44 protein-coding genes are annotated in these 54126 nt (G+C 52.4%); 19 read left to right on the forward strand and 25 right to left on the reverse strand.

What is annotated here, in order from left to right; all coding sequences use genetic code 11:
• Positions 1-218 precede the first annotated feature (218 nt).
• The gene (locus tag ACFSW8_RS10610; RefSeq protein WP_377087739.1) at positions 219-2471 is read right to left on the reverse strand and encodes a family 20 glycosylhydrolase; all 2253 of its coding nucleotides are present in this window, start codon (positions 2469-2471) and stop codon (positions 219-221) included.
• A gap of 175 nt (positions 2472-2646) precedes the next feature.
• Between ACFSW8_RS10610 and ACFSW8_RS10615 the strand changes: the two genes are divergently transcribed.
• The 4 genes from ACFSW8_RS10615 (at position 2647) to ACFSW8_RS10630 (ending at position 8395) form a co-directional block, all read left to right on the forward strand.
• Positions 2647-3207: a sigma-70 family RNA polymerase sigma factor gene (locus ACFSW8_RS10615; RefSeq protein WP_377087736.1), complete on the forward strand. Its 561-nt coding sequence runs from the start codon at positions 2647-2649 to the stop codon at positions 3205-3207.
• On the forward strand, positions 3204-4766 hold the full coding sequence (locus tag ACFSW8_RS10620; RefSeq protein WP_377087735.1) for a LamG-like jellyroll fold domain-containing protein: 1563 nt from the start codon (positions 3204-3206) through the stop codon (positions 4764-4766). Before ACFSW8_RS10615 ends, ACFSW8_RS10620 begins: the two co-directional genes overlap by 4 nt.
• A 372-nt stretch (positions 4767-5138) precedes the next feature.
• Positions 5139-6611 (forward strand): sulfatase family protein, encoded by a 1473-nt coding sequence (locus tag ACFSW8_RS10625; RefSeq protein WP_377091405.1) that lies wholly within the window; start codon positions 5139-5141, stop codon positions 6609-6611.
• 14 nt (positions 6612-6625) lie between these two features.
• Positions 6626-8395 (forward strand): arylsulfatase, encoded by a 1770-nt coding sequence (locus ACFSW8_RS10630; protein WP_377091404.1) that lies wholly within the window; start codon positions 6626-6628, stop codon positions 8393-8395.
• Positions 8396-8454: 59 nt separating this feature from the next.
• Here ACFSW8_RS10630 and ACFSW8_RS10635 read toward each other — a convergent pair whose 3' ends face one another.
• The 7 genes from ACFSW8_RS10635 to ACFSW8_RS10665 all read right to left on the reverse strand — a co-directional run bounded on the left by ACFSW8_RS10635 (position 8455) and on the right by ACFSW8_RS10665 (position 15428).
• On the reverse strand, positions 8455-9234 hold the full coding sequence (locus ACFSW8_RS10635; protein ID WP_377087732.1) for an SDR family oxidoreductase: 780 nt from the start codon (positions 9232-9234) through the stop codon (positions 8455-8457).
• Between the two features lie 8 nt (positions 9235-9242).
• Positions 9243-10634 (reverse strand): alkaline phosphatase D family protein, encoded by a 1392-nt coding sequence (locus ACFSW8_RS10640; protein ID WP_377087730.1) that lies wholly within the window; start codon positions 10632-10634, stop codon positions 9243-9245.
• 5 nt (positions 10635-10639) lie between these two features.
• On the reverse strand, positions 10640-12043 hold the full coding sequence (gene uxaC / locus ACFSW8_RS10645; protein ID WP_377091403.1) for a glucuronate isomerase: 1404 nt from the start codon (positions 12041-12043) through the stop codon (positions 10640-10642).
• Between the two features lie 4 nt (positions 12044-12047).
• Positions 12048-13133: an Ldh family oxidoreductase gene (locus ACFSW8_RS10650; RefSeq protein ID WP_377178198.1), complete on the reverse strand. Its 1086-nt coding sequence runs from the start codon at positions 13131-13133 to the stop codon at positions 12048-12050.
• Positions 13126-13629, reverse strand: a complete 504-nt coding sequence (locus ACFSW8_RS10655) for a gluconokinase (RefSeq protein WP_377178200.1) — start codon at positions 13627-13629, stop codon at positions 13126-13128. Before ACFSW8_RS10655 ends, ACFSW8_RS10650 begins: the two co-directional genes overlap by 8 nt.
• 4 nt (positions 13630-13633) lie before the next feature.
• Entirely contained in the window at positions 13634-14614 is a 981-nt protein-coding gene (locus tag ACFSW8_RS10660; protein WP_377178202.1) for an NAD(P)-dependent oxidoreductase, read from the reverse strand.
• Positions 14615-14729: 115 nt separating this feature from the next.
• Positions 14730-15428 (reverse strand): hypothetical protein, encoded by a 699-nt coding sequence (locus tag ACFSW8_RS10665; RefSeq protein WP_377087725.1) that lies wholly within the window; start codon positions 15426-15428, stop codon positions 14730-14732.
• Positions 15429-15534: 106 nt separating this feature from the next.
• On the opposite strand from ACFSW8_RS10665, the gene ACFSW8_RS10670 reads away from it, so the two are divergent.
• A complete protein-coding gene (locus tag ACFSW8_RS10670) occupies positions 15535-16971 on the forward strand; it encodes a sulfatase-like hydrolase/transferase (RefSeq protein WP_377087724.1) in 1437 nt (478 codons plus the stop codon).
• Positions 16972-16977: 6 nt separating this feature from the next.
• Here ACFSW8_RS10670 and ACFSW8_RS10675 read toward each other — a convergent pair whose 3' ends face one another.
• Both ACFSW8_RS10675 and ACFSW8_RS10680 read right to left on the reverse strand, forming a co-directional pair.
• Entirely contained in the window at positions 16978-17841 is an 864-nt protein-coding gene (locus ACFSW8_RS10675; RefSeq protein WP_377087722.1) for a GH25 family lysozyme, read from the reverse strand.
• Between the two features lie 41 nt (positions 17842-17882).
• Positions 17883-18965 (reverse strand): metal-dependent hydrolase, encoded by a 1083-nt coding sequence (locus tag ACFSW8_RS10680; RefSeq protein WP_377087719.1) that lies wholly within the window; start codon positions 18963-18965, stop codon positions 17883-17885.
• Between the two features lie 88 nt (positions 18966-19053).
• Here ACFSW8_RS10680 and ACFSW8_RS10685 point away from each other — a divergent pair, with 88 nt between their 5' ends.
• Entirely contained in the window at positions 19054-19299 is a 246-nt protein-coding gene (locus ACFSW8_RS10685; protein ID WP_377087717.1) for a VF530 family protein, read from the forward strand.
• Here the strand turns inward: ACFSW8_RS10685 and ACFSW8_RS10690 are convergent.
• Genes ACFSW8_RS10690 through ACFSW8_RS10700 form a run of 3 tightly spaced genes read right to left on the reverse strand, consistent with a single transcriptional unit; the run spans position 19296 to position 21428 of the window.
• Positions 19296-19787, reverse strand: a complete 492-nt coding sequence (locus tag ACFSW8_RS10690; protein ID WP_377087715.1) for an RNA methyltransferase — start codon at positions 19785-19787, stop codon at positions 19296-19298. The two genes, ACFSW8_RS10685 and ACFSW8_RS10690, sit on opposite strands and share 4 nt — an antisense overlap.
• 48 nt (positions 19788-19835) lie before the next feature.
• Positions 19836-20189, reverse strand: coding sequence for a zinc ribbon domain-containing protein YjdM (locus tag ACFSW8_RS10695; protein WP_377087713.1), 354 nt, complete (start codon positions 20187-20189; stop codon positions 19836-19838).
• Between the two features lie 48 nt (positions 20190-20237).
• A complete protein-coding gene (locus tag ACFSW8_RS10700) occupies positions 20238-21428 on the reverse strand; it encodes a hypothetical protein (RefSeq protein WP_377087711.1) in 1191 nt (396 codons plus the stop codon).
• A 108-nt stretch (positions 21429-21536) separates the two neighbouring features.
• Between ACFSW8_RS10700 and ACFSW8_RS10705 the strand changes: the two genes are divergently transcribed.
• From ACFSW8_RS10705 to ACFSW8_RS10725, 5 genes are all read left to right on the forward strand, one after another.
• On the forward strand, positions 21537-22091 hold the full coding sequence (locus ACFSW8_RS10705; RefSeq protein ID WP_377178204.1) for an RNA polymerase sigma factor: 555 nt from the start codon (positions 21537-21539) through the stop codon (positions 22089-22091).
• An 18-nt stretch (positions 22092-22109) separates the two neighbouring features.
• Entirely contained in the window at positions 22110-24851 is a 2742-nt protein-coding gene (locus ACFSW8_RS10710) for a YfbK domain-containing protein (RefSeq protein WP_377087708.1), read from the forward strand.
• A 62-nt stretch (positions 24852-24913) separates the two neighbouring features.
• Positions 24914-31813, forward strand: coding sequence for a hypothetical protein (locus ACFSW8_RS10715; protein WP_377087706.1), 6900 nt, complete (start codon positions 24914-24916; stop codon positions 31811-31813).
• Between the two features lie 128 nt (positions 31814-31941).
• Positions 31942-32700 (forward strand): hypothetical protein, encoded by a 759-nt coding sequence (locus tag ACFSW8_RS10720; RefSeq protein WP_377087705.1) that lies wholly within the window; start codon positions 31942-31944, stop codon positions 32698-32700.
• Positions 32701-32877: 177 nt separating this feature from the next.
• Complete coding sequence (locus ACFSW8_RS10725; protein ID WP_377087703.1) at positions 32878-33186, forward strand: DUF6916 family protein; 309 nt, start codon at positions 32878-32880, stop codon at positions 33184-33186.
• 210 nt (positions 33187-33396) lie between these two features.
• On the opposite strand, the gene ACFSW8_RS10730 is transcribed toward ACFSW8_RS10725, so the two are convergent.
• The 3 genes from ACFSW8_RS10730 to ACFSW8_RS10740 all read right to left on the reverse strand — a co-directional run bounded on the left by ACFSW8_RS10730 (position 33397) and on the right by ACFSW8_RS10740 (position 36271).
• Positions 33397-34593, reverse strand: coding sequence for a glycosyltransferase family protein (locus ACFSW8_RS10730; RefSeq protein ID WP_377087699.1), 1197 nt, complete (start codon positions 34591-34593; stop codon positions 33397-33399).
• A 144-nt stretch (positions 34594-34737) separates the two neighbouring features.
• Positions 34738-35358 (reverse strand): hypothetical protein, encoded by a 621-nt coding sequence (locus ACFSW8_RS10735; RefSeq protein ID WP_377087696.1) that lies wholly within the window; start codon positions 35356-35358, stop codon positions 34738-34740.
• A 460-nt stretch (positions 35359-35818) separates the two neighbouring features.
• The gene (locus tag ACFSW8_RS10740; RefSeq protein ID WP_377087695.1) at positions 35819-36271 is read right to left on the reverse strand and encodes an outer membrane lipoprotein; all 453 of its coding nucleotides are present in this window, start codon (positions 36269-36271) and stop codon (positions 35819-35821) included.
• 199 nt (positions 36272-36470) lie between these two features.
• Here ACFSW8_RS10740 and ACFSW8_RS10745 point away from each other — a divergent pair, with 199 nt between their 5' ends.
• Positions 36471-37661: a gluzincin family metallopeptidase gene (locus ACFSW8_RS10745; protein WP_377178206.1), complete on the forward strand. Its 1191-nt coding sequence runs from the start codon at positions 36471-36473 to the stop codon at positions 37659-37661.
• A 332-nt stretch (positions 37662-37993) separates the two neighbouring features.
• Here ACFSW8_RS10745 and dapF read toward each other — a convergent pair whose 3' ends face one another.
• Both dapF and trpA read right to left on the reverse strand, forming a co-directional pair.
• Entirely contained in the window at positions 37994-38803 is an 810-nt protein-coding gene (gene dapF, locus ACFSW8_RS10750) for a diaminopimelate epimerase (RefSeq protein ID WP_377087689.1), read from the reverse strand.
• A 69-nt stretch (positions 38804-38872) separates the two neighbouring features.
• A complete protein-coding gene (gene trpA / locus ACFSW8_RS10755) occupies positions 38873-39676 on the reverse strand; it encodes a tryptophan synthase subunit alpha (RefSeq protein ID WP_377178208.1) in 804 nt (267 codons plus the stop codon).
• 192 nt (positions 39677-39868) lie between these two features.
• On the opposite strand from trpA, the gene ACFSW8_RS10760 reads away from it, so the two are divergent.
• From ACFSW8_RS10760 to ACFSW8_RS10770, 3 genes are all read left to right on the forward strand, one after another.
• Positions 39869-41857 carry an FG-GAP repeat domain-containing protein gene (locus ACFSW8_RS10760; RefSeq protein WP_377087685.1) on the forward strand — a complete coding sequence of 663 codons (1989 nt, stop codon included), beginning with the start codon at positions 39869-39871 and terminating at the stop codon, positions 41855-41857.
• Positions 41858-41919: 62 nt separating this feature from the next.
• Positions 41920-42915, forward strand: a complete 996-nt coding sequence (locus ACFSW8_RS10765) for a DUF7133 domain-containing protein (RefSeq protein ID WP_377178210.1) — start codon at positions 41920-41922, stop codon at positions 42913-42915.
• Positions 42912-43862, forward strand: coding sequence for a c-type cytochrome (locus tag ACFSW8_RS10770; RefSeq protein WP_377178212.1), 951 nt, complete (start codon positions 42912-42914; stop codon positions 43860-43862). Before ACFSW8_RS10765 ends, ACFSW8_RS10770 begins: the two co-directional genes overlap by 4 nt.
• A gap of 52 nt (positions 43863-43914) precedes the next feature.
• Here ACFSW8_RS10770 and ACFSW8_RS10775 read toward each other — a convergent pair whose 3' ends face one another.
• The 4 genes from ACFSW8_RS10775 to ACFSW8_RS10790 all read right to left on the reverse strand — a co-directional run bounded on the left by ACFSW8_RS10775 (position 43915) and on the right by ACFSW8_RS10790 (position 47609).
• Positions 43915-44439, reverse strand: a complete 525-nt coding sequence (locus tag ACFSW8_RS10775) for a hypothetical protein (protein WP_377178214.1) — start codon at positions 44437-44439, stop codon at positions 43915-43917.
• A gap of 223 nt (positions 44440-44662) precedes the next feature.
• Positions 44663-45820 (reverse strand): alpha-hydroxy acid oxidase, encoded by a 1158-nt coding sequence (locus ACFSW8_RS10780; protein ID WP_377087680.1) that lies wholly within the window; start codon positions 45818-45820, stop codon positions 44663-44665.
• A 114-nt stretch (positions 45821-45934) separates the two neighbouring features.
• Positions 45935-46717 (reverse strand): L-fucose dehydrogenase, encoded by a 783-nt coding sequence (locus tag ACFSW8_RS10785; protein WP_377091402.1) that lies wholly within the window; start codon positions 46715-46717, stop codon positions 45935-45937.
• Positions 46718-46859: 142 nt separating this feature from the next.
• A complete protein-coding gene (locus tag ACFSW8_RS10790; protein ID WP_377087678.1) occupies positions 46860-47609 on the reverse strand; it encodes a hypothetical protein in 750 nt (249 codons plus the stop codon).
• A 63-nt stretch (positions 47610-47672) separates the two neighbouring features.
• On the opposite strand from ACFSW8_RS10790, the gene ACFSW8_RS10795 reads away from it, so the two are divergent.
• Positions 47673-48302, forward strand: coding sequence for a DUF1287 domain-containing protein (locus tag ACFSW8_RS10795; RefSeq protein WP_377087676.1), 630 nt, complete (start codon positions 47673-47675; stop codon positions 48300-48302).
• Positions 48303-48479: 177 nt separating this feature from the next.
• A complete protein-coding gene (locus ACFSW8_RS10800) occupies positions 48480-49652 on the forward strand; it encodes a phospholipase D-like domain-containing protein (RefSeq protein WP_377178216.1) in 1173 nt (390 codons plus the stop codon).
• Positions 49653-49734: 82 nt separating this feature from the next.
• Here the strand turns inward: ACFSW8_RS10800 and ACFSW8_RS10805 are convergent, their stop codons facing one another.
• Both ACFSW8_RS10805 and ACFSW8_RS10810 read right to left on the reverse strand, forming a co-directional pair.
• Entirely contained in the window at positions 49735-51723 is a 1989-nt protein-coding gene (locus ACFSW8_RS10805; RefSeq protein WP_377087673.1) for a glycoside hydrolase family 20 protein, read from the reverse strand.
• A gap of 40 nt (positions 51724-51763) precedes the next feature.
• Positions 51764-52135, reverse strand: a complete 372-nt coding sequence (locus ACFSW8_RS10810) for a Dabb family protein (RefSeq protein ID WP_377087671.1) — start codon at positions 52133-52135, stop codon at positions 51764-51766.
• A 147-nt stretch (positions 52136-52282) separates the two neighbouring features.
• On the opposite strand from ACFSW8_RS10810, the gene rpmI reads away from it, so the two are divergent.
• Both rpmI and rplT read left to right on the forward strand, forming a co-directional pair.
• On the forward strand, positions 52283-52492 hold the full coding sequence (rpmI, locus tag ACFSW8_RS10815) for a 50S ribosomal protein L35 (protein ID WP_377087670.1): 210 nt from the start codon (positions 52283-52285) through the stop codon (positions 52490-52492).
• A gap of 154 nt (positions 52493-52646) precedes the next feature.
• Positions 52647-53015 (forward strand): 50S ribosomal protein L20, encoded by a 369-nt coding sequence (rplT, locus tag ACFSW8_RS10820; RefSeq protein WP_377087668.1) that lies wholly within the window; start codon positions 52647-52649, stop codon positions 53013-53015.
• Between the two features lie 84 nt (positions 53016-53099).
• On the opposite strand, the gene ACFSW8_RS10825 is transcribed toward rplT, so the two are convergent.
• A partial coding sequence (locus tag ACFSW8_RS10825) for a transposase (RefSeq protein ID WP_377178218.1) occupies positions 53100-54126 on the reverse strand: 1027 nt, incomplete at its 5' end.

Here is a 54126-nt window from a genome sequence, read left to right on the forward strand (position 1 = left end):
GATGGATCGAAGAAGTCGTAAGTCGCTGATGGATAAACTACAGCTCCTTAAGTGAACGCGCATGGGGCGTTAGGGACCCAAGGTTTTCGCCTCCGGCTCGACCTTGGGCTAGGGGAGGAATCCCGTTGGGATTATGTGAAGTGAGGAGTGTTGAGTGTGGGAGTGTGGGAGATTTGGGGTTTTTTTGAGGGGGGGCGCGTAGAGGGTGTGTGGTGGTATTACTTTGCGCGTTGGAAGTGTGGGGCTGTTAGCTTTTGTTCCTTTTGGTTAGGGGCGGTGATGAAGGCGTCTAGGACTTCGGCGCCACCAGCCTCGAGGTAGCCGAGTTCGATTGGGTAGGTACCAGGCTTGAGGTGGATGGTGCCGGATTTTGGTGAGTAGCCGTGTTTACCATCGTGGTCGACGACTTTGGCGCCGGCGACTTTGAGGTAGGAGCCGTCATCTGAGGCGAGGGTGAAGGTATGGATTCCTTCGTTCTCGATGGTGAGGAAGCCCTCGAAGAGGATCGAGAAGTTGTCATTGCGTTTCCGGATGCCGAGGCTGAGGTCGCTGACTTTATGTTTTGTGGTGTTGGTAAGTTTTGAGAAGTCTGGGACTTTATTCCATTTGCCTTCGGCGTAGGTGGCGGTGAGGCCGGGTTCGAGGGCGGTGGTGTTAGGTTGTTGGTATTTGACGCAATCGATGGTGGCAATGGCTTCGCTGGAGCGGGCACCATTGAAGTACTTAGCTTTGACGGTGAGAGTTTCATCGACGGTGAAGGGCTCGGAGTAGAGTGGGCTTTGGGCGTTGACTGGTGAGCCATCGGTGGTGAAGCGGATCTCGAAGCCAGCAGGAGCGGGGTGGAAGGCGGCTTGGGCGGAGGATTCGAAGATCATAGCGGACTGGATGGGGCGTGGTGAGGGGATGCGGTAGTTGTAGCCCATGGCATCGAGGCGTGGGTAGTAGGCATCGAGTCTGGTGAGGAAGTTGGCGAGGTCTTTTTTCTCACGCTTGGTCCAGAGGTTTTCTGAGAGGGCGAGCATGCGTGGGAGGGTCATGAATTCGACACGAGCGTAGTCTTCCATCCATTCGGTCCAGATATTGCCTTGTGAGCCGAGGAATTGTTTTTCGCGCGGGGTGCCAATCCATTGTTCCGGCACGAGTTCCCATTGGTAGACTTTTTCGGTGGAGTTATTTTTGTAGGCGAAGTCGAAGTAGCATGGGCCCATGGGGGTCATGATGATATCGTGGCCGAGTTCTGCCGTTTTGTTCACGGCGCCCATACCGATCCAGAACATGACGGTGGCATTGGGGGTGAGGCCGCCGTGGGTGATTTCGTCCCAGCCGATGAGTTTTTTACCATTGGCATTGAGGAATTTTTCCATGCGTTGGACGAGGTAGGACTGGAGTTCGTTTTCATTTTTGAGTCCTTCGGCTTTTTTCTTAGCTTGGCAGTGTGGGCATTGGGCCCAGAATTCTTTGATGACTTCATCGCCACCGATGTGGACGTATTCGTCAGGGAAGAGGGTGAAGACTTCCTTGAGGACATTTTCGAGGAAGGTGTAGGTGGATTCTTTTCCAGCGCAGTAGGAGTTTTGGGTTGAGGGGGTCCAGCCTTGGCTATCGGAGACGAGGTCCCCTCCGCATTTGAGCTCTGGGTAGTTGCTGATGGCGGGGAGGGAATGGCCGGGCATTTCAATTTCAGGAATGACGCGGACGTGGCGAGCTGCGGCGTAGGCGACAATTTCTTTGATATCTTCTTGGGTGTGGTAGCCACCGTACCAATCACCGGATTGGAAGTCTTCTGGGGAGGTCGCGACTTCGAGTTGGTTGACTTTCCAGCCTTTGGAGGTGCCTTTTCGGTAGCCACCGAGTTGGGTGAGTTTGGGGTATTGTTTGATTTCGAGGCGCCAGCCACCGTCGTCGATGAGGTGCCAGTGGAAGACGTTCATTTTATGGGCTGCGAGGGTATCGATATAGCGTTTGACCCAGGTTTTTCCGAAGAAGTGGCGGGATTCGTCGAGGTGCATACCGCGCCATGGGAATGCGGGTTTATCGGTGATGGAGCAATCTTTGAAGGCATAGTTGCTGCGTTTGATATCGGAGCCGGCGGTTTCCGCGGGGAGGAGTTGTAGGAGGGTTTGGGTACCGTAGAAGACGCCTGCGGGGTCACCACCTTTGATGGTGATTTGTGAGCCTGAGGAATTGAGGGTATAGGAGGAGGCTTCGGCGTCATGGAGGTCGAGGATGATGGCGGCGGCTGGGGTGTCCTTAGATTCGGGGACGAGGGGGAGGAGGCAGCCGGTGGTGGTGCGGAGCTTTTCAGCGAGGAGTTTGGCTTCCGAAGCGAGTTTGGCATCGTGGACGATGACAGTGGCTGGGGTGATTTGTGTGGTTCCGGCGCCTTCGGTGTAGGACTGAGGGGCAGGGATGAGAGTGGGCTGCGCAAAGGCGACGCCGGCGGTCAGTGTGGTAGCAATGATGGATTTCATGTGGTGATAAATCTGCTCAATAACTTCCGCAGGGGGGAAATCTTACAGGATTTTTGAGAGGAAGCTGGCAGGATACGTCTGGGCATGGGTGTGGGACTGAGGGGTTGCAAGGTGTAAAAAAGCGGGCAAAGTGGGTAAGGTTTTTGAGCCGATGGGCTTATATCAGTGACGGAAGATGAAGTTATTTTCACCCAAGCCTGCGAGTGCGCAGGAAATGCAGGAGTTCGTGAGTTTACTCACCGAGCACCAGGACACTATTCGTTTGTACATTCGTTCCTTGGTGCCGAGTCATGTGGATCCGCGCGACATATTGCAGGAGGTGAACATCATGTTGTGGCAGAAGATGCATGATTTTAAATTGGGGACGAACTTTGGGGCGTGGGCCTGTACGGTGGCGTACTATGCGGTATTGAACCACCGCAAGAAGATGAAGCGGGAAGGGTTTATGATTTTTAATGATGAGTTGAGCAGCGTCTTGCTCAATCAGATGAGCGAGCAGGAGGTGGAATCTCCACGCGAGCAGATGCAGGCGCTGACGCGTTGCTTGCAGGAGGTGAGCCCGGACAATCTGAAATTACTGCAGGCGCGTTATGACAAGAATGGGCCGAGTGTGGAGGATCTATCCAAGGAGACTGGGAGGAGCCTCAATACGCTTTATGTGGGGTTGTCACGGTTGCGTGTGTCGCTGAAGAATTGCATTCAAGGGCGCTTGGCTGAGGAAGGAGGGCAGGCGTGAAGAAAGCGGAGTTTGAGAGTTTACTGAGCAAGTTAGTTGATGAGCGTCTCAGTGCGGAAGAGTTTGGACGGTTGGAGCAATGCTTGTTGCGTTCTAAGAAAGCGCGGGAGCAATATTTTCAATTTATTGCGACTCACGATGCTTTAGATAGCGAGTTGCAGAGCATTGTGCCGGGGAGTGTGGGGGCGGCGCCGATTGTGCCGATCGATGAGATTGTAAGGCGTCAGCACCGGAGGAATTTGAATGTGGCATTGGGGGTGGCTGCGGCGGTGGTTTTGGTAAGTATTTTTACGATGCGCGCGTGGTTGTTAGACGAGAGTGTGGAGCCAGCATTGACGTACCGGGTGGCGCCGAGTTCGAGCTATACGGTGGCGGACAGGAAGCAGGGTGACCAGGTCTACCAGCTAGAGAAGGGAGCTCGCGTGAGCATTGAGCAGGGGAGCATGGAGTTATCTTTTAGGAATGGTGTGCGCTCGGTGGTGAATGGGCCTGCGCAGTTCACCTTAGTTGAGGAAGACAAGTTAGAGTTAAGTGAGGGAGTGGCGTGGTTTCAAGTACCGGCGCAAGCGGTGGGTTTCACGGTGCGCACGGAATCTATGGAGGTGGTGGATTTGGGGACGGAGTTTGGGGTGATTGCGGGTGAGGGGGTACTTGACGAGGTGCATGTGTTGAAAGGCTCGGTGACGGGGAGAGCGATTGGCAGTGGGGAGGTCGCGAGCACCTTGTATGCTGGGCAGGCACGGATGGTGAATCGGGCGGGAAGATTGGAAGAGATAGACCTACAGCCGAATGCGTTTTTGGACCAGTTGCCAGATACTTTACCGTATTTGCATTGGTCGTTTGACAAGAAGATGGGCGATCCGTTCATGGCGATGGGCAATGATCCGATCAGCAATGATTTGGCGCATGGGGTGTATCCCTCGAGCAATGGTGAGGGTGTGGTGAGCGTGACGGGTTACTTTGGTGATGCGATTAGTCCGATCAAGGAAGCGGGTTTGGCGACAGACTGGTATGGTATTTCTGGGAATGCGCCGCGGAGTGCTTCGTTCTGGATGAAGATGCCATCCCAGTACCCAGGATTATTGACCTTATTTGGTTGGGGTGCGCAGAAAAATGGCAGCGATCCGACATGTCGGGCATTTTATACCTTCAGTAACTTTGGGTATTTTGGGCTTTCATTAGGTGGGTATTGGGTGAAATCACAGACACGGATTGACGACTCTGAGTGGCATCATGTGGTGATTGTTTACACTGGGAAGTCATTGAGTAATGGGGATCCGGAGGTGCGTTTTTATCTGGATGGAAAAGCGGAGGACTTTGAAGTCATGAAGCGCAGGAATGTGCAGCGGCGTCCAGATGGCACTGTGATTGTGGATACAGCAGGAAAGCACAACGGTGGGGCACCCTTCTCTATTTTCCGTCACAACTATAATGCTTGGCCGAATGCAGACCAGACTGGGTTAAGCATTGATGAGCTCTTTATTTTCAAGGGGGCGCTGAGTGCTCAAGAGGTGGATAGCCTGTACCATTATAATACGAATTTGCTGCAGGCGTATTAGGCATAAGGAGCTAGATTATTTTCAAGCCTGAAGTCTTTCAGACTTCTAGACGGTTTTTGCAAGTCCCCAGAGTTGGCTTTGCCACTCTGGGCTTGGTGCCGAAACCTCGATGAGGTTTTTCAACAGTCTGATGCGATCTCTCGACACGAAGTAGACGAATGGAGGGTGGTTAGGTCTTGTGATGTTCTCGCTTTGATTTTCGTGGGGGTACGTTCGTTGTCACAAAATATTTCTGCCGAATTTATTCAAAAATTAAAGGTGTGTGTACAAGACCATTGGTGGGTAGATAGGTTTTGCTAGTATACGAAAAATTAATTGATGATGAATAGATTAGAAGACATGAAGAAATATGCGTTAGGGGTATTAGCGGGGATGTTAGGTGTGGTGGGGATGGAGGCGAAGCCGATGAATGTGTTGGTATTGTATGCAGATGATTTGGGTTATGGTGATTTAGGTTGTTATGACCATGCGAGCAAGATTCCGACGCCGCACTTGGATAAGTTAGCTGGTGAGGGGATGCGTTTTACGGATGGGCATTCATCGTCGGGGATCTGCACGCCATCGAGGTATGCCTTATTGACTGGGCGTCACCACTGGAGGGATTTTCATGGGATTGTGAATGCGATGGGCAGGTCGGTATTTAAGCCTGAGCGATTGACCTTACCTGAGATGTTGCAGGAGAAGGGGTATACGACTGGGGCGATTGGGAAGTGGCATTTGGGTTGGGACTGGAATGCGATTCGCAAGGAGGGGGCTGCTAAGGGGCACCATTTCAGCGCATATGATTGGACGCAGTCGATTCCCGATGGGCCGCTTGCGCATGGCTTTGATTATTATTTCGGCGACACGGTGATTAACTTTCCGCCCTACACGTGGATTGAGAATGACAAGGTGGTGAAAGCTCCGGACACAATGTTAGATACGAAGTCCTTCAAGAAGATTAAGGAGGGGGGATGGGAGATGCGTAAGGGGCCGATGGTGAAGGGATGGGATCCTTATGAGAACATTCCAGTTACGACTGCGAAGGGGGTGGAGTGGATCAAGAAGCAGGCGGCAAGTGAGAAGCCATTCTTTTTGTATTTTGCCTATCCATCACCTCATGCGCCGATCATCCCGAATGACGCATTTGATGGGAGCTCGAAAGCGGGGCCTTATGGTGATTTTGTGGTAGAGACTGATGCATCGGTTGGGGAGTTACTCAAGGCGGTAAAGGACTCTGGACAGGAAGAGAATACGATAGTGATTTTTTCTGCGGACAATGGCCCTGAGAAGTACGCTTACAAGAGGGATGAGAAGTTTCAGCATTGGTCTGCGGCGCCGCTACGTGGTTTGAAGCGTGACATTTATGAGGGTGGGCACAGGGTGCCATTTCTGATTAAGTACCCAGGGGTGACCAAGCCGGGTTCTGTCAGTGATAGTTTGGTTTCTCAGATCGACATCATGGCAACCTTGGCAAGGGTGGTGGATTACCGTTTGCCCGATGAGGGAGCTGCTGAAGATTCGTATGATCTGACACCTATTTTAAAGGACGCTAAGGTGTCGGTGCGAGACGAGCATGTGCACAATACTTTTGCGAAAGCGTATGCGATGCGTCAGGGGGACTGGGTGCTGGTGACAGCAAAGAGTGGGTACCATTCAGGGCGCAATGCGGGCTGGGAGAAGAAGCGAGGTTATGCCCCCGACGACAAGGGAGAAGTGGAGCTTTATAACCTGAGAGAAGACTTAGGGCAGAAGGTGAATTTGGCGGCAAAGCATCCGGAGAAGGTGAAGGTCATGTTAGATAGATTGAAGGAGATTCAAGACCAAGGCTATAGTGCGCCACGATTGGGGGGAGCAAAAAACTAGGAAGGTATTGAGTGATGCGGGTATTAGTTTGCTGGATGTTAGGTTTAGTTGGCTGGGTGTGTGCACAGCCGAATGTGGTCTTCGTGATTACGGATGATCAGGGTTATGGGGACATCGCCTGTCACGGGCATCCGTATGTGAAGACGCCGCATCTAGACAAGCTAGTGAGTGAGTCTGTGAATTTGGATGACTACCATGTATTTCCGACGTGTTCACCGAGTAGGGCATCGATATTGACGGGGCATTGGGCGAATCGGACGGGGGTATGGCACACGATCAATGGGCGGTCTTTACTGAGGGAGGGTGAGGTGACGGTGGCTGAGATGTTTAAGGAAGCGGGGTATGCGACGGGGATATTTGGGAAGTGGCATTTAGGTGATGCGTATCCCTTTCGTCCTCAGGACAGGGGTTTTAGCGAAGTGTATGTGCATGGAGCTGGGGGGGTAGGGCAGACGCCAGATGTGTGGGACAATGCGTATTTTGGTGGTGGGTATTACCACAATGGGAAGAAGGTGCGAGCGGAGGGGTTTTGTACGGATGTGTTTTTTGCAGAGGGCAGGCGGTTTATTCGGGAGTGTGTGAAGGAGGAGCGGCCCTTTTTTGCGTACATCAGCACGAATGCACCTCACGGTCCGTTGCATTGTCCTGAAAAGTATCTCGATCTTTATCAGGGGAAGCCGGCGAGGCAGGCGGCTTTCTATGGGATGATTAGTAACATTGATGAGAATGTTGGGAGTTTGCGGGCTGAGTTGAAGAGCTTGGCGGTGGAGAGGGATACGATTTTTATTTTCACGACTGACAATGGTACTGCGACGGGTGAGTCGGTATTTAATGCGGGGATGCGTGGTAAGAAGAATAGTGAGTATGACGGTGGCCACAGGGTGCCCTTTATCATCCACTGGCCAGGTGGGGAGATGCAGAGTCGGCGTCATGTGAGGACGTTGACGCATGCAGTTGATGTCACGCCTACATTGCTAGACCTCTGTGGTGTGAGGGGGAGTGAAGGGGTGAAGTTTGATGGGGTATCGGTCAAAGACTTGATGTTAGGCAAGGATGAGGGATGGCCTGAGAGGTATTTGATCACGGACTCGCAGAGGGTAGTGGATCCAGTGAAGTGGAGGAAGTCAGCGGTGATGACTCAGGGGTGGAGGTTAGTGAATGGAAAGGAATTATATGCGATAGAGGAGGACCCTGGTCAGAGGAATGATGTGGCTGGGCAGCATCCAGAGCGGGTTGCGGCGATGCGGGAGGCGTATGAGTCGTGGTGGGCGGAGCTAGAGCCGAGTTACAAGAACAGCGCAGCTTTTGTGTTAGGTGATGCGAAAGCGAGTGAAGTGTTATTGACTGCACACGATTGGATCAGTGAGAGAATGCCGCCGTGGAATCAGGCGGGGGTGCGAGGCTTAGAGAAGTGGGTGTGCGACAAGGTGGATGCGTATTGGTATGTGGATGTGAAAGTAGCTGGGGTGTACGAGTTAGAGTTAAGGAGGTGGCCGCAAGAAACACAGTTAGCGATAGGTGCTGGCATGGCCGCAGGAGCGGGTGTGCCTGGGGCGTCTAGGGCTTTTCGTGAGACGAAGGGGGCGGCTATACCAGTGGTGGGAGCGCAGCTGTTAGTGAATGGTGTTTCCGTGGCAGATTTTGAGGTGAACGCAGAAGATGACTGCGTGAGAAAGCGGGTGCATTTAGCTGAGGGCAAGCAGAAGTTGGGTGGGGTCTTCAAGCTGGCTTCAGGAAAGCAGGTGGGGGTGTGTTATCTGACTGTGCGCAAGGTGGAGCAATGAGGCGGAGGGGGGAGTGAAGTGCCAAATTGTTGACTTGGTAGTCTAGCTCAGGATCGACATTAAATCGACATGGATTGGAATCCTCCGTCGACGATCATTTCGTGGCCGGTGATGAAGCTACCGGCAGTGTTAGAGGCGAGAAGGAGGGTGGCGCCGATGAGTTCATCAGGGGTGCCGAAGCGATCCATGGGGGTGTGATTCATGATGGAGGCAACGCGTGAGCTATCGAGGACGGCTTTATTTTGTTCAGCGGGGAAGAAGCCGGGGACGAGGGTGTTGACTCGAATTTTTTGGTTTGCCCATTCTCTGGCGAGGTTTTTGCTGAGGTTGTGAACGGCGGCTTTGGACGCGGAGTAGGAAAAGACGCGTGAGAGTGGGTTGAGTCCGGAGATGGAGCCGAGGTTGATGATAGAACCCTGAGCTTGATTTTCTAGCCAATGCTTGGCGAATACTTGGCAGGCGTGGAGGGTTGCGGTGAGGTTCACATCGAGAATGCGTTGGAATTCCTCGGTGGTGATATCGAGGACGGGAGTGGGTGAGTTGATGCCTGCGCCATTAATGAGGATATCGACTTGTCCGAAGTGTGAGAGGCTTTGGTCGAGGACATCCTGGATGGATTCTTTGTTAGAGACATCTGCGGCGATGAAGTGAGCGGCAGCTCCGGTGGAATGGATGGCGTCGATACGTTGTTGGGCCTTGGTTTTTGATCGGCCAACGAGGATGATATTGGCACCGGCTTGGGCGAGGCCGTGAGCCATGTGGCCACAGAGTTCACCGGTACCGCCGATGACGACGGCAGTTTGTCCTTTGAGTGAGAAGAGGTGTTCAAGGAAGTGCATAGTATTACTTATTGGAGCTTAAAGGATTGGGTGTTGTTGGTCGAGCCATCGACGGAGTGATGGGTGAAGGTGGCAGTGGGCGAGCCATTGGTTTCCTTCACGGTGACGGAGAGGAAGCCGCCACAAATTTTGAGGTAGGTGTGTTCTGGGGTACGCTCTTTGAGGCTGTATCCAGAGGCATGGATGTCACTGGCGGGGCCGCATCCGAACTCGTGTAGTTTGGTAGTGGAGTGGATGGATGCGTATTGCCAGTGGCGGTCGCCGCAGATGACGTAGGTGTTAGGAGAAGCACTGAGGAGGGCGCGGACTTTATCACCTTCGACGCGGTGGCTTGCATTAGCGTGGTTATCGGATTTTCCTTTGGTACGGTCTGGTCCGACGATGGGAGTGGCGGAGACGACAAATTTGAAGGAGGCATCTGAAGCGGCGAGTGAGTTGGCGAGCCATTGGATTTGTTGGTCGCCCCAAATTTTGCGTTGATTGGGGTCTGGGAGGTTATTGGGAGTTCTGAAGTCGCGGGTTTCCATGAACCAGATTTGGGCATGTTTTCCCCAGCGTCGGGTTCGGTAGGGATGGTTTTGTGGGAAGGGGGTTTGTTCACTGAAGATATTGAGGCCATCTTGGAAGCTGATTTTGCCGTAGTGTTGTCCGGGCCAAGCGTCGTTTTTGATGACATCGTGATCGTCTTTTTGATAGTAGCATGAGACTTGGCGGTGGAAGTTTTTGAGGTGAGGGAGGGCGTAGATTCGGTTCCACTTATAGCGTGCGAGTGGGATTGTTTTGGCGAAGGGTTGGGGTTTATCGTAGTAGAGAACGTCCCCGGTGTGTGCGAGAAAGGAGGGTTTTAGCTCTAACATAGACTGATAGATCATGTGTCCATCAGGGGTATCACGGCGGTGGAAGCCTTGGCAGGTGGTGACACAGAAGGTGAGTGGGTCAGTGGAGACGGAGCTAGGTGCGGTGAGAAAGGACCCTGTGAAGGTACTTGGGTGGGTGTCGGCATCCGCTTTGCGGGCTTCGAGTTTGAGTTGGTAGGTTGTGGCTGGGAGTAAGTTTTTTAAGTGGAATTTGTGGCAGAAGTCGGTAGTGGCATTGACTTGGACCCAGGGAGATGTGTGAGGTTTGTTAGGTTGTTGTTGTGGCCAATAGGTGATGCGAACTTGTCCGGGTGTTCCAGGTACTTGCCAGGGCAGTGGGTCGAGTTTTTTTTCTTTTTTGGGGTAGAAGTTATGGGTGTTATTTTGGTGGATAGCCTTTGGGTGGGTGGTGAGTCGGGTCCAGACGACGGCGGAGGAGTGATCGACTTCCCCAATCTTAATACCATTGGCAAAGTGTGCTGCGGAGCAAGTGAGGAGGCTCGTGAGGAGGAGGCTGAGGATGTATGGAAGTCGGTGCATCATGGGGATTACCAGGCGAAGTAGGTATTTGGGTTATGGTAGCAGAGGTTGGCTACGAGTTGCTCAAGGTAGTCTGCTTGGTTAGGGATTTCACCGGCTTCGGCAGCTTTTCCGAGGTATTGGCAGAGGAGTCGTCTGTAGTATTCGTGGCGGACGTAGGAGGTAAATGAGCGTGAGTCGGTGAGCATGCCGATGGAGGTACCGAGAGCACCGAGAGATGCGAGGATATCTAACTGCTCGCGGATGCCACGGACATGGTCACAGTGCCACCAGGCGGGGCCGTACTGGATGCGTCCTTTAGCTGAGTGGTTTTGGAAGTTTTGGAGTGCGCAGCAGATGGCTTCTGACTCCATGGGGTTGAGGTTGTAGACGATGGTTTTCGAGAGGGAATTTGCGTTAGCGAGTGTGTCTAGGAAGTCGATGAGTTTAGCGGTTTGGGGCATGGAACCCATGGTATCGAAGCCACTATCATTGCCAGTTTGGATATGCATGAGTGAGTTGACATTGCGCTGTGGTCCGAGGTGGAGCTGCATGGTCCAGTCCTTTTGGGTATTCCATTGTGCGACATGCTTGAGGAGGGCAGTGGCAAATTTTTCCCACTCGATTGCGGAGGCTGGGGCACCTGATAGAGTTTGTTGGAAGATGGACTCTAGCTCGGCTGGGCTGGCCTCTGCGGCAGGGGAAAATGGGAGGCCGTGGTCGGAGAGGCGGCAGCCATGTGAGTGGAAGAAGTCATGGCGTTGATGGAGGGCGGTGACGAGTGTTTGGAAGTTTTCGATATTTTGGCCATAGCAATGGGAGAGTGCGTGGATCCACTTACGAAACTCAGTGGGTTGTTGGACGTTGTGGGCATTGTCTGGGCGGAATGTGGGGAGGACGCGGAGTTCGCTATAGGTTTGAGCGAGAGTTTTATGAGCGGCGAGGTCGTGTGTGGGATCATCGGTGGTGCAGACGAGCTCGACTTTGAATTTTGAGAGCAATCCTCGTGCGCTGAGTGATGGGTCGTCAGCGAGTTTGGCATTTGCCTCGTTCCAGACTTCTTCAGCGGTCTGGGGGGTGAGGGTGGTATGGATATTGAAGACGCGTTGGAGTTCGAGGTGTGCCCAGTGGTGGACGGGGTTACCTGGTGCGAGTGGGAGGCAGCTGGCGAATGCGGCGAACTTTTCCCAGGGTGAGGCATTTCCAGTGATTTGGTCTTCTGGGATCCCGCAGGCGCGCATGAGTCGCCATTTGTAGTGGTCGTGTTTGAGCCAGAGTTCCCAGAGGTTTTCGAAGCGATGGTTAGAGAGGATTTGGTCTTGTGGGAGGTGGGTATGGAAGTCGACGACGGGGAGGTGGGCAGCGGTATTGTGGAAGAGGCTGCGTGCCGTTTGGGTGTCTAGGAAGACGTCTTTGTGAAGGTAGGAATCCATCGTGTTAGGGTGCTGGGACTTTGGCAAATTCTGGGAAGTCGAGTGTGCGGGCGATGGTGTTGAGTTCATCGATTTCTGCGGCTGAGAAGAGGAGACCTCCAGCGGCTTCGGAGCGTTGGGCGGCTTGGGCTTCGAGTTGTCCAGGCAGGATGCTTTTTTCATTTCCTTGGGTGAGGATATTTTCGACGACGGCTTTGAGGTTTTCTTGTTGGGAGCGTTGGCAGGCGAAGGCTTGTCCGGAGAGTGCTTCTGGGTGAATGATTTGGAAGAAGAAGGCGGTGGTGGATTTTTCGTCTTTGGATGGAGGGGTGTGGCCTCGGTGGAGTGGGAGTGAGCCGCCGATGTAGGCGGCAGTGAGCTCGTTAATGAGTGAGAGGCCATAGCCTTTGTGGGCGCCGAAGGGGAGGAGTGCATGGACCTTGTTAGGGTCGGTGGTTGGTTGGCCATCGGTATCTACGGCGGCGAGAGGAGGGAGTGTGCCGCCCTCGCGTTTGAGTTGTTGGACGCGTCCCATCGCGCAGGTGGAAGTGGCCCAGTCGATAGCGATGGGGAAGCCTAGGATATCGGTGGTGGGGAAGCCCCAGGAGTGGGGGTTGGTACCCAGGGTGGGTGTTTTACCCATGAAGGGGACGACTTCTGCTAGAGTGGAGGTGCAATTGGTATAGGCGATGTAGCCACGTTTGGCGGCTTCGATGACATAGCCACCGCCCCAGAGGTAGTGGAAGGCATTATCGACGGAGACGATTCCTACTCCGTAGGTTTCAGCGAGTTCGATGGCGCGGTCGAAGGCGCGTTTAGCGACTGACTGGCCGAGTTTTTTATTAGCATTCCAGACTTCGGTGGCTTTGAAGCGGGAGGGGATAAGTTCGATGGGAGCGTTAGGGACGCAGCCACCGATGGCGGAGCCGAAGAGTTCATCGAGGTGGAGGGCTTTGAGGGCGTTGTGGGTACGGTTGCCGTGCCAGGTAGCGGCGGCGGCCATGGCGGCTGCTTCATCGGCTTCATCTTTAGCGAAGCCACGCGCTTGGTAGGCGGCGGAGACGAGGGTGTTATGTTTGTCTTGGTCGACGAGGTAGAAGGATTCAGGCATGGTGAGCGAGGTGGCTGAGAGCTTGTTGGACGATGGAGTGTGGGGGGGACTGGATTGAGAGGGCGAAGGCATCGGGTTCAGAGCCGATATCTTCTAGGGTTGTGAGTTGGCTTTGGAGCAGGCTACTGGGCATAAAATGGTCAGTGGTGGCGCTGCGTTCGGTGAGGCGATCGAGGAGGAGCTGGTGTGAACCCTCGAGGAGGATAAAGTGGAGGGGGCCAGCGGAGCGCAGGGTGTCGCGGTAGGAGCGCTTTAGTGCTGAGCAGGCTAGGACACAGCCGTTAGAATGTTGTTGGAGTTGCTGAGCGAGAGTTTCTAGCCAGGGATGGCGGTCGGCATCGGTGAGTGGGATGCCCTCGCTCATTTTTTGTCGATTGGCATCGGGGTGGAAGTCGTCGCCATCGAGGAAGGGGACATTGAGTTGGGATGCGAGGAGCGAGCCGACTGTGGACTTACCGCAGCCGGAGACACCCATGATGACGATGCGTGGAGGCATAGGTTTAGCGGTTGACGATATTGGGGCAGGCATCTGGGCCTTGTTCGAGGATGGTGATACAGTTTTGGGCAGCGGTGGCGGCCATGGCAGCATTTGACTCTTCGGTGTTGGAGCCGATGTGCGGCGTCATGAGGATATTGGGGAGGGTTCGGAGGTCTTTGTCTGGTGATTGTGGGGAGTAGGGTTCGGCCTCGAAGACATCGAGGGCGGCAGCTGCGATGTGTTTTTGTTCGAGTGCATCGTAGAGGTCATTTTCGCAGACGAGGGCGCCGCGGGCGGAATTTACGAGGACGGCACTGGATTTCATTTTTTGGAAGAAATCGGCATTGGCGATATGTTTAGTAGCGGGGACGACAGCCATGAGGAGGACGACGAAATCGGCCTCTGCGAGGGCAGCGTCACGGTCGGTTGTGTAGTGTGAGAAACCGACTGATTCTTTGAGTGGGGCGAACTGGTCTTCGGGTAAGATATCGACGCCGGTGACTTGCATGCCGAAGCCGAAGCTGAGTTTTTGGCAGAGGTTTTGGCCAATTCTTCCGAAGCCGAGGATGGCAACTTTGCGGCCACGGAGTTCGACACCGCCTTTGGGTTGCCAGTGGCCTGAGGTCGTGGAGGCGTGGGCGGAATGGAGGTGGCGGGCGGAGGCGCCGATCATCCAGCAGGCGTGTTCTGCGACGGCGTTATCGAGCACACCTGGGGTATTGGCCACGTGGATGCCTTTGGAGCTGGCGAGGGTCTTATCGATACTATCGTGGCCGACGCCGTAGCGTGCGATGATGCCACCTGCGGGAAGTGCGTCGTAGAGGGCGCCATTGTAGGGAAAGATGTCGGCGATGAAGGCCTTGATGCCATTGTTGCTGATGGCGGAGGCAAGAGCGTTTTCCTCTTCGGCGACTGGGGTGAAAGTGTAGTCGGTTTCGGCACTGAGGCGTTCGAAAGTCGACTGTGCTTTGTGGTAAGAAATTTCTGAAACGTAGATCGTCATGTGCCCTCTACCATGCGGGTTCTGGGGCACAGCAACAATCTCACATTGCGACACTTTCGTTTATAATATGTGACGCAATCTGCAAAGTTGTTGGTTCAGATTGTAAGTTAGAGTGTCAATGGGTCAGGCAGACGGAGACATTACCGAAGGAGATGAGGGCGGCGTTGGTGGTGGGTTTTGGGGTGACTTTTGGAGGGGTGGGAGTATGGCTCGAGGTTTGGGCGAGCGCGTTAGGTTCTGGGACGACCGTGGCGGTGGTGATGCCATCTCGTTCGACAATTTCTAATTTCCCACCTGAGTGCCGCAGTGGGAGGTAGCGATCGCGGGATTCGTGGGCTTTGATGAGTTTATAGGCGGGGCCCCACGAGCCATGCCATTGGATGGAGCTACCTGGGCCTTGGAGGGTGATAAAGCTCCCTTTCATACCTCGGAAGAGGGCATTTTTGTTTCCTTTGACGACGAGTTTGGTGCCATTTTTGATGGTGAGGTAAGCGACTTCGGAGGCTTCATTTTGTCCGAGTCGCATGGCGAAGGGGCGGGTGTGGTCGATGGCGAGGGTGCCACCTCCGTCGAGGACAAAGTGCGCGCAGTCTTTATTTTTTCCTTGGATTGAGCCGATGAAGAAGCGTCCGCCTGTGACGGTGACATGGGGTTGGATGGTCCATTGGGCTTGTTGTTTCTCACTTTCTAGGAAGAAGTCGACTTGGCCGAGTTGGGTATTTTTTGAGAAATTGCGTGAGTTGAGTTTTTTAATGGTGGGGTTTGCAGCAGCTGAGAGGCCGAGCACGAGCAGGGTAGGGATGCAGTATTTCATAAGTGATTGAGGTATCTAAGAGAGGGAAGGGCACGGGAGGGGAAATGCTGACGAAAATCTGCAAAAAATCTATAATACAGTTGGAGGTAATATGCATTAGGTGGGCATGAGATTAGCGATTGTGTTAGTGATGATTGGGTGTTTGGGGAAACTGTGTGCGGGAGGGCCGAGTGTGGTGATGGTGTTAGTGGACGACATGGGTAAGGGGGAGATAGGGGTGAATGGGAATGGGGTGATAGAGACACCGCATTTAGATGCATTGGCGGGGAGGTCGTTGCGGTTTGGGAACTTTCATGTGGCTCCGACATGTGCACCGAGCAGGGCGCAATTGATGAGTGGGCGGCATGAATTTTTTGTGGGGGTGACGCACACGACGGTGGGGCGCAACAAGTTACGCGATGATGTGAAGCTATTGCCTGAGTACCTCAGGGAGGCGGGGTATGCGACGGGGATGTTTGGCAAGTGGCACTTGGGTGAGGGGAAGGGTTTGAGTGGGAGATCGTTAGATCCACATGAGAGAGGTTTTGGTGTGGCGTATTATACGCAGAATCAATTATTGCCGAGGTTTGGGCCGCAGATGATGCGCAATGGGGTGCGGGAGCAGGCTGAGGGATATTGTGTGGATGTGGTATTTCGGGAGGCGATGGACTGGATGGAGAGGCAGGAGGGGAAGTTTTTTGCGTATATTGCGACGAGTGCACCGCACACGCCATTGGCGGCACCGAAGGAATTGGTGGAGATCTATGAGGGGAAGGGGCTGAGTCGGTCACAAATGACTTACTACGCTATGGTATCGAGCATAGATCGTCAGATGGGCAAGTTGATCGAGTGGGTGGATGCACGGGAGGAAGGAGTGTTAGTGATTTTCATGAGTGACAATGGGCACGCGATTAGTGGTGCTAGGGGGGCGGGTCACGGGCTGGATGGAAAAGTGTTAGATGGAGGTTTATACAATGCGGGGATGCGTGGAGCGAAGGGGCAGACGTGGCAGGGGGCGACTTGTGTTCCTGCGTGGTGGTATTGGCCGGGGAAGGTAAAGCCTAGGGTAGAGGGTGAGGCATTAGTGAGTGGGATGGATGTTTTGCCGACATTGGTATCTTTGGCAGGGGGGGAGTTAGAGGAAGGGGTTCAGGGGGTGGATTTAGGTTATTATCTGACTGGTGAGGGTAAGGAGGTGTCAGGAGAGAGGGTGTTATTTGCGCATTTGGGGAGGTGGGCGAGCTCTGATGAGCTTGCTAGATACGAGAGGGTGTACACGAGTGTGTTTGATGGGGAGTACCGACTGGCGTGGAACTTGGGTCAGTACGCTGGATTGTACCGCTATTTGGAAGACCGAGGTGAGGGAGATGATTTGTCTGGTAGTGAGGCGGAGCGGGTTGCTCGTATGGGTGCGCTGCACGCAGCGTGGTGGAGGGAAGCGTGTGAGCAGATGGTGAATGATCAGGAGCAGGTGCGCAGCGGCAAGTTGCAGCGCAGGGAGGGGGCTTTGTTCAAGGTGCGCCCTGAGGAATGGCGCGAGAGGCTCAAGGGGGAGGCTCCGTAAGTGGTGTTACCAGGCCCAGGAATGTTTATTCCAGAAGGAGCGCATTTGGCTTTCACTGCCATTGAAGCCACTGCGTTCGACGGGGCGGTCGAGGTTACCGAAGTAGGCTGGGGTATTCCATGAGCCACCTTGGTAGTGGTAGATTTTTGACCGGCCACCGCGCCAGAAGACGCCGCCGTATTGCCACATGGCCCAGTCGTGCCAGACGCCGGATGCGTGTGCGAGTTGTCGTGGGGTTTCGAGCCCTGGGTTTTCGTTAGAGTAGAGTGCGATCCAATAGGGGCAGCGGCTGAGGTGTTTTTTATAGGTGGCGGGGGCGTAGCGCAGGGTATTGCGGATGGTGGAGCTATTTTCTAGGTAGACGACTGGGGTGACGCCGGTGCGTTTTTGGATTTCGGTGACGAAGTTTGCCATGAGAGCGGCACTGCAATGGGTATCGAAGTCGGCGACTAGGAGGACTTTAGGGGTGCGGAGCGCACGGCTTTGTTTGATTGTACGGAGTCGGTTGAGGTAGCGGGAGGCTTGGGTACTAGCGGACTCACCGGGGAGGACGTAATAGTAGGTACCAAGAAGCATGCCTTGGCGTTCGGCGCCGGCGAGGAAGTCTGCGCATTTGGTATCGATATAGCTTCCTTTTGCGCAGCGAGCGATGAGGGCTTTCGCGCCATTGGCTTTGAGGGCGGATTGGTTAGAGGGTGAATAGCTTCTACCGGAGCGTTGTTTTTCTTTGGGGTCCCAGTCTGAGACATTGATAATTTTGGGGGCGCTGGCGTAGCTTACATTACCGTATTCGTTGTTGCTACAGGAGCTGAGGATGGGGAGCAGAAGGAGGAGTGGGAGCAGAAGGAGGAGTGGGAGAAAGCGGAGCATAACAGCTTCGCATGATAAGCGATTGGTAATGAATAGGGAAGTTAGAACTCAGAGAACTTGTTTTCCCAGGGCCAGATGCCGAGGTGCCAGTTAGGGGCGTGTCCGGCGGCACGTTCTTGGAGTTGTTGGATAGCGGCTTTCATATCGAGTCCTTCGCGCATTCGCACTTGTTGTTGGCTGATAGAGCCATCGTCATGATTGGTGAGTTGCCAGATAAAGGGGGTGACTTTAAGTGGTGGGTCATGTTTAAAGTTTTGAATTTCGCCGAAGCGCATATCGACGAAGTAGATAGAATTTGGGTTTGTGGGGTGTGGGAAGACTTTCCACCATCCTTTACTGAACCAGTCGAGGGTATTGAAGGTTTTGGTATTTTGGTAGGGGTCAGCGAGTTGGGGGGATCTTGGGATAGTATCGATATGGATGGGTCGTTTAGGGTCATCCCAGACTGACCAATAGGAGACGTAGTAATGGTTGGGGTCTCGGGCGACCATTCTCCAGAGGAAGATATTGCTGAGTGTGGGGGAGACGAGCATCTCACTGGTAGCGATATTTGAGCGTTGGAGTTTTTGTTGGAATTGGGATTTAGCCCAGAGAAGGAGGGAGACGCTGGCGAGGGCGTAGAGGCTGATCCAAGTGGTGGTGGTCCATGTGATAATGCTGCGGGCTTTTCCTTCGCGAGCACAGAAGAGGCAGAGGAAGTTTCCGAGGAGCATGGGGAGGGTGAAGAAGAGGTCGGCGATGGCCATATTGCCGAAGGCGACTCGGTAGTTGGAGAAGGGTTCGAGGACTTGGGTGCCGTAGCTATTGAAGCAATCGATGAGGACATGGGTAGCCCAGGTGAGGAGGACGAAGCTGGTGGCGCGGCGGATGCTGAGGTGTTTGTGGAGGCGGGCGAGGAGCCAGCCGAACATGGGGCTCATGAGCAGCATGAGGAAGAGGGAGTGCGAGAGGCTGCGGTGGTTTCGCAGGCTTTCCATATCGTCGAGCCAGGGTGACATGAAGATGTCGAGGTCGGGGAGGGTACCGAAGAAGACGCCCCAGAGTGCGCCCTTCCAGCCGAGCTGTTTGCGTAGGACGAGCTCGCCGCAGAGGCCTCCGAGGGCTGCTTGGGTAATGGAATCCACGGGATGACGCTACACGGGAATGGGGATCTGTCAAAGCAGGGGAGAATACGCGTGACAGTGAGGGAGGAGGTGTGGATCTTAAGCGGGTATGAGTGAGCGACGATCCCACCCGAATGACCCGATGCACGGGGTGACACTGGCAGTGATGTTAGAGACCTTAGTTGATTATTATGGTTGGGAGGATATGGCGTGTCGGATTCGGATTAATTGTTTTGCGAATGATCCGAGTTTAAAATCGAGCTTAAAGTTTTTACGTAAGACTCCGTGGGCGCGTCAGAAGGTGGAGACGCTCTACCGGCATTATTTGAAGGTTGAGCTGGGTGGTGAGGGTTAGTGGTTCCCTGTAGTGGGGAGGCGGCCGCCGATTTTGGCATGGCGGTCATGGGCGACGATACTCCCAGTGACGGCGACATTGAGGCTAAAGGCGCCGGGTAGGCTGATGAGGTCGTGGCATTCGTTGATGATTTCAGGTGGGATGCCGGTATTTTCTGCACCGAGGAGGTAGACGGCGCGTTGTGGGTGGGCGAAGTCCTTGAGTTCGGTGGCTTGGTCGGTTAGTTCTACTCCGATGAGTTTGGTGGAGAAGGGGAGGTGGTTTTTGAAGTCCTCGAAGCTGGAGTAGTGGAAGAGGGGAATTTTGCTCCAGGACTTGGTGACGTCACTGGATTGTTTTTTGTATTTGTGGTCGATGGTAAAGATGAAGGAGGCACCGAGGATGTAGGCGGAGCGCCAGAGGGTTCCGACGTTGTAGGCGTCTTGGGAGTAGAGGACACCGATGCCATAGAAGCCTTCGGACTCATAGTTATTTTTCAGGCGAGCCATAGTGTGGGTGCTGCTCCTATGTGGCAATGGGGGAGTTTTGTGGGGGGATCAGGGGTTCACTTTTTTGACAAATTTGGCTTTGAGGCCGATGGAGAATCCGTCCATTTTGCAGGAGATTTCGTGGTCGCCGTGTTCTTGGATACGGATGGGTTTGGATTTGGTTCCGCACTTGAGGACTTTAGAGGTACCGGTGAGTTTTTTATCTTTGATCATTTGGACGATGTCGCCGTCTTGGAGGGTATTGCCGAAGGCGTCTTTGACGACACGGGGGCCGGTCTCTTCAGCATCCTCATCAGTGGGGCTGGGTTTGGGCCACTCGTGGCCACAGACCATGCATTCGAAGATTTGCTTATGCTCGGCGACGTCATCCATGGTGCAGAGTGGGCAAGTGATATTAGACATGTGAGTAGCTAGAGCTGAGCCCAGTGAAGATACAAGTCTGAAGTGGAGCTACTCAGCAGGGATACCGAAGAGTGCGACGATGAGGCAGAGGAGAGCGCTCAGGCTGAAGGCCAGGGTGCGGGGGTGATTTTTTTCTCTATTGGCGAGAAGGGCTGCGACGGTGCACTGGAGGAGGTAGTACACGGCGAAGGCGCGAGAGGCGATGGAGATGACTTCGGTGACCGAGGTGATCCAGGTGAGGCTGACGGAGACGATCATCACGAGGAGATAGGCGCGCTTGGTCGGGACTTTGAAGACATCTTCGAGGAGGCCTCCGGCAGCGGCTTCGTCTGCCACGGATGCAGAGAACTGGCTCCCGACGGCAGCGACAGTGAGCAGGATGGGGAGGACGGCAGCGACGGGGGCGGTGAGCTGGATGACTTCCGTGACATCTGAGCCGAGTCCGGGGTGGAAGAGTACGGTCATGAGGCTGATGAAGATGATGTAGATAGCCGATGAAATCCACTGGGCGCGGCGCATGGTGGTGATGCGTTCTTGGGGGCTGTGTTCGGCACCGAGGTAGCGTGAGGTTTCGAAGCCTTGTACGACGATGAGGAGACCGAGGATGACTCGAATATCGGTGGTGTCGAAATGTGATTTACTGAGTGGGAGCTGCCAGGTGTTGTTTTGGAAGAGCTGGATGTTATGGCAGAGGAGGGCAAAGAGGAGGGCGCAGATCATGCCAAGGTTCAAGCTGATCGCATATTTCTCGAGGCGTTCCATGGAGCTGAGTCCGTGGGTGATACCGACGATGGAGATGGCAATGAGGATGGTGGAGCTGAGGGCCTTTGCTGCGATGGAGTTATCGATGCCGAAGATGCTGAGGACAAAGACTGCGAGCAGCTGGAGGTAGTAGGCGACGGAGATGAAATAGGCGATGGCTAAGACCATGCGCGAGGCGAGGGCGACACGCTGGACGGTGCCGTGTTGGGCATTTTCGATAGGTTCGAAATGGCGGATGTTGAAGCGAATGCATGCGCCGACAGCGTAGGCTACGAGCAGTAGGCCGATCATGAAGAAAAGTGACCAAGGGCCTGCAATGCCGCCGATTAGTGGGGCACAGACGAGAAAGCCACTGCCCATGATAGAGGCGAGAGGCGTGAGGGTGGCGCGCCAGGCGCTGGAGGTGTTGAGCTTTTTTGAAAAAGCTAGAAATCCAGCGACGCTGAGGGCGATAGCGATGATGAGGATATTCATCATACTCGCTAGGGTATGAATGTCTGCAGACTCTAACGATGAAAAAAGTGAAAAAATGTTCTAAGGATCTGTTTGGTGCTGTGTCGTAATAGATAGAACTCGATGTCACAAATGACTGAGCCAGTGCCAATGAAGTTAATGGGAAATCCAAAGCAAGCCACTCGTAGCGCGGCAGAGCATTCGTTAGAGGAATGTTTTCGCGATGAGGAGTCGCCACTCTTACGGTATGCGTATGCGTTGGTGAGGCGGCGTGAGGTGGCTGAGGAATTGGTGCAGGAGGCATTCATGAGGGCGCACCAGCACTGGGGGCAAATGGAGCAACCGCGGGCATGGCTTTACCGTGCGGTAAGGAACTTGGCATTGAACTATTTACGGAAGCACCGGCGTGAATCGATCGGGGATGAGGAAGCAGGAGAGTCGAATGACGAGCGTCCTGACAGGTGCACCGATAAGTTAGAGACGGCAGCAAAACTGAGAGCTTTGATGTCTGAGATGTCTGAGAGTGATCAGGAGCTGATACGGCTGAAGTACGAAGAAGAGCTTTCGTATGCAGGCATAGCAGAGAAGTTAGAGATTGGGGTAGGCAATGTGGGGTATCGATTGCACCACATTTTAAAGAGTTTAGGTGAGGGGCTGAAGCGAGTGGGAGTGGAGGGAACTGAATAAGGAAAGGAGACCAAGATAATGAGTGATGACAGCATAGGAGTATGGCACGACCCAGAGGTGGAGGTTCGCATTGTGGCGCTTGTGTTAGGTGAAGCGAGTGATTTTGAGAGGGCTGAATTGGAGCGATTGATGGCTGAGGATGTAGGCTTGAGGCAATTTTACGAGGAGATGCAGGAAGTGCATGGAGGATTGGTAGGTGCAGTGCGTAAAGAAGGTGATGATGGGTGGAAGTTAAGTGCTGAGCGCCGAGCCAAGGTATTGGGGGCAATGGCTGTCGAGGATGAGGAGGCAGATGGGGGTGCTGAGGAATCCGTGAGTGTGCGGCATTTTCACTGGCGGAGCGTGATGAATGTGGCTGCGTGTTTGTTAGTGACCTTAGTAGCGATGGCCTTATTGATTCCGAATAGGGTGTATCAGAGGCTGAAGTCGGCAGCGCCTATGGCCAAGGTTGAGCAGGTTGAGCTTTTATCTCTGTCCCCGGATGCAATTGTGTTGGAAGAAGAGGAGATAGAGGGGGCAGATTTTTCTTTTCTAGATAAAGGGGGCATGCCCGATGATGGTCCTGTGGCAGCGGGGGAAATGGAGGGCGGCAGGGGACGTCATGCGGAAGCGTCTGAAGTGGGCAATGTGGTTGATCGTAAGCCGTCTGCACCAGCTTCATCTATGGCGAAGGTGATTGCTTCTAAAAAGGCGAAGGCAGTACCGGTACCGGAGCTTATGGTAGATGAGCCTATGGTTGATTTTGGGAATGGTGATGATTTTGGTGATGGTTGGGGGGGAGGCGCTGGTTACTCGGTTGTTGAGAATGGGGTTGGTGTGCAAGGGCAGCTTGGGGCGAGGGCGGAGAATCGGCCTATTGGTGAGAAAGCGGAAGCAGGTAGTAACAGTCGCTATTATGGCTATAGTGTTGGAGATGCTAGTTTCAAGCAGCCACAAGCGGGCAATACTTTTGCCGGTGTACCTGAAAAGAAGGGTGACACTGTAGCGGGAGTGAGCGGGGGGAACCGCTCTGGTGATTTTGCAGTGAGAAGAGAGAGCGTGGATGCTTTTTTGGACAGGGATGGATTGGGCGTAGAGCGACCATCGAAGGCTACGGGGACGGACGTGAACGGGAAGGATAGAAGTTTGTATCTCGCTGAAGGGTACCAAAATTTAGGTAAGTACGAGGAAGCGGCAGAGGAGTACAAAAAAGTGTTAAGAGAGGATCGTTACAATCAAGAGGCACGCAGAGGTCTGGAGCGGATAGCGCATGCTCAGTCTGATTATTATCGGGCAGCTTACGACCAGACACGGGCTGCATTGTTAATGGAAGTGGATAAGGCATGGGATCTTGAGTTGCCTGAGAATGCTACGCAGGAAGAAGCTGTGTTAGAAGAGGCCATCGATAAGTCTAACAAGGAACTAGAATCGATGGTTGAGGTGCTGGAGGCTGAAGTTGAGAAACCGGTTGTGGAGGAGGTGTCAGCGAGTGATCAGACGCATTCGACATTTTCGCTCAATGTGAGTGATGCGTCATTTCAGTTGGCTAGGGGGGCGATGTTGGAGCGTAATCTATGGCCGGATCCAGTGGGAATTCGGAGTGAGGAATTCATCAACGCCTTTGATTATGGTGATCCAAAGCCTAGCATGGCGCAAAAGGTGGCCTGTGCTCAGGAGCAAGTGGTGCATCCCTTTAAGCAGCAGCGCAATTTATTGCGTGTGGCGATGAGTACGGCGGCACAAGGGCGTTCTGAGCCGCTTGATATTGTTATTTTACTGGATAACTCTGGATCGATGGAGCGGCCAGACAGGGTGGCTACTGTAGAGCGAGCGCTCGTGGAGATAAGCAAGCAACTAGGGGAGGGTGACAAGGTGAGTGTGATGAGTTTTGCTCGTCAGACGCGGTTATTAGTTGATGGTATCAATGGGGATCAGCGGGAGGCTATACTGGATGCTGTAAAGGGAAGGTCAAGCGAGGGGGGGACGAACTTGGAGCAGGCGCTTCTGGTTGCAAAGCAGCATTTATTAGGGAGAAAGAAGAAGGGGGTGCAGAGTCGGGTATTGGTTTTGACGGATGGGGCTGCCAACTTGGGTGACGCGCAGCCTGAGAGTTTGAGTAAACTTGTAGAGGGGATGCGTGGTGAGGGGGTAGCATTTGATGCTTGTGGGGTGGGTTTTGATGGATTGGATGATGGGATTTTAGAGGCTTTGACGCGCAAGGGTGACGGCAGGTACTACGTGTTAGATAAGCCGAGTGATGCGGATGCCGAGTTTGGAAAGCAGATAGCTGGAGCATTACGGCCTGCAGCCAAGAATGTGAAAGTTCAGGTAGTATTTAATCCTGAGAGGGTGGGGAGGTATCGTTTGCTGGGGTTTGAGAAGCACCGTTTGAAGAAGGAGGATTTCCGCAATGATGGGGTGGATGCTGCAGAGATGGCAGCTGAAGAGAGTGGGTCTGCGCTGTACCAAGTGGAAGTAAAAGAGGGGGGTAGAGGAGCGATAGGGACAGTGTTTGTAAGGTTTCTGGACATGTCTACGGGTCAGATGGTGGAGAGGAGCTGGACGATTCCCTACCAAGAGAAGGTGCGCTCGCTGGATGAAGCGAGTGGGTCTATGCAATTGGCAGTGGTGGCAGGGATGTTGGCTGAGAAGTTACACGAGAGCGATGAGGGCAGTGTGGACTTCAGTCGCATGCGAGAAGTTATTGGTCAGATAGAAGCTAAATTTGCAGGGAGTCAGAAGGTACAGGATCTGATCGAGATGGTACGCAAGACTCTCTGAGTGGTGATTCGTTAGACGGAGAAATTACAAACCTTTTACAAAGTAAATCCAACATTTTTGCTATGAAACTAGATATGCAGAATTTCGTGTGTGTGAAAACCAAGGTGGCTCGTGTGAGTCGCTACTGTGTGTGCGCTGTCATGGGGGTGATCTCCATGACGGCGCTGGCTCAGGATGAGGTTTCGGTGAAGACTCAGGATGCCAAGAAGATGGTGATAACGGCGACAGGGATTCCGCCTGCAGCTCCTTTATTTTATACGATCGAGGCAGATAATTCAGTGCGATTGAGTCGAGGAAAGGTTGAGCAAGTGGTGGGACTGAGTATGAGAGTGCTTCAGGGGGAGGCGAAGGTCATGAGTGTGGAGCTAGTGGGAAGGTATGGCAAGTTGAGCGTGGAGGGAGAGGGGTTGAAGTCATGGTCTATTAGGGAGAGTGCGGATGACGGAAAGAGGTACTTGGATTTGGTGCCAAAGGATGCAAACGTCAGTATGTTAGGTGTAGTTGTTAGTTCTGTGGTGGAGGATGGGGGGAAAGAGGTTAAGTTGATGACATTTGGGCCGGCTGGGGCGAGTGGGTTTACGCACCAGATGGAGGTTAAGTGGGAGAAGGGTTCTGCGATTAGGTTGCGTAAGGTTGAGGGTTGTCAGCCAGTTAAGTTAGGGAGGGCGGAGAGTGGGAATAGGAAGAAGTTTGTATCGACTGGGCGTAGTGAAGTTGAGTTGGATTATGTGCAAGCGGGTTCGGCATATGCAGAGGTTGGGTTGAGTGATATAGCGATTGAGGCGCGAGTTGATGGGGATGGTAAGAGTGCGAAATTGAGGCTGACAGGTACCGCGGTGGTGAGAGCTAAGGAGGGTGGGAAGGTAGAGTTGATTTCTGGTCCTTTGGCTATGGAGAGATTTCCAAGTGGACAGGGGATGTCTTTTGCATTGTCCCGAGTGGGTGGGCGGGTGAATGAGACTCGCTACACGATTGATTTTGAGGGGGCTGGGACGTACCCCTTGGAGATAGACTTTGTGGTAGGTATTGGGCAGGAGAATGGTTGGCGCGGGTTACGTTTTGCAATACCTGAGGCTCCTGTGGTTCCGATTAGCATCACAGGAATCCCGAAGGGAAGCCGATTTAGGATGGGGGGAAATGAGTTAGAGGGAGACGATGGGGTGGATGTATGGCGTACGTTTTTACCTGCGAGTGGAGCATGTGCTTTGCAATGGAAACCGATTCGCAAGGGAGGCAATGGTGATTTTTTCTACACGAGTCAGGCTTTAGTGGATGTGGAAGTGGGTGCTGGGATGCTGCGGCAGCGTACACAAATTGACAGTAAGGTGCTTCAGGGGAAGGTGAAGAAGCTAGACTTTAAGTTAGAGGGTGAAGGTGATGTGCTCGATGTGGACGGCCCCTATGTGGGAACTTGGATGGTGAAGCGGAAGGGTGAGGGAAGGTTCCTTGAGGTAATGCTCAATGGAGAGAGGGAAACTGTAGGTAGAGTGACAGTGGTCACACAGAATCCTTTAGGGAGTTTTCCAGTGAAGGCGCAACCAATGTTGATCACTCCAGTTGGTGCGATGCGACATGCTGGTTTTGTGAGGTTGAGTAACCGAGGTGCGGTAAAGTTAGGGGTGAGTTTACACGAGGGAATGATGCAACTGGCTCCGTCACAATTTCCGAGCGAGAGCTTTGGTGAGGCTATTGGAAAGCAAATCTTTGTGTATCGTTTTCCCTCTGCGGATCGGAAGTGGGAGGTGGTAGCAGACCAGATATTACCGGAGGTTTCTGTGAATGAAGTGTTAGTCTATAAGTTATCTGAGACGGACAGAGAGATTTTTGCAGATGTGGAATTAGACATTAGGGAGGCACCGTTGCGGGAGTGGGAGATGAAGATACCTGCGGGTTATGCAGTGGCGAGTGTGGAGAGCGTGCACATGAGTCAGATGGCAGTTGGGCGTACGGTTCAAGATGGGTACCGTTCATTGAAAGTGACCTTCAGCAAGGAGGTGATAGGCCGTCAGCTCATTCAAGTGAGATTGGCACGCAATATAGCGACTGAGGAGGGGGAGTGGGAGCTCGCGAAGTTACTTTATCCCGAGGCGAAGCATGTGCGTGGGAATATAGGTGTGGAAGCGGCATTGGGGTGGAGGGTCCATCCTGTGGAGGTGGAAAAATTGGTAGAAATGCCTTTAGCGTATTTTCCTAAGAAGAGTACTCAGCTACAGCAGGCGTATCGATTGAGAGAAGCGGAATGGGGGGCTAAGATGGCAGTGATGGCTTTAGAGCAGAGTGTGCAAGCGGATGTTTTTCATTTGTATTCTTTGAAAGAGGGGATGGCGTATGGGAGTGTTTTGGTAAATTATTTTGTAGTGGGGGCGCCGATGCACGAGTGGAGAATTCAGGTGCCGGGCTTAGGTGAAGCAGGAGGAGTTGGAAATGTTGTGGTGGAGGGGCAGAACGTGAGGAGTTGGCGTCAGGATGGTGAGTTGCTTGTGGTGACCTTGCATCAGCCGACATTGGGAGGGTCTACTTTGTTGGTATCGTTTGAGCAGCCGATGAGTGCACGTGGGGCGGAGCTGGAGCTCGGAACTGTGCGTCCGTTAGATGCGAAGAATGAGAGTGGATTTATTCAAGTGGTGAGTCCTACGCAGGTGAAGCAAGAAGTGAAGGACTCAAGGGGCTTGTTAAAGCTAGGAGCTACTGAGTTGCCAGTAGAGTATAGATTGATGAGCAGTGCGCCCTCTTTAGCGGCTTGGCAGTATGCGACACGAGACTTTTCGTTGAATTTGAAGGTGGAGTGGTTTGCTCCGAGTGACACGGTTGAGCAGGTGGTTGACTTTGCGAGTTTGAGCACACAGGTGTCACGTGATGGTGAGGTTGTGACTGTGGCTAAGTTGTTTGTGAAGACGCGTGGGCGCAAAGCATTGGAGATGCGTTTACCGACGAAGTCCAATTTGTTAGAGGTGAGGGCTGATGGTCAGGCCTTGAATGCTCGGAAGGATGGAGAGGTGTATCTATTGCCTTTGCCAGCAAAGGACGACCCGAACGCTCCGGTGGAAGTACAGATTCGTTATGGTGGAGCGGCTGAGGATGCAAAGCGGCCAGTGGTATCGGTTCCTGTATTGAGGGCGCCTGTAGTGATCAGCGAGTGGAAAGTGAGCTCGGATCGCGGGTATTTATTGCATGTTATCGGTGGCAATGTGCGGCCGGTGGAACCCAATTTGACGGAGACTGGATTCGAGTGGATGCGGTCACGGATGGGATTATTGATTGGATGTGTTTTATTGATTGTGGCTGGAGCTTGGGCAAGTAGCAGGGCATCTCGAGGTGGCTGGAAGCCATGGGTAGGTGCGGTATGGTTAGTGTTAGCTTTATTCCTGAGTCTTGATGGTGCTGGATCTGCACGTGAGGACAGGCGTGTGAATGCTCAAAGTTTTGAAGTAGTGGCGCCGGTGGTGTCGCCAGAGAAGCAGGTTATGTTAGAGTTGAGTAATCAGACACGTTCGGCTGCGATGCGCTCGCCAGCTTGGACGGCGGTTGGGGCATTGGGTGTATTTGGCTTGGTAGGAAGTCTTTTTGTGAGGTCACTTCGGGGTGTATGGGTACGCTCGATTGGGGTGCCTTGTATTGGTTTGGGAGTGCTAGGGCAACGTGGAGGGGCGATCCTATTGCTTAGTTTGATAGCGATGGTTGCTGTGGTTTTATTGCTACAGTTAGTTTGGCAATGGTGGGATGGGGTTAGGCGGCGGAGAGAGGCATTGAGTAAAGTGGCAAAGGCTGCGACAGCTGCAGTGGTGGGGATGCTTGGATTACTTGGTGGGAATCTAGAGGCTGGGGAAGTAGCGGATGTGCTTAGTCAACGATGGGAGGTACGAGGTGAGCGGGTTTATGCAGAAGCGAATGTGCGTTGGAGAGCGGAAGAAGGAGAGAGTATTTTGTTAGTGAAAGCGCCTGCGAGCTTAACTTCGATAGAGATTGAGGGTGGGCGCGTCAACAAGGTGAGAGGTGATGCTGGGATTCGGTGGTTGTTAGTTGCGGAGTCAGATCGAGTGATTGAGGGTACGTTCAGATATGAGATGCCGTTGAGAGGCATTGCGGATCGGTCTTGGGAAGTTCCGACTGGCGATAGTGCGGTGAGGAAGTTGCGTATCATTTTAGACAGAGAGGGATGGGAAGTACGGTCTGATGAGGCATTGGTGACGAAACTCGAAGGAGGCCAGGGTGAGACGCGTGTGGAGTTTCAATTCATGCCGTTGGTACCAGCGCGGGTTCATTTTGGGCCTGTGGGGAGGGATCCGAAGAATGAAGAAAAGAGAATGTTTGTTGAGAGTGCGGATCTCTACATTCCTGCGCCTGGAGTGGTTGAAGGTTGGCATCGATTGATGGTGCGGCCTGTAAGTGGGGAGGTTGATGGTTTTAAGGTAAGTGTGCCTGTCGGAATGATGGTTGGGGATGTGTTAGGTGGGCAGGTTGAGAGTTGGAGATACGATCCAAAATCGGGCGAGTTGAGTGTGGTGTTAGGTCAGCCTATGTCAGAGGGATTTCAGGTGTTGATTCAGACTCAGGGAGGATTAGAAGCATTGCCGCAGAGATTAGAGTTGAGCCCCTTAGTAATTGAAGGGGCGGATTCTACGGTTGGCGTATTAGGTTTAGCATTTGGTAATGATGCGCAGCCTGATGCGATAGAGGCGGATGGTTTATCAGCGGCAAACATTTCTGACTTTGATAAGAAACTATGGAATCAGGCGGTGGGAAGCCGCCGTGGGCTAAGTTTGCAAAAGGTCTATCGGTACGGGAAGGAGCCGGTGAATTTGAAGCTTCAGGTGGATCCAGTGGCAGCCGAGCTACGCGTGGTGACAAAGCAGAGATTGTCGTTAGGTGAGGAGCAAATGTTATTAGCTGTGAATGCCGAAGTGGACATTGTTCGGGCGGGGGTTTTTGAGCTTAGGTATATGATTCCAGAGGGAATGGAAGTGGAGTCAGTGAGTGGATCGGCACTACGAGATTGGACGGAGGTGGCAGTGGAAGGGAAGCGCTACGCTGTGCTGCACTTAACGGGCAGGACGATAGGTAAGCAATCACTGCATCTGAATTTTACTGGGAGGTCACCAGTGATGGAAGGGAGTGTTGAGTCATGGGAGGTTCCGCATGTAGAGCTGCTGGGAGCCATGCGTCAGACGGGGTCACTTTTGGTAGTTCCAGAGCAAGGAATACGTTTGAGAGTCATAGAACGGCAGCATGTGACACAGCAGGATGCTCGTCAGAGCGGGACACATAGGAAGGGTGATTTGGCATTTAGATTATTGCAGTCTGATTGGTCACTCAAGCTAGGGATTGAAAAGTTAGATCCATGGATACGTGTGGTCGGATTACAGGAATTGGGCTTACGGGAGGGGCAGACCAGGACGCGGCTAAGCTTGGATTATACGGTGGAGAATGCCGCGGTGAAGAAGTTGAGGTTGAAGCTACCTGGTTTAGATGAGGAAGAAGCAAAGACGGTGCGAGCGAGTGGGCCACAGGTGAAAGAAATGGTTGCAGTGGAAGGTGATGTCTGGGAGTTACGTTTACGTCGAGGGGTGATTGGAAGGTTACAGTTTGAAGTCGAGTATCAACGGTCTATCGAGGTACGAGATGGTCGCGAATCGGTGGTGCCAGTAGAGTTTGTGGGGGTACGTCAGGTGCAGCATTTTGTGTCTGTACGTTCGAGTGGGCGCTTGGATATTCGCGCAGGTTCGGTGATGGGGTGGCGTGCGAGTGATTGGTCAGCGGTGCCTAAACGATTGAGAAATCAAGCGGATAGCAGTGTGCCAACTCTTTGTTATGTTATCTCTGAGCCAGAGGGATCATTGAGTTTATCTGTGAAGCGACATGAGATTGCGAGTACCTTGAAGCTAAGAGTGTTATCAGGGAAGTTGACGAGTCTCTTTAGTGCAGAGGGAGCGGCTCTGACCTTGGCGGAGCTAGAAGTTCGTGTGGTAGAGAAGAATACGATGCGTGCAGTTCTTCCCGAGGGAGCACAGTTATTTTCTGTGACAGTGAACGGAGAGAGTGTGGAAGTGGTCAGTCAGGGGAATGAGCAGCTTTTTTATGTGACTGCGGGAGCTGAAGATAGTGAGCGAGCTGAGGTAAAGTTAATGTACCGTACTGTGGAGGATGAGGGGAAGAAGATTGCTCTTATTGGGCCTCGTTTTAGTGCTCCGTTAGAAAAAATCGATTGGTTTGTTAGTTTACCCGAGGGATATGTGCTGGATAGTCACTCAGGGGCTTTTGACTACCTTGGGGCTGAGGGGGATGGGGATGGTTATGGTATGCAGGAGTACCAGAGTTCCATGAATCGTAAGCGGCAGCAGCAGGCTGAGCTAGCGAAGGTTCAGTTGGATCAAGCAAATAGCTGGATTTCTAGTGGTGACTATAAGAAGGCTGAGAAGGTTTTGAGTCAGGTATCTAAGAACCGAGCAGCGGATGCGGCATCCAATGAAGATGCTCGAGTACAGTTACGCAACTTGCGTAATCAGCAGGCGATTATGGGCTTAAACACGCGTCGTCAGAAGCTCTATTTAGAGAACAAATCGGTGGGTAACATGGTGGATTTCAATGATGCTTTTGAGGAAGCGGCCAATAACAACCCATTGTTTCAGGGCAAAGACAACTACCATCCAGCTCAAGTGGAGCAGTTATTGATGGGGAACTCGGCCGAGGAGCGCGAAGCGATGCAGAGGATTGCGGACCGTATGATAAGCCAGCAGCTAGCAGCTCAACCAGCAGCCCAAACCATTGAGGTGACTTTACCTCAGAAAGGGCATTTGTTGCACTTCAGCAGGGTGAGTCAACTGAATGCTAACATGCCACTTGTTCTTGAGTTAGAGATTGACCATCCAAGTAGCTATGGGATTGCTGTGGTATTGGGAGTTCTCTTGACCCTTTTTGTGGGGGCATTTCTATGCATGATGATGAGACGGTCTAGTCGAGTCTAGGGCATGGTTTTCTCAACTTTATAATGACTAACGTTTTCTAACAATAATCTTTAAATTATGTGTATAAGGTATTAGAGCAATAGCGACCTCCGATACTAGGTGAGCTAGGGATTGGGGGGGGAAGTGGTATGAAACAGGAATGTCCCCACATTGAGCACATAGCCCCGACACTGTATTCTGCATTTGATGGTCCGTTTGCGGACATCGTCAATCGGAGTATCAGCGATTGGGTGCGAGAGAATCATGGTTTAAGTAAAGATCCGAGTGAGCAGGAGATAAAGGAGGCATTGCACTGCCGGAAGTTTCTCAAGAAGCTCCGTGCATTAGAAGAGCAATTTAAGGAGGACATGTTAGAATTGGGGGTTGATTTGGATTCGGCTAACCAGCGGCATGTACGAGCGCATAGGAAGCGTCACAGGAGGGTTGAGAATGAAGGGTATGGACCGCAACTGATACTGAGTGCCTTTTTTTTGATCGCCTATTTTGTTATTTTGGGAGGGATGTTTTACATAGAGGTGAGTGATTCACTCAACATGCGCGCGGGAAAGAACTCGTTACTTGATGAGATAAGTTTATTGATTGGTGTACTGACAGCGGGGGTGGGTCAGGTATTGAGCTTTTGGTATGGGCACAAGAAGACGAGCACTAAAGTGGTGGAGCCGGAGCATGCGCCGCGCACACCGCAACTGGTATTGAGTTGTATCTTTTTGACGGTGTATTTCGTGTTTCTAGTGGTTATGTTGTATGTGGAGTCGAGTGATCAGCTTAATATGCGTCAGGGGGAGAATTCGATGATGGACGAATTGGGTATTTTATTTGGGGCTTTGACGGCAGGGGTGGTGCAAATTTTGGGGTATTGGTTTGGAGGTTTTTTGAAAACTCGGTAGGAAAAGTACGCCCTGCCCCCACATGAAGAGGCAGGGCGCTTATCACACAGCACGTACTGACTGGGTACGTGAAATATACACTACGGCGCATTCTAACAGAAATATGCTATTGAGTGTAAAGTGAAAAATGGCAATAGAATCTTTACTTTATGTTAGAAATTTATTTCTGCTAGATTTATGGATAGTTTACTAGATTTTAAGGAGTATGAGGGGGAGAGGTTTGATGTCTATATTGGGGAGGAGAAGGTAGACGAGGTGGATTTGGTGAGGACGGGGGCATTGAGGCAGGGGAGGAGTAGGGGTTATCCAGGGGTGAGGAGGGATCCTTTTGAGCTATTATTTAGGGCCGCGAGTGATCGAATGATGAATCAATCTGTTAGATTAGTAGGAAAGGTTGAATTTGAGATATTTTTCAACCCTGGATGCTACCATATTGATGAGTCTACGGGGGAGAAGGTGACTGAGTATTGGTGTTTATTTGCTTAGTCGGTGTGGACAAAATGGTTTTCCGCCCGTTTTTAGATAGGGTGATATGGAGTCAGTTGCCTTGCGGCAAAGTGTTTCGGCATCAGAAATGTATTTTTGGCTCATTTAACTTGGCCATCTCGCCATCAAGTTCAGGCACTTGGAGCTGACACCACACTCGTCTACTTTGCTATTGAGTATCCCGAGGAAAACACGAAGGAAAGAGAGGGGTTATGGGAGGGGGGTGAGGGATTGTTCTTTGAGGAGGTTTTGCCATTGTTGGTTAATGGTGGCCCAGGGGTGTTGGTGACTTGTTTTGAGGCACTGTGAGGCGATAGAGTTCCTGTATTTGGTATCTTGATAGAGCTTTTCAAATGCGGCAGTGAGACTGTTTACAGTGGGCTGCTGCATGATGAAGGGTGAGATTTGCCCAATGTTTGAGTTTTCACATGGAAGGAGATGAGCAGCATTTTTCCAGAGGGGGCCACAGGCTGTATGGTTGGGCACAATTTGGGCTGCACCTGTGGCAGCGTGTTCAAAGCTAATGAGGCCCCAGCCCTCGCCCATTGAGCTATTGACGCCGATATCACAGGCGTTGTAGAGAAGGTTCAGCTGCGAGTCTGAGAGGACGTTTCCATGTTTTTTGCTCAGTGGGTTGTGTAGGATCCGAGGGGCGATGTTGAGCTGGTTAATGAGGGATTGAAGCTCTGAACTTTGCGCTTCAGAGATGGCCTGGTGGAGGCAGAGTTTGACATAGGAGGGTTTGTTTTTTGCGAAGGCAGCAAAGGCTTGTAGAGTGATGTCGATGCGTTTCCGAATACAGGGGCGGCTGGCATTGAGAATGATGAAGCTTTCACTTGGTTCATTTGGGAAAACGGCAGCTTTGGCTTCGACTTTGTTCGGCAGTGGGTAGAAGGTTTTGAGGTCAACTCCATGGCCGATGACAGTTGTTTTTGGAAGTTTTTCTTCGGGAGCGATCTTAAGCATGGCCTGGGAGACTTGATTACGCGCCCACTCAGTGTAGAGGACTAGGTTGTCGAGGTGGGTGAGAGGTTCCACGCTGTTAGGGTCGACGACTTCACCATCGATTGGCACGTAGCCAATGTAGCTTGAGAGGTGTCGGATATCTGAGAAGACGGCCATGTAGCGCTGAAAGTGCCATGCATCGTGCAGGATGAAGACGTATTCGGGCTCTAAATCGAGAACCATGGCGTGTGCGGCATGCGCAGCCATGATGTCGCCACCATTCAAGTTTGTTGGATAGATGGTGCAGTTGCCTTGTTTGATGACGGGCCCTTGGTAGCCGACGCCGAGGAGGTGGACGTTATGGGAGTTTTTGAACTGTGCGATAAGTTCGGATATGACGCGAGTCAGTCCTGTGCCTTCGATATAGAAAGCAATGCAGAGTATGTGTTGTGACGAGTGCATGAGAAGGTGGGTGGGGTTTGACACCGCCTAGCAACTATCTGGCATAGGGGTGGTAGTGAATCGAATTTGGCAAGGTCTAGAAACGAGTTGGACCCATCGCACAACCGAAGGGTCCAAGGGGGGCGTGGGAGGTAAGGTTCCTCACTATACGGCTTGGTTGCTCGTCAGAACGGGGGTGTAGATGGTTTTGTTATCGAAGGTTGTCGGCACGAGTTGCGCGATGAGTGTGGCACCTGGGTAGACGGTTGAGCCGTAGTATTGTTCTTGGTTGCCACCATTATTGTTTGTGACGTAGACGCTTTGTGGGATGATCCCGAATTCGAGTCCTTGTTCGACAGTACCTGGAGTGGTGATGAGAGTGTAGGCAATTTTTCCAGTGAACCCACAGGCGTAGAAGGTATTGACCTGCTCGAGCATTTCTAACTGAGGGCCTGCACCGATTTTGATAAGAAACTGATAGAGTGCGCCCTGAGGTACTTGGGTGTTATTGAGTCCTTGGGTAGTGACGACGATGATGTAGTCATCGTTAGCGTAGTTATCGATGCCTGGAGGCACTGTATCGATTTGGTAGCTTGTTGCTTCTTGGAAGTAAGAGAATGCGGGGTCTGCTGAGGGATTATAGCGATCGATAGCCCAGTATTGGATTCCGATTTTATTTTCTGGGCCCGAGAATTGTTTAGAATGGATGGAGAGGACGCCAGGTGATGCGTATTTCCAGTTTCCGGTGGGAGCGATGGTGATGAATGAGATATTCTTAGGGTCCATGGTGTGATTGTGATTTATTGGGTTATAAAGGTTGAACGTGTGGGAGGTCCTAGGGGTAGCTTAGTGTTGACGCTTTGCTTTATGTAAGCGTTGGTACACTGGTCTATCCGTTGGTGCTACGTTCGTGTTAGTGATGTCTCTCAAGGGGGCAGATCTGCAGTTTGCAGAAGTGCATGATTCCAGTCACTATTGGTAGCTGGATTGAGAGATTTAGTCTCCTTGGATACAGTCAATTCGCGTCCTAACAAGTATTAAATTAGAACGTGAATTCAAACGAGCTAGAGATAATGGTATGGAATCGGATGGAGTATGTTAGATTGTGTTTTATAGAGCATGGGTATTTTTGTTAGATTATTGAATAAAATGTTTTTTTAGGGGTCGATTGGTGATGGGGGTAGGCAAAAAAAAGGCCCTGGCTGAGGGGGGCTCAGCGCAGGGCGTGGGAGAAGGTGAGAGGGGTTTAGTGGGTGACGCGTGTTTTGCTACCATTTCCGAGGACGCGCACTCGGTCACCGACATTGAAGGATTCGCGTGGGTTAATTTCTTGGGGGACGGAGACTGAGCGTCCGTTATCGAGGGCGACGGTGATTTCGATACCTTGTCGTGTGCCGATCGCTTTTTCTGCCTGGGAGCCGAGTGCTGCACCGACGGCAGCGCCACCGATGGCGCCGGCGGTATTGGCTGCTGAACCGCTACCGATTTCGTTGCCGAGGAAGCCACCAGCGATACCGCCGAGGATGGAGCCCGCTTTGGAATCACCTTCGATGGTGATATTACGGATGGAAGTGATACGGCCGGAGTTGACGGATTGTGCGCGTCCGGCTTCGGAGCGTGAGTAGGTATCACCGGTCATGGAAGGTTGTGCGCAGGACACGACGATGAGTGGGAGGGCGAGGAGAGCAAATTTTTTCATAGAGGTTTAGGCTACATGAGCTGGGGTGATCTGCAAGTGGGATGCAATAAATTTTGCTGAGGGACTATGGGTCAACGGATTGTCATGAATGACGAGGTGTTTATGAAGTTTTGGGGAGGGGGCGCGGTTATTTATGCAGGGAATGGAGGATTTACATAGTGGATAAATGAGATAGGGTTTTAGCAACGCTATGCTTTTTATGAAATCCTCATTGGTAAAAAAATCAGTTCTTCCTGCGGTCTTCGTAGGGTCGGCTTTATTGTTGGGTGCGCGCACGTGGACAGATGTGAAGGGGCGCAAGATCGAGGCGGACATTGTGTCCAAGACGACGAGCGCCGTGGTGGTGAAGAAGAAGGGGAAGGAGATTACGATACCATTGGTGAAGCTGTCTCAAGCGGACCGGGATTTTGTGGCTGGTTGGGAAGCTCCGTCAGATGAGGTGGTCAAGAAGGACGAGGGAAAGGTGACTGATGCGAAGGTTGAAGAATATTTCAATTTGCCGTGGCCTAAGTTGATTTCAGCGGACAATGGTTTGGAGATTGAGGAAACTTCTGGTCCCAATGAGACTTATGTGTACCGGAGTCCGAATTATGAATTCGTGAGCGACACGAAGTTAAGCAAGGTGGTGGTAAAGCGATTTGCGGTCTTGTTTGAGGCGACCCGTTTGTATGTGCAGCAGATGCCTTATGCGAGTTTGAAGGCCTACAAGGAGGGGGCGAATTACAAAGTGATGTTATTTGATTCGATGAATTCGTACCATCGTGCAGGAGGTCCAGTGGGGTCGGCAGGGGTGTATATTCCCTCGAAGGATATCATCATGGTTCCATGTCAGAGTCTAGGTTTGGTGCGACGTGGAAGTTCGTGGGCTTTGGATTACGACAAGACGAATAAGACCTTGCCACATGAGATCACGCACCAGCTGACGGATCGTGAGTATTATGCACCGGGTGCGCGTGGGTGGTTTAGTGAAGGTTTTGCGGAGTACATTGCGGCGACGCCCTACCGGAGTGGCAAGTTCACGGCAAACAAGGCGGAGTCATCGATTGAGCAATATGTGACGAACTTTTCGAAGAAGGATGGTCGGGGTCGTAATTTAGGCACAGAGATCAATGCGCCGGATTTGAAGAAGTTCATGATGATGAGCTATGGTGAGTTCACAGCGAATGGGAACTTCAACTATGGTCTTGGGGCCTTGCTTGTGACCTACTTTAACCACTATGATGGTGAGGGCGATGGCGAGAACCTGAAGAATTTCTTGAGGGCATTGAAAGCTGGCAAGAAAGGGGAGGAGGCGCTTGAGGCATTGCGAGCAGGGCGAAGCTTTGAAGAGCTGGAAGCGGATATTACCAAGGGCTGGCGCAAGCGTGGGGTGAAGATTAATTTTGGTTAAGAGCCTCCGCTGATTGATTTAAAGAAAAAGCCCAGAGCGTGGATGGCTCTGGGTTTTTTATTGGTGTATTATAACTCTTTCGAATCAGGAAGTGGTATTGGACTTTGTGTGGGATGGATTAGGCGATGTGGATAATTTGCTTCACAGTGCGAACTGGAAGCAAACGAGATGAAAGACCACCGAGCTATGTAGGCAAATTTCGTGCTTTGGGGTTGATTGGGTACCTCGTTGCGTTGGCAATGGAGTCATCCCGCGCGTGCGGGGCTCCTCAATTACCGCTTAGCTAGTCACCCAATGATCTCTCATCGCCCAGCAAATCAATTTGCCTACAACTAGATAGAGATTTGGCCGGTGAAGACGAAGTCTGCGGGGCCAGTGAGGGTGACATTGGAGAATTGGTTATCACCGAGGGCTTCGAATCCGATCTCGAGTGTGTCGCCGCCTGCGACGTCGACTTTGATGGGGGATTGTCCACCATTAAGGATATGATGGAAAAGGGCGCAGGCGCACATACCGGTTCCACAGGCTAGGGTTTCGCCTTCGACACCGCGTTCGTAGGTCCGGATGGCGATGTGGTTTTCACCGACGACGCTGGCAAAATTTGCGTTCGTGCCATTGGGAGCGAAGTGATCGTGGTAGCGGATGGCAGCTCCATTTTTGATGACATCGAGAGCTGGGAGGTCATTGACGAAAGCGACTGCGTGTGGGACGCCGGTATTGACGAAATTAATTTCAGTGAGGTCTTCGAGGTCGATGGGGAGACTGCGATCGAGGTCAAAAGGATCTGACATTGCGATGCGCACGTTATCACCGATGAGGTCAGCACTGAGAGTGCCGGCGATGGTTTCGAAGGTGACTGATTGTTTTGCTGGTGAGCTGAGGCGTGCAGTGTAAGCGCCGAAGCAGCGGGCACCATTACCGCACATTTCGGCTTCGCCGCCGTCGGCGTTGTAGTAGCGGAACTTGTAGTCAGCGCCATTTTCAGCGGGTTCGACGGCGAGGAGGCCATCTGCACCGATGCCGCGGTGGCGGTCACAGAGTTGGGCAATTTGTTCCTTTGTGAGGGAGATATCGAGCTTACGGTTATCGATGACAACGAAGTCATTGCCAGCGCCGTTCATCTTAGTGAAATTTAAAATCATAGTTCTATGTTTTAGGTGTGATGTTTTACGTCCAGCAGGATGGTGTCTGGTGCTGGCGCAGGTGGAATTTTATCGGCCTTTTGCAGCTTGGATGAGAGGGGTGGTGAAGGCGGCGACTTTGGCGGCGACGTCATCCGCTGTGGCATTTTCTGCGACTTGGTTGACGATGCAGGAGCCGACGACGACACCGTCTGAGAGCTCTCCGACCATCTTAGCTTGCTCTGGGGTATTGATACCAAAGCCGATGCAGACGGGTGTGTTGGTATGTTGTTTGATTTTTTCGACAGTGGCTCCGACGGCAGTGGATGGGGCTGCTTGAGCTCCGGTGACGCCGGTACGTGAGAGTGCGTAGATGAAGCCTTCGGATTGTTTGGCGAGTGCTTCAATGCGTTCGTCCGGGGAGGTTGGGGCGATGAGGGTGATATGTTTGAGTCCTTCGCGGGCTGCGAGCTCGGCATTGTGTGCGACTTCGTCAGGTGGGAGGTCGAGGAGGAGTACGCCATCGGCCCCCGCTGCTGAGGCATCTGCGTGGAATTTCTCGTAGCCGTAGGTGTAGATGGGGTTGAGGTAAGTGAAGAGGACGATGGGGGTCTGGTGTGTTTCGCGGAAATCTTTGATGAGTTGAAGGACCTTAGGAAAGGTGGCTCCGGCCTTGAGAGCGCGATCGGCTGCGAGCTGGTTGACGACACCATCGGCGAGTGGGTCAGAGAATGGGACACCGAGTTCGATGACGTCTGCGCCGGCGTCGGCAAGTCCGCGGATAATTTCGAGTGATTTCTCCAAGTTGGGGTCGCCGGCGGCGACATAGGCCACGAATGCGGGCGTATTGGTTTCAGCCAGCTTTTGGAAGGTGGTGTCGATGCGGTTGCTCATGGGCGGAGTGTTGTGCTGGCAGGGGGACATTTCAAGTGTCAATTTGCGGTGGTTGAGGAGAGAGTTTGAGGGGGGGGGTGGGTTTCTTGAGGGGTAGGATCTATGTGATTTCCACATCGGGATACGGCATACGCACGAAATGTGTCTTTGTTGTATAGATTCTACGGGTACTTGGTAATATAAGGTACGACTATGAAAGGATTTCACATTGGATTGATCACGCTGTCATCGATGATGGTGGCAGCAAGTGCGGAGACGCCGAGCACAGAGGTGGGTTTCAAGAAGCTGCAGTTGCTGGACAAGTATGTTTCGGAAGGGGCATCGATTGGTGACGTGGACAAGGATGGCAAGTTGGACGTGATAGCGGGGCCATTGTGGTGGAAGGGGCCAGACTTCAAGAAATCGTATTCTTATGCACCGGTGAAGTACCATGATTTGACTGGGCCCGGTTTGAAGGGTTATGCCTCAAACTTCTTCACCTTTCCGGACTACATCTCTGATGATCCATGGTTAGACATTTTGAAAGTGGGGCTTCCGGGGCAAGACAGTCATTGGGCGAAGAACCCGGGCAAGAAGCCATTGCCTCCGACGAATAAGGATCAGAGCTGCACGCACTGTATCGCACAGAAGAATGTGTGTAATGAAGCACCACAGTATGTGGATGTGATCGGGGATGAGAAGAAGGAGCTTTTGTCATTTAGCCATGGGCATTTGACTTTGGGTATCCCTCATGCGGATGAGAAGAAGCCATGGGAGATCTTATATGTTTCACCTAAGGGGAGAGGGTTTGGCAATTATGAGCACGGACTGGGAGCAGGGGATGTGAATGGGGATGGTCTGACCGACATCCTGGAAAAAGATGGTTGGTGGGAGCAACCCAAGGGTTGGGATAAGAAGACCCCTTGGGTGTTTCACCCTGTAGCTTTTCACGGCGGCAAGCGCGGAGGTGCGCAGATGTATGCATTTGACGTGGATGGAGATGGTGACAACGACGTGGTGACATCGTTAGATGGCCATGGTTATGGTTTGGCTTGGTTTGAGCATATCAAAGAGGGGGACCAGATCACTTTCAAGCAGCACAACATCATGACTGACAAGGCTGAGGGCAACCCATTTGGAGTGGTCTTTAGTCAGTTGCACGCGGTCGAGTGTGTGGATGTGGATGGTGACGGGCGTTTGGATATCGTGACAGGCAAGTGTTACTTTGCGCATAATGGTCGCGACCCGGGTGGGCACGATCCCGCGGTGCTGTATTGGTTCCGCAATACGAAGGGGGAAGATGGTAAGATTCGTTTCATTCCCTATGAGATTGATAATGATTCAGGAGTGGGGCGCCAATTTTCCACAGGGGATCTGAATGGTGATGGCAAGGTGGACATTGTGACTGCCAACAAAAAGGGGGTGCATCTATTCATCCAGGGGAAGGTAGAGCCTGGTTCCAAATCTACGACGAAGGTGTTTCCTGCGCAGGGCTATATTTTAAAGGGTGATAAGATCAACCATGGTACGCGTGGGAGTCGCAGTTTTGTGGGATGGTGGCCAAAGCAGGCGACGGTGAGTGTGCCATTCGAGTTGAAGCCAGCGAGTCATGGAGGGAAGACAGTGGGTAAGAAGTTATTGATTGAGGCGGATATCGCGGTTGGCAATACAGGTGGGGGCGTGCTTAAGATGGTGTTGAGTCAGAATGCTGACCCGAAAGCGAAGCCATTGAAGGCGTGGAGTGTGCCGATGAAGGTGACTGGCAATTGGTTGAACTACCAGCCACAGAAGCTTGGGGTGGCTGAGCCCGCCAAGCCAGGGAAGTACTATCTGCATTTTTTGGTGGAGCAGATGAAGCAAGACTTCATTGATTTGAGTAATGTGCGCCTCACGACGCAGCCATTTTCAGCGTATGATGTGGTGGCCCCCAAGCCACGCAAGAACGGGTCCGCAGCGGCGGGTGGGCTGAAGGAAGGGAATGCGATGCATGCAGAGCCACTCACGGTGGATGAGCAGGTGAGTGGGTTCACTTTGGCTGAGGGTTTTGTGGCAGAGTTAGTATCAAGCGAGGAATATGGGGCGGCAAAGCCGATCTCGATCGCTTTTGACGATGCAGGTCGGCTTTGGACACAGACTGCACGCGAATATCCAAAAGACAAAGATGTGTCCAAGTTTGCGCAGGGGGGAAGGATCAGATTTTAGTTTTTGATAGGCCGTGGGAGAAGGGGCCACAGAAGCCGCGGATTTTTGCGGACAATTTGGTGATGCCGGTATCGGTGCTGCCCCACAATGATGGGGTTTTCATGGTGCATGGTCCGGATGTAGAGTTTTTAAGTGACAGCGATGGTGACGGTGTGGCTGACAAGCGTGAGAAGTTGATAAGGGGTTTTGGCATTCAAGACACGCATACGACGATTCATCAGCTGACGCGGACACCAGGTGGGTGGATTGCCTTTTCTCAGGGCTGCAATAGCTTTGGTACGGTGACTTTGGCGAATGGTGAGAAGGTTCCCTTCAATCGTTCTTTGATTGGGCGTTTCAGCGTGGATGGTAAGCGACTGGAGACGATCGGTGCGGGTATGAACAACATTTGGGCATGGGCGATCAATGATGAAGGGAGAACTTTTATTCATGAGGCTAATGACTTTGGATACAGCCAAGCGGCCTTTGATAGGGACGTGACCTACCCGAGTTTTGTGAAGGCATTGCGCTATCCAGACTCGATGAAGCACCCCCCGACAGCACAGGGCTTGGGGCTTGGAGGTACTGGCTTTAGTGGCATAGCGATTTCTCAGGATTCGCAGAGGGGGTTTCCTGAGCAGTGGCAGAATGTGCACTTTGTGGCAAATCCGATCACTGGGGCTATCAACTCAGTGCGGCCGAGTGTGGACTCACGTGGGGTCTATAGCTATGAAAAGTTAGAAGACTTGTTAGTGTCAGATGATTTGATGTTCCGCCCTGTAGCGGTGGAGTTTGGGCCTGATGGATGTCTTTACGTGATCGACTGCTACAACCGGATTATTTCTCACAACGAGGTGAGCACGGATCACCCGGCACGCGACAAGAAGTCGGGAAGGATTTGGCGCATCCGCCATAAATCTCAGAAGCCAGCGGAGGTGCCAAATGTGGAGAAGGCTGCGGACGCGCAGTTGGTGAAGCATTTACTATCTGCGAATACTTGGGAGTCACGTGCGGCGTGGCATCAGATTGAGAAGCGCCAGCTCAAGAGTTTGGTGCCACAGCTCAAGAGGTGGTTGTGAGTCCAAAGGCGAATGACGCGCAGCGCATTGTAGCGTTGTGGTCGTTAGAGAGTTTGGGAGTGTTTGATGAAGCGGTTTGGAAGTATGCTCTGAGGAGCGAGAATGAGAATGTGCGTTTTGAGGCGGTGCGGGCATTGAGCAGTTTGTCGGTAGAGAGCGCTTTGGTGGATGACTTATTGCGACCTCTTGAGAAGGACCGTTCCTTTTATGTGCGCAATGAAGTGGTGCGTTATTACCGGGATTCTCCGTCAGCTCTGAGTGCGGGGCAGCGAGCCATGTTAGAAAAGATGAAGATTAGTTCACCTCCGACTGAAAAGGTCAAAGGGTGGAAGGGGCAGTATCTCGCGATGGGGGGATCCTACGAGAGTGCCTTTCTTAATTTGTTGATCAGCAAAGCTCTGAATAAGGAGGCAGCGGAAGTGGCAGTGGTCGATGAAGCGGCTTGGAATATCTTTATTGCGGAGGAGCCAGCGAAAAGTCCGGCTGATCGAAAGGCATTGGATGCGAACATCCATCGATTGGTGAAGTTAGCGGAAGCTGGGGGTGGGAGTTTGGATAAGGGGAAAGCGCATTATGAAGCGCGATGTGCAGCATGCCACTCGCAGGAAAAGAATGGTTTTGCTCCGGCCTTGAATGGGGGTAAGGCGCGTTCACATGAAGCCTTGTTGACAGCTATATTAGATCCGAATGCAGCGGCCGAAGAAGTCTTTTATGTCTACCGGATTGAGAAGAAGGATGGGAGTGTGCTGGAGGGTTTCCGATCTGACATTAACACCAAAGGAGTGGAGCTCACGTACATGGGGGGCAGCAAGGTCTTTACACCGCTGAAGGATATTAAGAAGGCAGGATATGTTAAGGGGAAGTCTGTGATGTTAGAGAACATGGCTGCAGGTTTGAGCGACACTGATATGGTGGATCTGCTTAGCTACCTGCGTTCCATTGACTAAGCTCTGTGGTGCCGAGTACGGGTCTCGGTTTCTTTTGAATCGTGGAGTGGTATTAGACGAAGTTGGTGTTGGAGCGCCAACTATCGCGGACGTTTTCGGAGATGGGGTGGCCCCAGCCATTGTTATCGGCGTAGCGTGAATTTTGGTACAAGGAGATATCAGGGAAGATGAGACCTTCACGTTCTGCGAGGTCGAGGCTGAAGTGGAGGTAGCGCATGGCCTCTTGGTCGTCGGGGTTGGAGAAGAAGTTGCCCCAGAGGATTTCGACGGGAGCTTCGACTACGTGGAAGAGTTCTTGTTCATTAATGGGGAGTGTGGGCATGAGTTCTTCAAGGTCGTCGGGGAGGTCATCGGTCAGGCCGAAGTCGACGAGGTCACCGCGTTGGGCTTCCCAAGTGGAGAAGGCTTTGGGATCTGATTGGAGTGGGTGGTCCCAGAGGTGGTTGAAGAAGGTGTCGACGAGTGGGTGCTGGAGGCCAATTTTTTTAAAGTAGGCTTCAGTGATATGGAGGGCGATGCATGCGCGGGCGGTGAGGGAAAGGGTCTGGGCATGGTCGAGCAACGCGTCTTTTGTCATGCGGGCAGGTTTTGGCTTTGCAGGAGAGGATGCAACACCAATTTCACAGATTCTTGGGGGAGGGGGAGAGAGGAAAGCGGCCATGCTCATTGTTAGAAAGTGACTTCACCACAAAACACATTCTTTGAGCATGGCCGCCATAGGGGTCATTGGTTTTAGATCGCCAATGAGACGCGTTCAAGCCGTTGGCCGTTGCATGGTGGCTTGAGGCGCGTGAAAGTTGTTAGCGGGTGGTGGGGATGAGGTGGTTAGGGAAGTCGGAGACTTTTTCGCAAGCCACTTGTTCCATCACCTGCTGGAGTTGGCGTTTTAGCATAGTAAAGGTATGATGGCCACCATTTTTGCCGAGTGCACCGACGCCATACATGGGGGTCCGGCCGAGGAAGGTGAATTCGGCACCTGAGGCGAGGGCGTTGGCGATATCTGGACCGGAGCGCAGGCCGGAGTCCATCATGATTTTGATTTGGCCTTTAAATTGTTGGGCGAGCTCGGCGAGTGGGGCGATGGTGGACTGGCCGGAGTCGAGTTGGCGTCCACCGTGGTTTGAGACGATGAGTCCATCGAGTCCGTGGCGGACGGCGGTCATGGCGTCTTCTGGGTTGACGATTCCTTTGATGACGATATTGCCCTGCCATTTATCGCGGAGTGGTTTGATTTTTTCTTCGGTGAGTCGGCCTGAGAAGGTTTTATTCATGAAGAGCCCGAGGTGTTTCATATTGAGTCCCTTGGGGATGTATTGTTTCATGGTTTGGAATTCTGGGGCACCGGCGAAGAGTTGGCTGAATGACCAGGTTGGGTGGGTGCACATCTGGAAGATGTTGCGTGCGGTCATACGCGGGGGGATGGAGAGGCCGTTGCGAATTTCCTTCGGGCGGTAGGCGAAGGTGGGGGTGTCTGCGAGGATGACGAGGGTTCGGCAGCCGGCGGCCCAGGCGCGCTCAAGGAGTTTATCGCGCAGGTCGTCTTCAGCTGGGTGGTAGAGTTGGAACCAGAACTTTCCTTCGGTGATTTCAGCGACTTTTTCGATACTGGCGGTGCCGACGGTGGAGAGGATGAAGGGGATATTGTGGTCAAATGAGGCTTGAGCGAGGATTTCGCAGCAATTGGGCCACATAAGGCCTTGGAGGCCGACGGGGGCCATACCGAAGGGGGCGCTATAGGTTTCTCCGAAGAGTTCGGTTTCTTGGCTCGCGCCTTTATAGTTACGGAGGTAGTAGGGTTTGAGTTGGACCTCACGGATCTCGTCGGTATTGCGGCTGAGGTTGACTTCTGAGAAGCAACCACCATCGAGGTAATCGAAGGCGAAGCCGGGCATGCGTTTTTTTGCTTGGGCGCGGAGTGCTTCTACGGAGGGGAAGCGGGAATCGAAATAATCAGTCATGGGTGTGTGCTAGGGGTGCTAGCGGGTATGTGTTGTGAAAGTGTCTCATCTCTGAGGAGTGAGGAAGATTAGGCCTTCTGCGTGGGAATGAACATAGGCATAATCACCATCTATCTATTCTTTTTCCACCGCACCGTATGCGCGATCGAGGTGGACGTAGCCACCATCGGGGTAGAGGATTTGGCCAGTGGTGTGGCTGGAGCGCTCTGAGGCGAGGAAAACGACCATGTTAGCCATTTCTTCGCTGGTGGTCATGCGGCTTTCGAATGGGATGCGCGATTCGATTTGTGCTTTGGTGCCAGCGGGGTCCTCGAGGGTGTTGAGCCAATTTTCGTACATTGGGGTCATGACCTCGGCGGGGACGACGCAGTTGACGCGGATGGAGAACTTGGCGAGGTCGAGTGCCCATTCGCGGGTGAGGGCATTCATAGCGCCTTTGGAGGCGGCGTAGCCGGAGGCGCTGCCTTGTCCGGTATTGGCGACTTTGGAGGAAATATTGATGATGAAGCCTTTGCTTTGTTTGAGTGCATCGAGAGCGAAGTGGGTGAGGGCAAAGACGTGGAAGATATTTTTTTGCAGTGAGGCGAGAAAGGCCTCAGGGCTGTGGCTGAGCGAGACACCATCATTGACGCCAGCATTGTGGATGATGCCATCGATGCGTCCGTATTTTTCGAGTGTCTCCTCGATGGCTGAGCGGCATGCTTGCTCGGAGGTGAGTTCCGCTTCGATCACATGACCTTGGCCACATTGTTCAATCAGCGCTTGGCCGACGTCTGGAGAGCGGCCAACGATCACAGGGATAGCGCCTTCTGCAGCGAATGCCTTTACGCAGCCAGCGCCAATTCCTTTAGATCCGCCGGTGATGATGACAACTTTGTCTGTGAGTTTGAGGTTCATGTGTATTACAGGTTGGGGGTGAGGTGAGAAAAATGCAAGTCCTGATCGAAGCATCTTTTATGGGAGGGGGCAACAAGGGAGGAGTGGGCAGCAAAAACCCACCACACTGGAGGGTGTGGTGGGTGGGAGAGAGAGGGGTGGCTTATTGCTTATGGTTTTTAAGCATTTCTTTTAGTTCTTTGTACTCGGTCCAATCGAATTCCTCTTTGGAGCCTTTGGCGGCGGCATCGATACAGATGGCGGCGAGGCGGGTATGGATTTGGGCGGCGTAGTTATCGTCGGCGTCGTTGGCTTTATTGGCGAGCGATGCGTGATTTTGGGCTTCTTCAATGAGTTTATTGGAAGTTTTTAGCTGAGTTTTTTGGGGGTGTTGTTTGGCGGAATGTTTATGATTTTTGTGAGCGTCTTTATGTTTTGAGTCATGGAGTTTGGCTTCTAGGGCGTGGTATTCGGACCAATCGTATTTTCCGCCTGCAGCTTGTGCTTCGCGTTTGATCGCGGCCATTCTGGAGTAGATTGCGGCTTTTTCGTTGGCTCCGGCTTCACGGGCTTTTTTAGCAAGCATTTCGTATTTTTGGGCGGCGTCATCGAAGCTGTACTTTGTTTTTTTATGCTCGGCTTTGTGGGTATGTTTTTTGTGGTCGTGTTTGAGCTGCCCTTGGAGTTGGTGGTATTCGGACCAATCGTAGCCGCCTTTGCTTTTTGCGGCATCGCGTTTGATATCGGCGAGTTTTCTGTAGATATCGGCATTGTGTTGGTTGCCTGCAGCTTCAGCGGCTTCCGCTTTTGCGTCGTATTTTTTTGCAGCATCATTGAAACTGTAGTTGCCACCGCCTTCGGCGAGGGCAGCGACTGTGAGGGTGAGTGATGTGAGTAGGCTGAGAGTTTTCATGGTTCGTGTATTCGGTTGATTGAAAGAGGCTGGTGGGCTCTCTCTGTACTGCTATAAGGAATCATGCTGAAGAAGTTACATTGTGTTGTCATATTGCCGGGGCTCTTTTTGTTAGGAGTGATGGGGGTAGTGGGTCAGTCTCAGGTGGGAGAGGGGCTAGAACGGCAGTCACGTGAGGTGGGGGTGAGTATGGCGCAAGCGGCGCGCTGGCAGGTGGGAAAGACCGTGAGTTATGACCCAGAGTATGTGGGATTAAAGTATCCGATGGGGGATTTGCCGATAGAGAAGGGTGTGTGTACAGATGTCGTGGTGCGGGCGATGAGAAAGGCCTACGGGATCGATTTACAGAGAGCTGTGCATGAGGATATGAAGAAGCATTTTTCAAAGTACCCGCAGCGTTGGGGCCTGAAGCGGCCTGATAGAAATATTGACCACCGCAGGGTCCCGAACCTCCAGAAGTATTTTGAGCGACAAGGGTGGGCGCTGGAGGTGACGAAGAAGCCGGGTGATTATCGGCCAGGAGATTTAGTGACTTGCACGGTGGCAGGGAGGCTGCCGCATATTATGATTGTGAGTGACAAGAAGGATAGTAGCGGGGTGCCCATGGTCATTCACAACATTGGGTCAGGGGCGAGGGAGGAGGCCTGCTTGTTCGACTTTCCTCTCACTGGGCACTATCGTTTGAAGCGATAGGGTGGGGGTAGTGGTCGAGTGAAGCGGGAGGTGTAACTAGAGTTTGCGTTTTTGGGAGAAGTCCTTCATACTTTCGCGACTTTGATAGATATTGTTAGGAAATCTCTAATTTTAGTATGCGCTGGGCTACTTGCTTCATGTGCAAAGCTTGATGAGAGTCGCTATGCAGTTCAGGGGATGAGGGCACCTGAGGTGGATTCGGAGGTATTTGTGGCGGCCATGGAGGAAGATGCGAAAGCTGAGTGGAGGGAGGGCAATCAGATTGAGACATTGGTGAATGGCGGCGAGTATTTTCCGAGGATGTTGGCCGCGATCAATGCGGCTGAGAAGACGATTACCTTTGAGAGTTTTGTGGTGGTGAATGCGAAGGTGACGTATGACTTGGTAATGGCGATGCATCGTCGGGCCAAGGAGGGGGTGAAGGTGCATGTGATTTTAGATGGGGTGGGTTCACGTTTTTTGGATGAGCGTTATTTGATCGCTCTGCGTTATGCGGGAGTGGAATTTGAGAGTTATCGTCCCTTTGAGGGGTGGAACTACATGAGGCCGTGGTATTGTAACAACCGGGATCACCGAAAGATATTGGTCGTAGATGGGAAGGTTGGCTTTACGGGTGGCGCTGGTTACGCGGATTGTTGGGACGGGGATGCATGTTTAGACTGGCATTGGCGCGACACGATGTATGAGTTACGCGGGCCAGTGGTGGCGGATTTACAGCGTGGTTTTGCGAACAACTGGAAGGAGGTACGAGGTGTGGAGTTGGAAGGTGAGGAGTATTTTCCAGCCTTAAAGAAGGAAGGGAACATGAAGGCGCAGTCGGTGTTAGGAGCTCCGAAGGAACAAGGGGACACACTCGGGGCTAGCTACCTGTTAGCGATTGATGCTGCGAAGGAATCAATTTTGATAGAGCACGCGTATTTTGTTCCTAACAAGAAGCTCAGAGAAGCGATGATACGGGCACGCAAGCGGGGGGTGGAGATTGACATCATATTGCCTAACCACATGATTGACACACCGGTGGTAAGGCTGGCTTCGAAGTCGCATTGGCCGGAGTTAATGGCAGCAGGGATTCGGATTTATGAATTTGATCCCTGTATGTTACATGGGAAGTTGATCGTGGTGGATGACAAGTTATCGATCATTGGGTCAGGCAATTTTGATGACCGGACTTTTTTCATCAATGATGAATTGAATGTGAATGTGTTGTGTCCGAAGTTTGCTGCGGAGCAACGGAGGATGTTTGAGAAGGACTTGGCGCGAAGCAACCTGATGAAGCCTGAGGATGCAAAGCCGACTTGGAAAGAACTGCCGAAGTACTGGGGAGGGAAGTTGGTAGAGCCTCAGCTTTGAGGTCTATTTCGAGCCGAGAGATGGCATAAAGAGAAATAGCCTCACCCAAGAATGTTGAGTGAGGCTACTTGATGCGAATGGCTTACTTAAACTCGACCTCAGGGATGATGAGCCAGTTCCCTTGGTTAGCTGTGACGGTGATGCGGATGAACTGGGTACCAGCTGGGGCGTTTCCTTTGGCGGTTCCCTCTTTGAAGTCGGCAATTTTTTTATAGGACTTTCCGTCCTTGGAGACTTCGAGGATTCCCTTGTTGAGGATATCGCCTTCCTGTTTGCCTTTTCCTCCTGTTTTGACGGTGATGGGGCCGCTGGTGGACTCTTTCAGTGCGACGGTGAAATGGTCACCTGACTGAGGACCTCGTGAGGACCAGAAGATGTTCTTTGTATTTCCGATGACGGCAAATTCTGGGAGGTTGTTGCCGTGGACGGGGAGTGAGGTGGTGACTTTAGCTCCCTTGCGTGTCTTGAGTTCACCTGGATTGAAGGGATCGAAGTGGCGCACCCCCGCTTTTTTATATCGCGCCATGGTTGGTTTGAGGCGTGTCATGAAGCTTTCTAGGTCACGTGCTTCCTGTGGCGACCATGCGACTTCAGCGATGGCGGCGATACGCGGGAAGGCACAGTATTCGACCTTATCCCAGGTGTGCATGTATTCGGTCCAGAGTTGGGCTTGGCAGCCGAGGACGTGTTTAGCCTTAGGTGTGCCGCGGAATTGCTCTGGGACTGGGTTGAAGGTGTAGACACTTTCGATGGTACGGTAGCCGCCGATGCATTCGTACTCAGGGCCTTTGCTGAGTTCGATGACTGGGTTGTTTTGGTAGTGGTCGAAGTAGGTATGGGAGCCTGGAGCCATGACGACATCGTGGCCTTCTTCGATGGATGCGATTGCGTGGTTCCAGCCGCGCCATAGCATCATAGTAGCATTCGGCGAGAGGCCGCCTTCGCGGATTTCATCCCAGCCGATGAGTTTACGTCCTTTGGCTTCGAGAATTTTTTCGACGCGTTTGATGAAGTAGGATTGGAGTTCGTGTTCATCTTTGAGTCCTTCACGCTTGATGACGGACTGCGCGAACTTGGATTGTTTCCACTGGCCTTTAGGGGCTTCGTCACCACCGATATGGATGTAGGCGGATGGGAAGAGGGCACAGACTTCGGTGAGAACATCGTCAATCCACTGGAAGGTTTCTTCCTTAGGCGCGAGCACGTAGGGGTGGATTCCCCAGACTGTGTAGACCTGAGGTTTATAGTTAGGGATGTCGTCATTGCCGAGCCATGGGTAGGATGTGATGGCTGCGGCCATGTGGCCTGGCATGTCGATTTCTGGGACCACATTGATATGGCGGGCTTTCGCGTATGCGACGACCTCCTTGATTTCTTCTTGGGTGTAGAAGCCACCGTAGCGCTTGCCATCTGAGCCCCAGCGGTCGAGGTAAGGGGGGGAGGAGGCACGGAAGCCACCCACTTCAGTGAGCTTTGGGTACTTCTTGATCTCGATTCGCCAGCCTTGGTCTTCGGTGAGGTGCCAGTGGAAGCTGTTGAGTTTGTGGTAGGCGAGCCAGTCGATGAATTTTTTGATATCCTCGACAGCGAACATGTGGCGGCCCACATCGAGGTGCATTCCGCGCCAGCCAAAGCGTGGGCTATCCTGGATAGAGCAGGCTTGGATAGCTTTTTCGCCATCGACTGGGATCAATTGGAGGAGTGATTGTGCACCGTAGAAAACGCCTGCGGCATCGGCACCAACAATTTTCACTCCTTGGGGTGAGACCTCGAGGTTATAGGATTCTTTTGCCTGGGAGTCACCATTTTGGCTGAGCTCGATAGGATTTTTTAGAGCGATGCGCAGTTTGGTATCGACGAGTTTAGCTTTGATGCCGGTGGCATTTTCGATGCCTGCTGCGAGGAGTTCGGCTTCTGCTTTGAGTTCTGTTTGGTAGCGGATGGCGAGGCCGGGAGCGAGTTTGAACTCGCCTTGTGCTTGTTCGGCTTTGACAGGTTGGGGGATAATGGGGAGGTCGCCTGCGAGGAGTGGTGCGACGGCTAGGGTAGCTGCTGTGAATATGTGTTTCATAATAGGTTGGGTCGTGGTGCCATGGATGTGGCGTGGGGGATTATTTAGCGACGTAGTCGACGACGACGACTTTGTCTAAAATCGGTTTGAGTTCCTTGACGAATGCTTGGTGTGCGGGGTGTGGGCCGTAAGCATCGAGGTCTTGTTGGTTCTTAAAGCTGACAAAGAAGCAATGGGTGAGTCCCTCATTGAGGTTTTCTTTGCTGATATTGGTTCCCCACTCGAAGCCGACGATGGTGTCGATTTTTTTAGGGAGGGAGGCGAAGTGCTTTTCGATGCTTTGGATTTGTTCGGTGGTGGCGGTGTCCTTGAACTTGAACATGACGACGTGGCGGACGAGTCCTTTGGATTCTGCGAGTGCGCTGAAGTTGAGGCAAAGGAAGCTTACAAGAGTGATGAGAAGGTATTTCATAGTCCCTTATAAACTAATCTTTTGGTGAAATCTTAACGAGCTAATCTGAGAATAATTTTGTGGGGGCGTGGAAAATTTTGAAAAAACCGGGTCTTTTTTGAAAATTCGGCTTGTATATTGGTGGGTGGCGACTAGGGTGCGCGCCCCATGGCTAGAAAAGCAGGTAAAGCAAAGACACGTAAGTCTGTCGCTAAGCGCTTCAAGGTCACTGGTACAGGCAAGATCCTACGTCGCAAACAAGGTAAGCGCCACATTCTTCAGAAGAAGAATCGTAAGCGTAAGCGTTTCCTCGGAAAAGCAGCCCTTGTTTCTGATGCAGATCTCCCACGAGTAAAGGAATCACTTCCATTCCTCTAGGCCTATATCAGCGAACGAGAATCGCGTGCACTGACACGCCCCATCCGCGAATCGGGTGGAACTCCATGTAGCCTGTCTCAAGTAGATTGAGAATACGATCAAGCGAGACTACAGGAGTGAACGAGAAACAGTTTGATCACCAAAGGAAAAGAAAATGCCAAGAGCAACCAACAGTCCGGCAAGCCGCGCTCGTCGCAAGCGTATCCTTTTACGCGCGAAGGGTTTCCGTGGTTTCCGTTCCAAACTATACCGCTATGCGAAGGACGCTGTCATCAAGGCACGTCAATATGAATACCGCGACCGTAAGAAGCGTAAGGGACAGTTCCGTCGTCTCTGGATTCAGCGTATTTCTGCTGCTTCCCGTGCACAAGGAATCACGTACTCACGTTTCACAGAAGGCCTTAAGGCCGCTGGTATCGAAGTCGACCGCAAGATCCTTGCTGACCTTGCAGTCAACGACATTGCTTCCTTCAACTTGATTGTTGAGCAAGCGAAAGATGCCCTCGCGAAGAAGCACGCGTAATTCACTGCGTATTCACGAAACAAATCTTACTACCGTTACCTGGTGATTCAGGTAGCGGTTTTTTTGTGGTTGGAATGAGTGGTGTTATTCGAGTTTTCGCATCGACCACAAGCCGCAGCCATCGAGCGACCCTCGCATTTTACTCGAAAGGGTTTTGCGACTCTCACTTAAGAAGTCGCCTTTGATTCCCTCGATCACTTCATTCACCCATTCACGGCTTCCAAGTACGGCTCCTTCCACAAAATACCGCGACTGGCAGCGCGCAATTTCAGCGATACTCAGTTTGCCCTCCCGCTCCTGTTCTTTCTTCCACTGCGCTTCACTGAAGCCTCGGCGCTGCTGTTGGGCGATTTCAGCTCTCCCATCATAGCTGGCTCCGTCTTCAAAGAGGATCAGGCGATACCTCTGAGCTACGGCGCGCCAATCGTATTTGGTGATATCACGGGCTCCACTCCAGCCATCCACGGCTGTGTCACTATCAAGCTCAGAGAGAATACGCATAAGACCATTGCGCGCTAGTTGACCTCCTGCCACCGCTTCTGCATAGCCACACCAACGGTATGCTTTTGGGTCTTCGACCATGCCCGCCCGCACTGGGTTGAGTTCGATATAAGCGGCCATTGTACGCGCCGCATAGCCATTTTCTACGAGCACACTTTTATAGCGAGCTTCCCATAAAGTTCCACGCCTTCCATGCTTCTTATTGTACCAAGTCGAAAAGCGTTGCTTAAGTGTCTTCATGAAAAGGCCAAGGTCCCACATGCGCCGAGTATAGCGCTCTCTAAGTTCGGCATGGGCAGCTCGGCCTTCAGGATGGATCGCCTTTGCTAACAACTCTAAATGCAAGCGCACCTGGTCCACATATTCCTTTGAATAGAGAACTTTCAAGCGTTCAATAAGGGCTTCATCACTCAAGTGTCGGTCACACTTTGGTGGTATCTCCACGAGAATGTGGAAGTGATTGGTCATGATGCAGTAGGTCAAAACACGCACACCGCAAAATGCTTCATACATTCGCATATAACGCACGAATTGTTCCTTACATTGAGCATCCAATAAAAAGTCGCGCCCCACAATGCGAGACACGACATGGTAAATGGCAGAACGATCC

The organism is Rubritalea tangerina (genome assembly GCF_042683245.1).
In the GTDB taxonomy this organism is placed as follows: Bacteria; Verrucomicrobiota; Verrucomicrobiia; order Verrucomicrobiales; family Akkermansiaceae; genus Rubritalea; species Rubritalea tangerina.

What these genes read in the sequence shown, in the direction of transcription:
- ACFSW8_RS10725 (WP_377087703.1), top strand. Translation starts at nt 32,878, where the DNA reads ATGGATAGTTTACTAGATTTTAAGGAGTATGAGGGGGAGAGGTTTGAT.
- ACFSW8_RS10790 (WP_377087678.1), bottom strand. Translation starts at nt 47,609, where the DNA reads ATGAAAACTCTCAGCCTACTCACATCACTCACCCTCACAGTCGCTGCC.
- ACFSW8_RS10800 (WP_377178216.1), top strand. Translation starts at nt 48,480, where the DNA reads ATGAGGGCACCTGAGGTGGATTCGGAGGTATTTGTGGCGGCCATGGAG.
- rplT (WP_377087668.1), top strand. Translation starts at nt 52,647, where the DNA reads ATGCCAAGAGCAACCAACAGTCCGGCAAGCCGCGCTCGTCGCAAGCGT.
- ACFSW8_RS10685 (WP_377087717.1), top strand. Translation starts at nt 19,054, where the DNA reads ATGAGTGAGCGACGATCCCACCCGAATGACCCGATGCACGGGGTGACA.
- ACFSW8_RS10630 (WP_377091404.1), top strand. Translation starts at nt 6,626, where the DNA reads ATGCGGGTATTAGTTTGCTGGATGTTAGGTTTAGTTGGCTGGGTGTGT.
- ACFSW8_RS10760 (WP_377087685.1), top strand. Translation starts at nt 39,869, where the DNA reads ATGAAAGGATTTCACATTGGATTGATCACGCTGTCATCGATGATGGTG.
- ACFSW8_RS10660 (WP_377178202.1), bottom strand. Translation starts at nt 14,614, where the DNA reads ATGACGATCTACGTTTCAGAAATTTCTTACCACAAAGCACAGTCGACT.
- ACFSW8_RS10665 (WP_377087725.1), bottom strand. Translation starts at nt 15,428, where the DNA reads ATGAAATACTGCATCCCTACCCTGCTCGTGCTCGGCCTCTCAGCTGCT.
- ACFSW8_RS10765 (WP_377178210.1), top strand. Translation starts at nt 41,920, where the DNA reads ATGCCGGTATCGGTGCTGCCCCACAATGATGGGGTTTTCATGGTGCAT.
- ACFSW8_RS10745 (WP_377178206.1), top strand. Translation starts at nt 36,471, where the DNA reads ATGAAATCCTCATTGGTAAAAAAATCAGTTCTTCCTGCGGTCTTCGTA.
- ACFSW8_RS10720 (WP_377087705.1), top strand. Translation starts at nt 31,942, where the DNA reads ATGAAACAGGAATGTCCCCACATTGAGCACATAGCCCCGACACTGTAT.
- ACFSW8_RS10740 (WP_377087695.1), bottom strand. Translation starts at nt 36,271, where the DNA reads ATGAAAAAATTTGCTCTCCTCGCCCTCCCACTCATCGTCGTGTCCTGC.
- ACFSW8_RS10805 (WP_377087673.1), bottom strand. Translation starts at nt 51,723, where the DNA reads ATGAAACACATATTCACAGCAGCTACCCTAGCCGTCGCACCACTCCTC.
- ACFSW8_RS10810 (WP_377087671.1), bottom strand. Translation starts at nt 52,135, where the DNA reads ATGAAATACCTTCTCATCACTCTTGTAAGCTTCCTTTGCCTCAACTTC.
- ACFSW8_RS10735 (WP_377087696.1), bottom strand. Translation starts at nt 35,358, where the DNA reads ATGGACCCTAAGAATATCTCATTCATCACCATCGCTCCCACCGGAAAC.
- uxaC (WP_377091403.1), bottom strand. Translation starts at nt 12,043, where the DNA reads ATGGATTCCTACCTTCACAAAGACGTCTTCCTAGACACCCAAACGGCA.
- ACFSW8_RS10650 (WP_377178198.1), bottom strand. Translation starts at nt 13,133, where the DNA reads ATGCCTGAATCCTTCTACCTCGTCGACCAAGACAAACATAACACCCTC.
- trpA (WP_377178208.1), bottom strand. Translation starts at nt 39,676, where the DNA reads ATGAGCAACCGCATCGACACCACCTTCCAAAAGCTGGCTGAAACCAAT.
- ACFSW8_RS10655 (WP_377178200.1), bottom strand. Translation starts at nt 13,629, where the DNA reads ATGCCTCCACGCATCGTCATCATGGGTGTCTCCGGCTGCGGTAAGTCC.
- rpmI (WP_377087670.1), top strand. Translation starts at nt 52,283, where the DNA reads ATGGCTAGAAAAGCAGGTAAAGCAAAGACACGTAAGTCTGTCGCTAAG.
- ACFSW8_RS10610 (WP_377087739.1), bottom strand. Translation starts at nt 2,471, where the DNA reads ATGAAATCCATCATTGCTACCACACTGACCGCCGGCGTCGCCTTTGCG.
- ACFSW8_RS10730 (WP_377087699.1), bottom strand. Translation starts at nt 34,593, where the DNA reads ATGCACTCGTCACAACACATACTCTGCATTGCTTTCTATATCGAAGGC.
- ACFSW8_RS10615 (WP_377087736.1), top strand. Translation starts at nt 2,647, where the DNA reads ATGAAGTTATTTTCACCCAAGCCTGCGAGTGCGCAGGAAATGCAGGAG.
- dapF (WP_377087689.1), bottom strand. Translation starts at nt 38,803, where the DNA reads ATGATTTTAAATTTCACTAAGATGAACGGCGCTGGCAATGACTTCGTT.
- ACFSW8_RS10675 (WP_377087722.1), bottom strand. Translation starts at nt 17,841, where the DNA reads ATGCTCCGCTTTCTCCCACTCCTCCTTCTGCTCCCACTCCTCCTTCTG.
- ACFSW8_RS10780 (WP_377087680.1), bottom strand. Translation starts at nt 45,820, where the DNA reads ATGACTGATTATTTCGATTCCCGCTTCCCCTCCGTAGAAGCACTCCGC.
- ACFSW8_RS10670 (WP_377087724.1), top strand. Translation starts at nt 15,535, where the DNA reads ATGAGATTAGCGATTGTGTTAGTGATGATTGGGTGTTTGGGGAAACTG.
- ACFSW8_RS10795 (WP_377087676.1), top strand. Translation starts at nt 47,673, where the DNA reads ATGCTGAAGAAGTTACATTGTGTTGTCATATTGCCGGGGCTCTTTTTG.
- ACFSW8_RS10785 (WP_377091402.1), bottom strand. Translation starts at nt 46,717, where the DNA reads ATGAACCTCAAACTCACAGACAAAGTTGTCATCATCACCGGCGGATCT.
- ACFSW8_RS10710 (WP_377087708.1), top strand. Translation starts at nt 22,110, where the DNA reads ATGAGTGATGACAGCATAGGAGTATGGCACGACCCAGAGGTGGAGGTT.
- ACFSW8_RS10775 (WP_377178214.1), bottom strand. Translation starts at nt 44,439, where the DNA reads ATGACAAAAGACGCGTTGCTCGACCATGCCCAGACCCTTTCCCTCACC.
- ACFSW8_RS10715 (WP_377087706.1), top strand. Translation starts at nt 24,914, where the DNA reads ATGAAACTAGATATGCAGAATTTCGTGTGTGTGAAAACCAAGGTGGCT.
- ACFSW8_RS10705 (WP_377178204.1), top strand. Translation starts at nt 21,537, where the DNA reads ATGACTGAGCCAGTGCCAATGAAGTTAATGGGAAATCCAAAGCAAGCC.
- ACFSW8_RS10625 (WP_377091405.1), top strand. Translation starts at nt 5,139, where the DNA reads ATGTTAGGTGTGGTGGGGATGGAGGCGAAGCCGATGAATGTGTTGGTA.
- ACFSW8_RS10690 (WP_377087715.1), bottom strand. Translation starts at nt 19,787, where the DNA reads ATGGCTCGCCTGAAAAATAACTATGAGTCCGAAGGCTTCTATGGCATC.
- ACFSW8_RS10695 (WP_377087713.1), bottom strand. Translation starts at nt 20,189, where the DNA reads ATGTCTAATATCACTTGCCCACTCTGCACCATGGATGACGTCGCCGAG.
- ACFSW8_RS10640 (WP_377087730.1), bottom strand. Translation starts at nt 10,634, where the DNA reads ATGATGCACCGACTTCCATACATCCTCAGCCTCCTCCTCACGAGCCTC.
- ACFSW8_RS10700 (WP_377087711.1), bottom strand. Translation starts at nt 21,428, where the DNA reads ATGATGAATATCCTCATCATCGCTATCGCCCTCAGCGTCGCTGGATTT.
- ACFSW8_RS10635 (WP_377087732.1), bottom strand. Translation starts at nt 9,234, where the DNA reads ATGCACTTCCTTGAACACCTCTTCTCACTCAAAGGACAAACTGCCGTC.